Origin of the sequence: Paenalicyclobacillus ferrooxydans, from assembly GCF_001399675.1 — a bacterium.
GTDB classification, from domain to species: domain Bacteria; phylum Bacillota; class Bacilli; order Alicyclobacillales; family Alicyclobacillaceae; genus Alicyclobacillus_B; species Alicyclobacillus_B ferrooxydans.
Map to the genome: position 1 here is coordinate 57,672 of NZ_LJCO01000103.1, position 46,356 is coordinate 104,027.

Sequence of the window (46,356 nt, forward strand, 5' to 3'; positions counted from 1 at the left end):
TCGGACCTTCGAAAAGACTGGACTGCCTCCTGATTGCGCCTTGCACAGGCAGCAGTTTGAGCCGCCTGGCCAATGCGAACACGGATTCACCTGTTCTGATGGCTGCTAAAGCCACACTGCGCAACGATCGACCGGTAGTATTAGCGATTTCAACGAACGATGGATTGGGACTGAACCTGTACAATCTCGCAAAATTAATCAACACCAAAAATTTTTTCTTTGTTCCATTTGGGCAGGACGCTCCCCATGTTAAAATGAACTCGTTGGTTTCCCTGATGCGGTTGATTCCAGATGCATGCGAAGCCGCAATGGAGAAGCGCCAATTGCAACCTGTGTTGATTGAACGTTGGCGCGAAGAACGCCCGTCATGATTCTAGTAAAAAAATAGTGTGTGTCGGGAGAACAAAGGAGACGGCGTATGAGTTATCAAGATGGTGTTACAGTTGCCGTGCTTGGAGCTACCGGTGCGGTAGGCAGAGCGATGCTGGAGACGTTGGAAAAGCGAAACTTTCCGATTCGAGAACTGCGGGCCTTGGCCTCTCCTCGGTCAGCAGGGCAGAAGTTGACGTATAAAGGGCAGGTTGTCACAGTCGAGGCAGTCAGTGAAGAAGCATTTGAAGGTGTGGATATTGCGCTGTTCAGTGCCGGTGCAAGTACCAGCTTGGAATGGGCACCGAAGGCTGTGGCACGCGGGGCTGTAGTCGTTGATAACAGCAGTGCCTACCGGATGACAGACGGGGTGCCACTTGTTGTACCGGAAGTCAATCCAGAGGCAGTCAAGGCTCACCAGGGAATCATCGCGAATCCCAACTGTTCTACCATTCAGCTGATGGTCGCCTTGTCGCCGCTGAAACAAATCGGACTCGAACACGTCAGCGTGTCTACCTACCAAGCAGTCAGCGGCATGGGCCAAAAGGCAGTCGATGCGCTGAAGACTGAGTTGGAGCGCCAGGATGGGCAAAGTACGCTGTTTCCGGTCGTTGCTAATGATACCCACTACCCAATGGCATTCAACGTGCTGCCTCAGTGCGACGTGTTCGTCGAGGATGGGTACACAAAAGAAGAAATGAAACTCGTCAACGAGTCTCGCAAGATTTTGGAACTGCCACAGCTCAAGGTCAGTCCTACTGCTGTCCGGGTACCGGTATTGTACGGTCACGCAGAGTCGGTTTCCGTACGTTTAAAGGAATCCGTGTCGGTAGAACAGGTTCGCGAGTTGATGAAGGATGCTCCAGGCCTTGTTGTTGTTGATGATCCTGCGAAAGGACTATATCCTCATCCGCAGATGGCAACAGGCACAGGTGACACGTATGTCGGCAGAATTCGCAAGGACCTCTGGGATGACCGGACCATTTGGATGTTTGTCGTTGCGGATAATTTGTTAAAGGGTGCGGCATGGAATGCCGTGCAGATTGCCGAACTGCTCACTGCATACTAGGTGACCAAGGAGAAGGAGCGGTCGGAATGAGGGTTATTGTGCAGAAATTTGGCGGTACGTCCGTCGCGTCTCCGGAATTAAGAGCTGCTTGTGCGAGGCATGTGCAGGCAGCCCTTGATGAGGAGTACGGCGTTGTTGTGGTCGTGTCCGCGATGGGGAGAAAAGGCGATCCATATGCTACGGACACGCTGATTTCGACCCTGGGGCCGGCTGACGCGGTGTCAAAGCGCGATCGCGATATTCTGATGTCCTGTGGTGAGGCGATATCCTCCGTCGTATTTGGGAGTTATCTGCGCAGCCTCGGAATCGACGTCAGTGTTCTGTCTGGACAGCAGGCAGGGATCGTTACGAATGATCAATTCGGTGAGGCTCGGATCCTTGAGATTCATCCACAGCGGATTCAAGAGGAACTGAATCAGGGACATGTGGTTATTGTCATGGGTTTTCAGGGGGCAACAAGTGAGGGAGACGTAACAACGCTGGGGCGGGGCGGAAGTGATACGACGGCAACCGCGCTCGGCGTGGCACTTGGTGCTGAATACGTCGATATCTTTACCGACGTTGATGGGATTATGACAGCAGACCCGCGTGTGGTCAGCGACGCACGACGCCTTGGGCAGATCACGTACCAAGAGATCTGTAACCTGGCATACCAAGGTGCAAAGGTGATTCATCCACGGGCAGTAGAAATTGCCATGCAGCGAAACTTGCCGATTCGAGTGCGCCATACGGAGTCGATGGACCCCGGGACACTTGTGACGAACGCGGGACAGACCTTTGAGGTCACCGGCGTGAATGATCGATTTGTGACTGGGATCGCGCATACTGCGCACGTCTCACAGTTGGTGTTGAACGGCCCAATGCCCGATGCGAGGGCCGTGTTTGGCAAGATGGCTGAGTACGGAATCAGTGTCGATTTTATTTCCGTGGCACCAGACCGAATTGCATACACCGTAAAGGATACGGATACGGATAAAGCAGTCATGCTGTTGCAGGAGGCAGGACTCAATCCTGAAGTCCATCGGGACTGCGCCAAGGTCTCTGTTGTTGGTGCGGGGATTGCAGGCGTCCCAGGCATCATGGCACGGATTGTTGACGCACTTGCAAGAGAAGAGATTGCGGTCCTGCAATCTGCGGACTCTCATACAACAATTTGGTGCTTAGTAGATGGGAATAAAATGCAAAAAGCCGTGCAAGCTCTTCATCATGCATTCGGGCTGGCTGAGTAGATGACCAGGCTGTCGACGTACTTTTGATGAATAAACGTCGACTGAAGAGGTGAAGGAACGTGGATTTTGGAAGATTGATTACGGCGATGGCAACACCGTTTGATACGGCAGGAGCGATAGATGTTCCCGGGGTAAAGACCCTGGTGAAACATTTGCTAAGTACTGGAACAACGGCGGTCGTTGCGGCGGGGACAACCGGCGAGTCCCCAACGCTTTCGCATGAGGAAAAACTTGAACTGTTTGAACTGACACTGCGGGCAGCTGATGGGCAAATCCCGGTGATAGCGGGAACGGCAAGCAATGATACAAGAGCATCCATCGAACTGTCGAAGGAAGCAGAAAAGCTTGGCGTGCAGGGACTCTTGCTTGTTGCGCCGTATTACAATCGGCCGTCCCAGGACGGTCTGTACGCGCACTTCAAAGCCATTGCGGAATCCGTGAACATCCCCGTGATGCTGTATAACGTGCCAGGCAGAACCGGTGTCAACATCGACGTCTCAACCATCTTGCGTTTAGCGGATATTCCAAACGTGACTGCCGTGAAAGAGGCCAGTGGAAGCATGAATCAGATTCTGCAACTGGCAGCGAAAAAACCGGATGACCTGTTACTTTACAGCGGGGACGACAAGCTGACCATTCCCATGATGTGTGTCGGAGCCTACGGCGTTGTTTCCGTTGCTGCACATGTGGTCGGAGAAGAAATGTCAAAGATGATTGAGGCGTTTGTCGCCGGTGACGTGAAAACAGCGGCTGTCTGGTCCGGCAGATTGCTGCCTGTCTTTGAGGCACTTTTTGCAACGAGCAGCCCGGGGCCGCTCAAAGCTGCTTTAAAACAGATGGGACTTCCGGGGGGCTCGGTTCGTCTGCCGCTTGTAGATGCTCCGGAAGAGATTGGTGCTCTGATGGAACGACAATTGACGCGGCTTGGTAAGGTAAGCATCGGGTAACTGCAGTAATCGTAACGTCCTGGCTTTCCGAAATATATTGACACGGTTGATGATACACGCCCGTTTTGGGCGTGTTTTTGTTTGTTTTCAACACCTCTTCACGTCCGCTCTTTTTGATTCAGTCGGGAAGGGAGGTAAATATAACCTGATGCCATTGTTGTGCAGGGTCGCATTCGCGGATATAATAGAACCACAGGTGACTGGTGCGGCTTTGAATATCAAAGGACGAACATCATCACTTCGAGTCGTGTGATGTCCAGACAGGGATTTTGTGCTCTTTGATGGAGTGCAATTCGGGCGGACCCTGGACGTAGTGCGCGATGCAGAGGAACAGATTGAAGTTTGTGTATGGAATTCCTATATGTGGAATTAGAAACACTATATGGATTGGTGGAGGTGCAACGTGGCAAGAAAACGACAAAAACTGTCGATTATCCCGCTCGGAGGCGTTGGGGAAATCGGCAAGAATATGACGGTGTACAGGTATGGCGACGACATTATCGTCGTTGATGCGGGCCTGAAGTTTCCTGAGGAAGAGATGCTCGGGATTGACATTGTTATCCCGGATATCAGTTACCTTGTGGAGCATAAAGAGAAGATTCGCGGTATTTTCGTTACACACGGTCACGAGGACCATATTGGCGGACTGCCTTACGTCCTGAAACAGTTAAATGCGCCTGTGTACGGAACGGGCCTGACTTTGGGGCTGATAGAAAACAAACTGAAGGAACACGGATTGCTCGAGACCACAAAGATGTACAAACTGACGGCAGACTCCGTGGTTGAAGCAGGGGCTTTTCGCGTCTCATTCTTTTATTTGAACCACAGCATTCCTGACACTGGTGGATTTGCGATTGAGACACCAGAAGGCCTCGTCGTTCATACGGGTGACTTCAAGTTTGATCACACGCCTGTGGATGGGCGCCCAGCGGATGTACACAAGTTGGCTGCCTATGGATCTCAAGGTGTGCTTGCTTTGGTGGCAGACAGTACAAATGCAGAGCGAGAAGGGTTTACACCCTCTGAACGCGTCGTTGGGGGCAAGATCGACGAGATCGTGTCGAAAGCGCCTGGACGTGTGATTCTCGCGACATTCGCATCGAATATTCATCGCATGCAGCAGGTCGTGACGGCTGCGGAAAGGCACGACAGGAAGGTAGCCGTCGTCGGTCGCAGCATGGTGAACAACATTCAAATCGCCATTCAACTCGGCTGTTTGGAGGCACAGCCTTCAACGCTCATTGATGCGGATGATGTCAACAAGTACCCGCCGGAAAAGGTTGTCATTCTTTCGACGGGCAGCCAAGGTGAACCGATGTCTGCACTGACCCGGATGGCTCGAGCCGCGCACCGGAAGATTGAAATTGTTCCAGGAGATACCGTGGTGCTCGCCAGTTCGCCGATTCCGGGGAATGAAAAGTACGTTGCTCGGACAATTGATCAACTCTTCAGAGCTGGCGCACACGTCATTTACAGGGGAGTTCACGTCTCCGGTCACGGCAGTCAGGAAGAACTGAAACTGATGTTAAACCTTACGCGGCCTAAGTATTTTGTTCCGGTGCACGGCGAATATCGGATGCAAAAGACCCACTCCGAGCTGGCCATGCAAGTTGGTGTCCCGGAAGAGGATATCTTTATCCTTGATCTTGGCGATGTCTTAGAGTTTGACAGCGGTCATGCCCAGATTGCAGGTCGTGTGACGGCCGGCAGTGTGATGATTGATGGTCTTGGCGTCGGTGATGTCGGAAATATTGTGCTTCGTGACCGTAAACTGCTGTCCCAAGACGGTATTCTGGTCGTGGTTGTGACCTTGTCAAAGGAAACAGGACGAGTTCTGTCAGGGCCGGATATTATTTCACGCGGTTTTGTATACGTACGCGAGTCTGAAGCGTTACTCGACGATGCGACAAAACTTGTGGAGAATACACTTACGCGATTGGTTGCCGACAACGTAAACGAGTGGTCTTCGCTGAAGACGGCAGTCCGGGAAGCTCTCGGCCGTTTCCTGTTCGAACAAACGCGGCGCCGGCCGATGATTTTGCCGATTATCATGGAAGCTTGATTCCTTGGCTAGATCGGAATGAGAAAGAGGGTCACCCCACCGCCCGGGGTGGCCCTTTTTTGCATGCTGGGCAATTACAGGCGACATACTAGATGGGTATTTACAGTGAGGAGTGAAGCATGTGCCAGACAAAACACCACCACTTATGGAGCAGTTGGCAGGGATTAAGGCGGCACTCCAAAGAAGTGTCACTTCATCCGAGTATGCAGAGAACGAGCAGGGAGCCGAGGAAAACGTCGCTCAGAATATAGAGGCTTTGGGTACGACTGAGCCGCCGACGGCCCCGGATCCGAGGATTCATTGTTTATCCATCATCGGACAGGTGGAAGGGCATGTTGTTCTCCCGCCTCAGAACAAGACCACCAAATATGAGCATGTGATTCCGCAACTGGTCGCCATCGAGCAGAACGATGACATCGAAGGCTTGTTACTGATTCTCAACACAGTTGGTGGAGACGTTGAGGCTGGGCTCGCAATTGCTGAAATGGTGGCAAGTCTGTCGAAACCGACGGTGTCACTGGTTCTCGGCGGGGGGCATTCCATCGGAGTTCCCATTGCGGTCAGCGCAGACTATTCGTTTATTGCGGAAACCGCGTCCATGACCATTCACCCGATTCGACTGACCGGGATGGTGATTGGGGTGCCGCAGTCGTTTGAGTATCTGGAACGAATGCAGGAGCGGGTTACGCAGTTTGTAGTGCGTCATTCGAGAATTCAAGAATCGGTGTTCCGTGACCTGATGTTGAATACTGGGGAAATGGCCAGAGACATCGGAACGACCGTGGTCGGTAAAGATGCCGTGAAATACGGACTCGTTGATGCGGTCGGCGGCCTTGGTGACGCTCTACGCAAGCTGAACAGCCTAATGGCCTCCAAGAGCGAGGTGTCTGAACAAAAGGGGATGGTACAATGAGCCTGCTGTGGAGCATTGTTCCGACAGACAGTATCTTTGCAACAGAGATAAAAGACACATACCTGTTGCGCTCTGTTCCGGCTGCAGAGGCGACCATGATTTTGTCTGATGTCGGCGGTGGAATGGGGAAGATCGAAAGGTTGTTGAGTACAAACCCAAACGACTATCTCCGCCCTGAATGGCAGCCTGGATGTCTGGTTCGGTTGGCGGATTTCAACTCTGATTCCGTTTGAAGGCAGGAATGTATCCTCTCCATCGCGAACTCTCTCAGGTACATGACGAGTGAGTTCGCTCGTGGGAGGTTTTTTGTTACTGAAATGGCGAAAAAACATCGTAAGGAAAACATTCTTCAATTTGAACTGTCTGGTCTTGGACTTTTAACACTCAGTGCTCTCGCACTCGGAAGGTTGGGGTGGGTAGGGCGCTTTTTGGATGTTGCCGCAATCTACCTCGCAGGGTCGTGGAGTTTTCTCGTTCCGTTGTTCGTCGCGTACGGTGCGCTTTATATGATGGTGAAGCGATCCGTATTTCCTTGGGACAATCGGCACATGGGGATGCTTGTCATCCTCATCTCTTTGTTGACGCTGGTGGAATTCGACTTCTATCAATTTCTTGGGCAGTATTACCCGAATGAGCCAATCCCGCTCTTTCATGCATCACTCTTAGCGATGAACGACATGCGTAATCAGGTTCTCGCCGGTGCTCCGAGTGGGGGCACGCCGGGAAGAGTTGGCGGCGGGCTCATTGGATATGCATTCTTCATGCTGCTCAAGTCCTTGTTTGGGCTGTTTGGTTTACTGGTTGTGCTGTCTGTGCTCGCGCTTGTCGGCCTCTTACTTGTGTTTCAGATGTCCCTCGTGGCGGTGGTTCAGCGTGGCTCGCGCTGGGTTGAGCGCCAACTCGAGGCGCTCTGGCGGGGTTGCAAGCAGTACATTACACTCTTGTTTGGTCCTGAGCGTCCGCGAGAAAATCGGGGACGGGGCAAAAAGGACAAGGCAAACTCCGAACCGAAGCCGAAGCGCTCTCGCAAAAATGCGGAAGATGCCTTGATTGTGGATGCCGAATGGAGCCACGCCCATGCGGAAGAATTTGATGAGCCGAATACCGCGCCGGTTGTCCACGACTTTGCCGCACGACAACCTGCCCATGCCGAATCACGGCATGAACCAGAGGTGGACGCGGGAAAACCAACGTTGTCGCAGGTTGGGAACCAACTGGTGATGCGCTATCCAGAACCGAAACACCGCGACAAGCCAATCGCACCGCCCCCGACGACAGAGAAGAAGAAACCGATGGAGGAATATTCCGTCGGCCCGCCGGTGCACGACGAAAACTATCAACTGCCTTCCATTGGGTTATTTCGTCCTGCGGATGCCCGCAAGTCCGGCGTCAACCTGCGAGACGTTCAGGAGAATGCTCGTAAGCTCGAGAAGACTCTTGAGAGTTTCGGCGTTCAGGCAAAAGTTCTGGAGATCAGTCGGGGTCCTACGGTGACCCGGTACGAAATTCAACCCGCGACGGGTGTCAAGGTTTCGAGGATTGTAAATTTGACCGATGACATCGCGCTCGCGCTTGCGGCCCGGGATATTCGCATTGAGGCTCCGGTGCCAGGCAAGCCAGTCGTCGGGATCGAAGTGCCAAACGACGAGATTGCCGTTGTCACACTTCGTGAAGTGCTGGAGGCAGCGGAATTTGTCAATGGGGGCAGTCGGTTGTCGATGGCGCTTGGGCGCGACATCTCTGGCCAAGCCATTGTCGGTAATCTGCAAAAGATGCCGCACCTCTTGGTTGCCGGAGCAACCGGGTCTGGCAAGAGTGTGTGCATTAACGGGATGATTGCCTCGATTCTGATGAAGGCGAAGCCGCACGAAGTCAAACTGTTGATGATTGACCCGAAGATGGTTGAGCTTTCCGGTTACAATGGGATACCGCACTTGTTAGCTCCTGTTGTGACAGATCCGCGAAAAGCCGCGTTTGCGCTGAAGCGCGTGATTGAAGAGATGGAAAACCGCTATCAGTCTTTCGCAGAGCGCGGTGCCAGGGATATTGAGCGTTACAACGAGTTGATTTCTCGCGAGGGGGCCGATCCGCTGCCTTACATCGTGGTGATTGTCGACGAGTTGGCTGACCTCATGATGGTGGCACCCGGTGAGGTCGAGGACGCGATTTGTCGCATTGCACAGATGGCGCGTGCCGCGGGTATCCACCTCATCGTCGCCACTCAGAGGCCGTCTGTAGATGTCATTACAGGTGTGATTAAGGCGAACATTCCGAGCCGTATTGCTTTTTCAGTGTCGTCAATGGCCGACTCGCGGACTATTCTCGATGGCGGCGGCGCGGAAAAGCTGCTTGGCCGCGGGGACATGCTGTACCTTCCTGTAGGGGCCTCTAAGCCGGTGCGTGTGCAAGGGGCGTTCGTGTCTGAAGAGGAAATTGAGAAATTGGTCGACTATGTGAAGTCACAGCAAAACGTTGTTTACACGGTGGACCTCAACACAGGTGTGGAGGAGTCGAACTCGGGCCCGAGTTCGGATCTCGACGATCTGTTCCCTGATGCGGTCGATCTGGTTGTCGACGCAGGACAAGCTTCTGTATCGATGATACAGCGACGGTTCCGCGTAGGGTATTCCAGAGCTGCACGAATTGTCGACCAGATGGAACTTCAAGGTTTAGTTGGTCCGTTTGAAGGGAGCAAGCCGAGAGAGGTCACCGTCACAGCAGAAGAATGGGCAACTTTGCGCCACAGCTACATCCAGCATCGCAGCGCTGCAGAATGAACCTGCCTTGGCAATGATTTTACTGCTGGATACAACTTGCAGGTGACCGCAGGTCGATATCATTTCACCTGGATGAAGGCGACGCCGGACAGGCAGGATATTCTCCCTGATCAGCTCATAATCTTAATGTGAGATGAGTTACAGGGAGATGAGCCGTGTGTCAAAACGTATAAAAGGGATTGCCAACGGAAGTCGACAGGTGCTGTCTGGTCTTGCGGTTGTTGCGGTGGTGTTCGGAGGCTTATGGTTTTCACAGCACCCACTGCCTTTTGCAGTCGGACAGGCTGCGACTGCACAGTCAACGGTGGGAGGAGCTGGCCCCCAAAACTCGGCGTCAACGAGCTCTACGGGCAGTACAACTGGCGCATCGGATCCCTATGGGCAAAAACTCCAGGACATTCTGAACGGAGTGGCTGGGATGCAGGAGGTTGCACTTGAAAGCGGTACGACGGGAGAGACCGTAACCGCGACAATTCAAGTGAGTCCCGGGACGACGCTTGCGAATGTGGAAGATGCACTGATTAAGCAGTATATGTCCGATGTATTCGACACCGATCCGTTAGTGCAAACGGCAAACGTGTATTTTATCAATGATGGACAGTTCGTGGCTGGAGGGGGCCTTTCTCGAGCTGCTTATGATAAGTGGGCTGTCTCCACGTCGACGAGTGGTGGTGACGTACAGGCTTGGATGGCAGGGTTGCCGACAAGCGGAGCGGCTGGAAGTGTGAGCGGGTGGTTTGAGACCGCCAGCCCTCTATCATCCACTGGGAATTGACAGAGGGCACGATATCTCTACTTTAGTAACGACGTGGCATGCCTATCATGTACGCTTGCGTGAACTGAATGTCTCGACGCCGAATCTCTTTCATCAGCGCTCGAACAATCGGCTCGTGTCCAGTGCGCATGAGCGTCTCAACAATAGTAGCAGAGGTGAACGGCTCCTCAAGGGCATCCGTCATCTCTGGGTTTTCTTGAAGTTGTGAAAGCCATCGGTCATCATAGTGATCACCACGACGGTTCCGATAGGCTCTTTCATAGAGCTCTTTCACAGTGATTGGTAAGTCCAGGGTCTGGAGATAGAAGTTGAGTTGAACTAGGGCCTTTGCAACAGAAAGGTGTTCTCCTCCGAATCGCGGCATATATTATCCACCTCTTAATGCCATTATCTTTGAGGGTGTCTGGAAACGCAAGAGATTCTCAGAACAAAAAATGGTGATAAGAACTCGCGAAATTGACTCGGTCGTGTCAAAATATCTGCTATAAAGGAGTTTCAACTGGTGACGTCGCAACATTTGACCTGGCATTTATTGACCAAGACTCCTGCTAAAACGGCATTACTATCCTCTGTGCTTGCTGCTAGTTTACTCGTTGTTGGATGCGGTCCACCCGTGCTGTCTCAAATGCGTCCAACCATGACGAAGACATCGATTTGGGTTGGGCTGGTAGATAATCCGCCTGGCTGGTCAGCAAACGCGCTGGAGCAGTCACTGCTTGACGCAGGACTCATTCCGCAGGTGAGCCAGTTGACCTCAACGAATGTGAGCAGCGCACTTGCCAACGCGGTCTCAACTGCCCATGCAAGTTTGTACGTCATCTGCTCAGAGAGCCCTCTCGACAATCAGCTTCTGCAGGTGATGGAACAGCATCCGAGTGAGCACTATGAGGTCGTTGCACCTGAAGCTGATACGCTACCGCAAGACATACGGCTTTACTGCAGTCCTGGCGGTGCATCCGGATATGTACTTGGATATCTTGCTGGACTAGCTGGAGCGGATCACGGAGATACAACTATCGGACTCGTTACCGACGGGACCGTTACGGCATCCAAAGCTGACATTGCAGGCGCTCTGCTTGGTGTCGCTGCAGCGAACAGCCAATTGACTGTCCAGCCTATCGTCTGGACTGGAACTGGAACTGGAACTGGAACTGGAACTGGAACTGGAACTGGAACTGGGACTGGAACTGGAACTGGAACTGGAACTGGAACTGGAACTGGAACTGGAACGGTTGCGCCTGTGTTCCCTCACGTTGTGGTAGCAACCCGTCCGCTGACGGCTGCAGAGTTGCAGGTTGTGCGCCAGGCTGGCAGCGTGGTGGTGTCCTTGGTAGCCGCTCCTGCATATTCGGGGCCGCTCATCATCGGGCAGCCTGGGATGCCGAGCCCAAGTGGACTGGTACAGGATGCACAAGCTCTCGCACAAGGCAACTGGAAGCCCGGTGTGTACACACAAGTCGGAGTACCGACGGTACAGATTGCCCAGTCGGCTTTGACTGTCCCTTCCATGACCGCATTGCAGAGCCTGCTCCAAACTGCAGATCCAAGCCGCCTGAACTTGTTGAACACGTGGAATGCACTTCCTGCACCTGTCCGAACTACTTGGTCACAATGGGTGAATCTAGGCAATCCGGCTGAAACTTTATGATTCAGGAATAGTTTTCGAGCGAGCCAGAAACATTAGGAAAGGAGATGTCTGACTGGTGTCGAATTTAGACGCAGAAACGGATCGGTCGCACAGCGAGTTTTATTTCCAGTACCACATCCAGAAAAATCGGCCGGGATTACTCGGGGACATTGCCTCACTTCTCGGGATGCTTGGGTTCAATATCATACAACTGGGCAGTGTATCCGACACGGGCCGTGGATTTCTGTTGACAACAGATCGGCCTGAAAGTGTTGAAGTGCTGCGCTTAATGATTGAGGCGATGGAAGACGTCAAACTGACAGGCCTCAGGGAGCCATCGTTACGTGATCGCATCGCTTTGCGCCATGGACGTTTTATTGAGCGGGCTGATGAAACGGAAACCCGTACATATCGTTTTGTCCGCGATGAGCTGGGAGTCCTTGTGGATTTTCTCGGTGAACTATTGAAACGACCAGGGCGCCGCGTCATTGGCGTTCGCGGACAGCCTCGGGTGGGGAAGACGGAATCGATTGTTGCTGCCAGCGTCTATGCAAATCGCCGCTGGACGTTTGTATCGTCAACGCTGCTCAAGCAGACCTTGCTGAAGGATCTCCCGGATTATGAGCTTGACTCGGATAACTTTGTGTACATTATCGATGGCGCAGTGAGCAGCTTGCGCGGAGACGAGTTGCACTGGCGGGTTGTGGACGATGTTCTCGCCCTGCCGGCTCCCGTTGTCATCGAGCATCCGGACATTTTTGTCAAACACTCGCATTACGGCTGGGATACGTTTGACATGATTATTGAGCTGCGACGAAATCCGGAGGAATTGATACAGTACGAAGAATATGAGCGCGAGGCTGCGCGCTGGCAGGACTAATGGAACTGCCGGAATGTCACCACTCGGAGAAGCGGGGGGCACAAATTGGTTGAACTCGGTCAGTTGTTAAAAGAGCGACGAGTGGTTCTAGGAATGGATTTGGATGACGTTGAACGACGAACGAAAATTCGAAAGAAATATCTCGAGGCCTTGGAAGATGGGGATTGGAGCGTTCTCCCAGGGGAGGTCTACGCACGGGGGTTCGTTCGTTCCTACGCTGAGTGCGTAGGACTCGATGGACTTGAGTTGCTGGAAAAGTACATCGATCAACCGCACGTGGAATCTCTGCGGAATCCAGGAAAACTTCGCCAGGAACCAACAAACCTGGACAAACCCAAGCCGATGACTGAGTCGATAACGGAACGTCCAATCACAGAATTCCAGGGTCCAAATACCCACATGACACCATCAGCACATGAGGCGCCGACAACACGCCGATATGACAAATCCAACCAGGATGACAAATCGAAACAGAATGACGGAGTGCCTTATGTTCCGCCTTCCACCCGGAACGGACCAAACGCCACCAAACCACGGTCTCGTGAACGTCGAGGTCCCCACATCGGCAGTTTTGTGGGGCAGGGAGCTGCAGTCTTGGTTGCCTTCGCCGTCTTAGCCGGAGCTTGGTGGGCGATTCGGGGCCATCATGGAACAACCCCACAAGTTGCCGCTGGTAACGCGAGTCAAAATGTCGCGGTAGCGTCTAATGCAGCTGGGAGCACCAACGCAAACACGGCGTCAAACCAGGCGACGAATGCCCCGGTTCAGGCAAGTACGGGAAACAGTACGAACACATCCAACTCTGCCAGTGGACAAGCTGCGCCGTCGAGTACCACGATATCTGTGCAGCCGTACAATGCAGCGACGGGCACACTGACCGTTGTTGACACGTCAAAAGGTCCGCTCGTATTGAATGCGACCGCGCAAGGCGGACAGTGCTGGACTCAGGTGTTGGCGGATGGGAAATCTGTTGACCCGAACGACTTTATCGTTCCAGGCACGACGAAATCATGGAGTGCCACGCAAGAACTTCGCATTGACCTAGGAAATGTGCCTGTGGTTTCCTTGACTGTGAATGGACAAGCTGTACCCCTGCCCAATGTCACAAAACCCATTTGGGTAGTCATCAAGAAGCAAGCTTAACTAAACCATCTTAAACGTTCAGTGCCGACTTTGGACAACGCGCGCGCAAGGGGGAGTTCCACATGGCGAAGGATGCCTCATTTGACATTGTGAGTGAAGTTGATGTGCAAGAAGTGACAAATGCAGTCCAGCAAACCATGAAAGAAATTGAAACGCGTTTTGATTTTAAGGGCAGCAAAAGTAATGTAGAGTTTGATGGCAAAGAGCTCATTTTGCTGTCTGATGATGAGTATAAACTTGGTGCACTGTATGACGTACTGCAGTCGAAGTGTGTGAAACGCAACGTTTCGTTGAAGTCCTTGAAGCCAGGTAAAGTGGAACCTGCATCCGGTGGCACGGTTCGCCAACGCGTAGCAGTTCAACAAGGCATTGAGGCCGATGTGGCGAAGGCGATCGTCAAACTCATCAAGGACGCGAAGCTCAAGGTCCAGGCGAGCATTCAGGGTGATCACGTTCGCGTGTCCGGAAAGAGCCGGGATGACTTGCAAACCGTTATAGCCGCCGTTCGGGAAGCAGACTTTGATGTGGCTCTTCAGTTTACCAACTATCGATAGATCTGAATCTGCCGAAATCTACATGTTCTTGTTTTGACGCAGGATTCCCAACTGAGGTATACTGTTTTGCGTCATAGGTAACTTGGAGTGAGAAGCGATTCGGGAAATGGGGCGTGTTGCGATTGAATCTGGCTAACCGGATTACGATAGCCAGAATTTTTTTAGTACCCGTCGTAACGTTCCTGTTGTTGGTCAGGTTTCATTTTTGGACGCTGACCATTAACCACCGTACGACTACAGGCAGCGAGATGATAGCTGCATTGGTGTTTGTTTTAGCAGCTGGTACGGATGGATTAGACGGATACATAGCGCGGAAACATCAGATTGTGACGAACTTTGGGAAATTTCTCGATCCGATAGCGGACAAGTTGCTGATTTCAGCCGTTCTGATTAGCTTGGTGGAAATGCAACGGCTGTCTGCATGGGTTGCAATCCTCATCATCAGCCGTGAATTCGCAGTGACTGCCCTGCGACTTGTCGCTGCGGTTGAGGGGTTAGTCATTGCGGCGAGTCGGATCGCAAAATGGAAGACTGCAGTCCAGATTGTTGCAATGGCAGCTTTGATGTTAAACAATTTTCCGTTCTCTTATGTCGGTTTTCCTTTTGACACCGTCGCAGTCTATGTCATGGTGTTCTTTACGTTGTGGTCGGGCATTGACTATTTTGTAAAGAACAAGTCGGTCATCAACACGAACGTGTGACCCGGTGAAATTGCCGACGGGGACTTTCATTGGAAGTGAGGGATTCACGTGCAGGCTGTGCGAGGCGAACATATTGCGATTGGGTCCGAAATACTGCTTGGTCAGATCCTGAATGCACATGCTCGAACCGTGTCTTTGGCATTTGCTGAACAGGGATTTTTCCTCTATTACCATACCGCTGTAGGGGATAATTTGGACCGCATCGCCAATCTGCTTCGGCAAGCGGGAAAGCGGTCCAACGTGATCGTCATTACTGGCGGACTAGGCCCCACCGAAGATGACCTGACGCGAGAGGCTGTGGCGCAGGTGCTCGGTCGTGAGTTGCATCTCGTACCGGATGCTGTCGCTGAAATCGAGCGCTTTTTTGCAGGCCGTGGGCGTCCGATGCCTGAGGTGAACCGCAAACAAGCGATGTTGATTGACGGCGGTGAGTTTTTGCCAAATCCGAACGGAACCGCGCCAGGGCAGTACGTTGAGTCAGAAGGCGTGCACTATTTTCTCTTGCCCGGTCCTCCGCTTGAGATGAAGCCGATGCTCGACAACTATGTCGTTTTGCGTCTCAAGCAACTGTTGCCAAACTCGTCAGTCCTGGTGTCAAGAACCCTGCATTTTTGCGGCATCGGAGAGTCGACGGTGAACGAAGAAGTCATCGACTTGCTGGCGTTGCAAAACCCGACGGTGGCTCCGCTCGCCAGTGAAGGAGAAATGCTGCTTCGTATCACGGCTTCTGCCGCCACTGCGGAATCGGCACAGGAGCTCATTGCCCCGCTAGAGAAGCAGTTACGGGAGCAATTCCCGAAGTATATTTACGGTGTGGACAGTGATTCGCTTCCGTCTGTAGTCGGTGATGCACTGCGGGCGAGGGGAGCAACCTTGTCTGCCGCAGAAAGTTGCACAGGCGGGCTTCTATCGTCTATGATTACTGCTATCCCCGGAGCGTCTCAGTATTTCTTCGGCGGCGTGGTGTCCTACGACAACTCTGTAAAATCGAGTGTTCTTGGTGTGTCGGAGGAAACGCTCAAAGAGCACGGAGCAGTTTCAGAAGAGGCAGCGAGAGAAATGGCCCTTGGTGTGAGGTCAGCATGTGGTACGACGTTCGGCGTTTCCATCACGGGAATCGCCGGACCGGGCGGCGGAACTGCTGAAAAACCCGTGGGTCTGGTTTATATAGGTTTGGCAGACTCGGATGGTTGTGATGTGTATCGGTTGCAGCTTCGGGGGTCTCGTGAGCAGATTCGGCTGCGAGCCGCCAAACAGTTGTTGTGGAGACTCTGGACGAAGCTGAATCACTGACCTCGGTACCATAGAGTGGGTGCTATGGATTCGGTGGAGACGGGGTAATGGATTTCGACGTAAGTGGATGATTGCACGAACAGAGGACAAATGGTGAATGGAAAGAAAGGTTGAGAATATGGGTTCATTTCAAGAGTTTGCACTGAGCAGAAGGGTTCAGCAGGCCATTGACGGCATGGGGTTTGAAGAGCCGTCGCCGATTCAGGCAGCATGCATTCCGCTTGTTCTGGCGGGACGCGATGTCATCGGACAGGCACAAACGGGTACTGGAAAAACAGCTGCCTTTGGTGTGCCGTTGATTGAACAGGTTTCACAGGAAGGACGAGTCCAGGGCCTCGTATTGACACCGACACGTGAATTGGCTATTCAGGTTGCAGGAGAGTTCCGCAAGATTGGCAAGTTCAAGCGGGTGCGGACCCTGCCGATTTACGGCGGGCAATCGATTGGGCATCAGATCCGTGCCCTGCAGCAGGGTGTTCAGATTGTTGTTGGGACACCAGGCCGAGTCCTTGATCACATTCGCCGCGGCACACTTCGCTTTGACAGCCTGAAGACGGTTGTGCTTGATGAGGCGGATGAGATGCTCGATATGGGTTTCATTGAAGACATCGAGACAATTTTGCGGGAAACCCCTGAGCATCGCCAAACGATGTTGTTCTCTGCAACGTTTACACCTGAAATCAAGCGACTCGCTGTTCGCTACATGAAGGATCCGGAGCATGTTACGGTCAATCGCGGAGAAATTACGGTGCCGCTGACAGACCAGGTGTATTACAAAGTGCTGGAGCGAAACAAGCTCGAGAGCTTGTGCCGGGTCATTGACAGCGAAGAAGTGCAGCTTGGGATTGTTTTCTGCCGGACCAAACGCGGTGTAGACGAATTGGTGGAAGCACTGGTTGCGCGCGGGTATTTGGTGGATGGTCTGCACGGAGACTTAAGCCAGGCACAGCGTGACAGGGTGATGAGAAAGTTCCGCACGAACGAGGTCGAGTTGCTCGTTGCGACCGACGTTGCAGCACGCGGTATTGACGTTGACAATGTCACGCACGTCATCAACTACGATATCCCGCAAGATCCCGAATCGTACGTGCACCGGATCGGCAGAACCGGTCGTGCTGGTAAACGCGGTCTCGCTATCACGCTGGTCACACCTCGGGAATTCAAACTGCTCAAGCAGATTGAACGCGAAACGAAGACTGCCATGGTGTCCCGTGAAGTTCCAACGCTGGCGGACGTTGCAGAGCGGCAAGCTGAGATTTGGCGCAATCGCCTGGTTGAAACGATTCAGAGCGGCGGGCTCGGACACTATCGTGCCATCCTTGGCAACATGGTTGACGAGTACGATCCGGTTGATATTGCCTGCGCGGCTTTGAAGTTGTCTTCTGCCGGAGAGTTGCAGACCGAAGAGGGAGAAGAGTACGACTTCGGCGAAACGGGTGCAGGACCGGGGATGGTACGGTTCTTCGTGAACATCGGCCGCGGTGCTCACATTGGCCCATCGGATTTGGTCCGGGCAATTTCAGAAGAAGCCGGTGTCCCAGGACAGGTCGTTGGGAAGATCGATATCTTTGATCGCTTTACGTTTGTTGAGATCGAAGAAGACGCAGCACCGTTCGTCTATGAAGCGATGCGTAAAGGGCGGATCAACGGTTCCCGCATTAATATGGAACCTGCTCGTCCGCGTGCACGTACACGCTGATTTTCGGATTCGTCAGTGCCTTGCCATTTCTGCTTTTCCACGCGTGATGTTTCAGTAAACCCAAGCGAGAGTGCTTTCGAGACTCTCGCTTTTTTGGTCTTTTTATGCGAACAAGTGTTTGCATTCGTTTATGAAACTGTTACAATAGACAGCAGGAAGCAAGACATGAGAGACGAATTATTCATGGAATGATAGTTTGCTAGATATTTTAAGGACGGTGTGTTCATGAACGACCGACGTGCTGCACTCGATATGGCACTGAAGCAGATTGAAAAACAGTTTGGCAAAGGTTCGATTATGCGCCTTGGTGAAGCGTCTGCCAATATGAACGTTGAAACAGTTCCAACGGGCTCCCTCGCCCTTGATATTGCTCTTGGTGTGGGCGGGTTGCCGAGAGGTCGTATCATTGAGATCTACGGTCCTGAGTCCTCAGGCAAGACGACAGTTGCACTCCACTGTGTCGCAGAAGTTCAGAAGCGTGGCGGTCAGGCAGCCTTTATTGATGCTGAGCATGCGCTTGATCCGCTTTACGCAGGCAAACTCGGTGTAAATATCGATGAACTCTTAATCTCCCAGCCAGATACCGGAGAGCAAGCGCTCGAGATTGCTGAAGCGCTCGTTCGCAGCGGAGCGATAGAGATCCTTGTCATCGACTCCGTCGCAGCACTCGTACCGAAGAGTGAGCTCGAAGGGGACATGGGGGACTCCCATGTTGGTTTGCAAGCGCGGCTGATGTCCCAAGCGTTGAGAAAGCTTGCCGGCGCGATTAGCAAATCTCGAACCATTGCCATCTTCATTAACCAGATCCGTGAGAAAGTGGGCGTGATGTTCGGAAATCCGGAAACCACAACGGGTGGACGAGCGCTGAAGTTTTACTCCACAATTCGCCTTGAAGTCCGCCGTGCGGAAGCACTCAAGCAGGGCAATGATGTGGTTGGAAACCGGACACGGATTAAGGTTGTGAAGAATAAAGTCGCTCCGCCATTCAAGCAGGCAGACGTCGATATCATGTTTGGTGAAGGCATTTCGAGGGAAGGCAGCATCATTGATATCGGCAGCGAGATCGATGTCATACAAAAGAGCGGCGCCTGGTACTCGTTTGGTGACGAACGTTTGGGCCAAGGTCGGGAAAACGCAAAGCTGTTCCTGAAAGAACATGCTGATATCAGCGAGAAGATTGAAATGCAGATTCGCGAGGCCTATCAACTCGGGGCAGCGAAACCACTGAATACTCCTGCGGCGGAGGAAGAAGTGTTCAGCTTTGACGAGTAATTCGGAGTCAAAGATCGAAAAGCACGAAGCTGTAGAAAAACGGCCGGAATTTCTCCGGATGATTTTTGACAATCGGGACCCCTTGGAGGTCCCGATTTCAGCATGGGTCGAGTACGGGCTGAAGGACGGGTTACATCTGCCGGAAAGTGTGCTTCAAGAACTGTCGGAGATAGCGGCGCGGGCAGTATGGCGGGGTAAAGCGCTTGGTTACCTCAATCATCGGCCACGCACAAAGGCAGAGGTCGTCCGTTATCTGATTGGCAAGGGAGCCTTTCCTGAGGTCGCACAACAGGTCGTCCGCAGCCTTGAAGCGGATGGGTACCTCTCAGACAAGCAGTACGCCGCTCAGTTTGTTCAGACCTATGCTGCAAAATCGAGCCGTCGAGAGATGGCCTGGAAACTGAGTCAGCGTGGCGTTTCGACTTCCGCAACAGAAAAAGCGTTTAATGACAAGGAAATTTATGAGGGGGAGCTCGCGGCGGCTGTCAAGACGGCAGAAAAGACCCTTCGTGCAGTGAAGGCGGGAGACCCGCAAGCCATTCGCCAAAAAGTCTGGAATCGCTTGCTTCGAAAAGGCTTTTCAATCGAGACTGCGCGGACTGCTTTGAATCTTGTAAGGTCAGAAATGCAGAGTATAGCACAGTCAGAATTTCTTGACAACGATTGGGAATGAATTATAGAATGAAATTGCGTATGCATTACGGCCTCTAGCTTAGGTTCTGTGCAAAAATGGCAGGCTTTGGGCAAGGAGGCACTATCATATTGGTTACGTTGATATGGATTATTGTCGCAGTTGTGGCATTGGCCATTGGATTCGGGGTTGGTTACTTCAGCCGAAAGTCACTTGCCGAAGCAAAAATTGGCAGTGCTGAAGCGAAGGCCTTGGAGATCATTGAGTCTGCTCAACGCGACATTGAAGCGAAGCAAAAAGAAGCACTGCTGGAGGCAAAGGACGAGGCTCATCGCATTCGGCAGGAAGTTGAACGCGAGGGTCGGGAACGTCGTTCAGAGGTCCAGAAACTGGAGAAACGTGTACTACAGAAAGAAGAATCGTTGGACCGTAAGTTGGAATCCCTTGAGCGCAGAGCGGATGGTCTGCGGGACAAGGAACGCGAACTGGCAGAGAAAGAAAATGAGATTGCCGTCCTGCATCAGAAGCAGGTGGAAGAGCTTGAACGCATCTCAGGGTTTACTCAAGAGACTGCCCGTTCGTTGATTTTAGCCCAGGTGGAGCGAGACAGTCGTCACGAAGCCGCCGTTCTCATGAAAGAGATTGAACAACAAGCCAAAACAGACGCGGAGAAGAAGGCGCGCGACATCGTGGCAACAGCCATTCAGCGCTGCGCTGCTGATCACGCTTCTGAGATCACAGTCTCGGTTGTCAATCTTCCGAATGATGAAATGAAGGGTCGTATTATTGGCCGTGAGGGCCGCAATATTCGTACCTTGGAGACCTTAACTGGGATTGACCTCATTATTGACGATACACCGGAAGCTGTCATCTTATCCGGATTCGATCCGGTGCGTCGTGAAGTTGCTCGAGTGTCTTTAGAGAGACTTGTGGCAGATGGCCGTATTCATCCTGCGCGTATTGAGGAAATGGTCGAAAAGGCACGTCGTGACATTGATGAACTGGTTCGAGAAGAAGGCGAACAAGCCACCTTTGAGACGGGGGTTCACGGGATTCATCCTGATTTTGTCAAACTGTTGGGCCGGTTGAAGTTTCGGACAAGTTATGGACAAAATGTTCTCAAACACTCCGTCGAAGTGGCGCATCTCGCTGGACTGATGGCAGCGGAACTCGGCTTGGATGTAAACCTGGCGAAGCGGGGTGGACTCCTGCACGATATCGGTAAGGCCGTCACCCACGAAGTCGAAGGCTCGCACGTCGAAATCGGAGTCGATTTGGCAAAGCGCTACAAGGAGAACCCAATCGTGATTAATGCGATTGCAGCACATCATGGAGACGTTGAGTTTACATCGCCTATCTCTGTGATTGTTGCGGCAGCGGACGCCATTTCCGCTGCACGTCCTGGTGCACGCCGTGAGACACTTGACATCTACATGAAGCGACTTGAGAAACTGGAGTCCATTGCAGAGTCTTTCGAGGGTGTCGAAAAGTGTTATGCAATCCAGGCAGGACGTGAAGTTCGAATTATGGTACGTCCTGATGTGATTGACGATGCTGAATCGGTGCGTATTGCTAAAGAGATTTCCAAGAAAATCGAAAATGAACTGGACTACCCAGGCCAAATTAAGGTCACAGTAATTCGTGAGACTAGAGCCGTTGAATACGCAAAATAGAGTAGCCTTTTGGCTACTCTATTTTTTGCGCAGGAGCATTTCACGACAGGATTTCATGTGAGCTGGTACAGCCTGCACAAACAACAAGGTGGGAAGAGCATTGAATGTACTGTTTATTGGTGACATTGTTGGACTCGAGGGTCAGGAGTATGCAGAACGGGTACTTGAAGAGGTTTCACGCGATCATCAACTTGACCTTGTCATTGCAAACGGGGAGAACGCAGTTCATGGACGCGGGCTCAATCGAAAGGCCGCTGAACGTCTCTATGATGCCGGTGTTGAGATCATCACTCTGGGAAACCACACATGGGATCAGCATGAACTGCAGGACTTTATTGACGAGGACGCACGAATTGTACGTCCATGCAATTATCCTCCTGGTACGCCAGGGCGAGGATATACCGTCTGTAAGGTCGGCAGTACCGAAGTGCTGGTCGTAAACCTGATGGGGCGAACATTTCTTAGCCAGCTGGATTGCCCTTTTCGAACCATTGACGCGGTTTTAAAACAACACCCCGCGATTCGGCACATCATCGTCGATATGCATGCTGAGGTTACTTCAGAGAAGTTGGCTATGGGGTGGTATCTAGATGGCCGAGTATCCGCTGTGTTTGGAACACATACGCACGTCCCAACGGCGGATGAACGGGTTCTCCCGCACGGCACCGCGTACATCACCGATGTGGGCATGGTCGGTCCGCGGGACGGGATCCTCGGTGTTGACCGGGAGATTGTTATCGGCCGCCTCATCAGTCAGATGCCAGCACGTTTCTCGGTTGCCAAGGGACCACGCCAGTTCCACGCTGTCCTTTGTGAATTGTCCGATGAAACCGGTCGTGCCACGGCCATCAAACGCGTTACGAAATATGAATCTGCGTAGATTGTGGAAGTTCTACAGGAATAAACCTACCTTTGGCGAATATCTCTATATTGTGCTAGTCCAGTTCCGGGTCGCCGAAGGAGGTCGCTTTCGTGGACGTATTAAAGGTATCTGCCAAATCAAATCCGAACTCTGTCGCTGGTGCGCTGGCAGGGGTGCTTCGGGAACGGGGCTCGGCGGAAATTCAGGCGATTGGTGCAGGTGCGCTGAACCAGGCTGTTAAAGCAGTCGCCATTGCGCGCGGTTTTGTTGCCCCAAGCGGGGTTGATCTTATCTGTATTCCTGCGTTTACCGATATCGTTATCGATGGAGAAGAGCGCACCGCCATTAAATTGATTGTTGAGCCACGGTGATTCGATTTGCCAGATGATTGGATATGGGTCTGCATGCCCATATCGTTGGGGGTGAATGTGTGCGCATCGCGGATGCACACGTAGATGTTCTGTGGAAAATGCTTGGATCAGACACCAACTTCTACGGGACGTCGCCGCTTCAGGCAAGCTACGAAAAACTACGTCAATCCGGGGTGGCGACACAGGTGTTCGCCCTGTTTGTCGATCCGGCTCACCCGGAGTCGTTTCAGTTGGAAAATGTGCTCTTATCCATTGATACGTTTTACCGGCAAGTCGTTGTTCCTGGCAAGGTCCAAGTTGTCAGAAATGTGGGAGAATTATCTGAAGTGCGCCAAAACGGTTCTATTGCCGGGATTCTTTCGATTGAAGGCGGAGGCTGTCTGCGAGGCAAACCGGAGTTGTTACGTGTCTTTTTCGATCTCGGTGTGCGTGGCATGGGCCTGACATGGAACTACCAAAACTCGCTTGCGGACGGATGTCGGGAGCCGCGCCAAGGTGGTTTGACCGGGGTTGGGCGAGAGGTTGTGAGAGAGATGGCCCAGCTTGGAATGTGGGTTGATTTAGCTCACCTGTCGGATCAAGGGGTTGAAGATGTCTTTCGGATTACAGATGGCCCTGTCATGGCTTCACACGCGAACGCCAGACGCGTTCTAGCCCATCCCCGTAACCTGACTGACGAGGTCATTACGGAATTGATTCACCGAAAAGGCTGGATGGGTATGGTCTTCGAGGGATCCTTTGTCGGGAATCTGGAGGAGGGTCCTGTGTCACGTGATGCCGTCTTTCGCCACATCGATCACGTTCTGAAACTCGGCGGGGAGGACTTGATTGGACTGGGGTCAGACTTTGACGGTACTTCGAATCCTCTCCGAGGTCTGGCTGATGCAGGGGATTATAAGTCTTTTGCACTTGATGTGGTTGACCGGTACGGTTCAGAACTTGCGGGGAAAATCCTGTTTCAAAACTTTGAAGACTTTCTTCAACGCAGCCTTCCGAACGAGTCGTGTTTTAGACCGGGCAAGTGAACGGTTCTTCCCGAGTCGTGCTCTCATCTTGGAACTCGTCATTTGGAATTTTTCTGTTTGGAACTTTTCGAACCCGCGTGTGTTCATATGAGACAAGTCTTCGCTTCAGGTGAACGGACTTTGGCAGAAACCAGAGTCGGTTCACCTTTTGTGTGTTTTACCCCCGTAACCACGCCGCTCTCTGCGAGTCTGCGATGGGGACCAAGCCCGAATTTGCAGGCCGGAGCCTTCTTGAATGACAGTCATTCGCCTAACTGCATAGGATGTTTGCGTGATGTCTGGGCGGTGACAAAGGCGTCGATGGTAGATAGGCACCACTGACATCCGTCCAGCATACTGTGCATTACAAGCAGGCTCGGCAATCGTCAGGCGCCAGATTGACGACCGGGCTGTTACAGAGGAGGTTTCCGCATGGTGCTCTCAAACAAGGACCTCAATTACCGGGAGATCGTCGCAAACGCTGTTTGTGGCCGTGGCAGTAAGTATTCCCAAACCACTTACACGCTTCGCCCCGCAAACCGTCCGACCACAATCGGTGGTTGCTGGGTTATGAATCACAGCTGTGAAGCGGAATTGGTTGGAGACTACGTTGAGGTACATGGTCGTTTCGACTGCAATGTCTGGTATTCGTACAACGGCAACTCAGAGACTGCCGTTGCAAAAGACACCGTATCCTACGTAGAGCAGATTGCCCTGCGTGACCTGGATATGGAGGCAGACCGAGACAGCCGTGAAGTGCAGGTGCGGGTCATTCAGAACCCTAACTGCCTGGACGCTACGGTGACTGGCAACGGATCGGAAATTCTGGTTCGGGTCGAAAAGGAACTCAGTGTTGAAGTGATTGGCAAAACGAAGTTGATGGTACTCACAGCAGATTTGGCAGAGAAGAAAGAGGAAGACTTCCTCGACGAGGAAGATGACCTGCTTGAAGAGGTTGAGATTGAGGACTGAACTTGATGACTGAGCTTTAAGGATGCCTCTTTCCGCCAAGAATTGAAAACTGAACTGCAAGCACTACGCAGCGGGCGACGGGGCGGTTTACGCCCCGTCTTTTTTCAGCCCTTGATGGGGCTTTCGCGTCATCTGGACGGAGACAGGGAGGTGCAGTTCATGATGATACGGTTCAGCGTCGATCCCACAGTTCAGAAACGACAGGTGTTAGGGACGCAAGGGCTCTTTTTGCGGCCTGGATTAACGAAGATTCGCTTTGGCAACCGTGTCGTGCAAGGGGTTGTTCAGTTCGCTGCGTCGAACCGTCAAGGGGTGAAGGTCGTAAAGACTGCCGACGAAGGCCCTCTGCTTCGTATCAGCAGTCAGTTGCAAAAAGCCTTGCGCCTGCCGGTAGAAGGCAACATCCATCTAGCACCGGACGGGGAGACATGGAGACTCGGACCGTGTCTCGGCATCTACGTGACACGAGAACGAAACGAGCAACGGATGTTTGGTGAACAGACACGTATGCTTGAGGAACTGACTCAGTACGGCAATGAGCGCGGCATTGATGTTGTGGTCCTGACACCTGGGTTTGTCGGTGATGAGCGGGGCTGGCGGTTTGACCCCCGGACGGGGAAGTGGGAACTGTCGCAAACGACGGTCCCGGACATCATCTTACGGCGTTCAGGGCGATTTCATGAACCGGCCACGAAGGTGAATGCCGACCTGCGTGCCTTTCAGCAGGCCGGGCGTCTGCATAGTCTTCCACGCAACAGCAGCAACAAGTGGACGTTTTATCGGGTCATGGAGGAAAACGCGAAGCTGCGCAGGTATGTTCCCGCGACCATGAAGGTGGCGTCTTGGCAGCAGTTGAAGATCGCATTGGCACGACTCAAGGATGCATATCTAAAACCCATCAACGGCGCACAGGGCATCTGCATTCACCGACTGTACCTGGAGACGCCGAAGGTGATTCGCGTCCTGAAAGAAGAGCGGGTTGTGCCAAGAGAGGCGGATCGCCTGTCGACCCATTTTCAACCGGAGACAAAGGTCGTCACGGACCGCCTGCAGTCAAATGCGGAGATTGAAGCGTTTTGGAAGTCCATCCAAGGGCAGTTTCGACAATGGGTCCTGCAGGAATCGGTCTCCCTGCTGCACACGAGAGACGACCGCCCAGTAGATTTTCGCTGGCTGGTTCAGTACACAGATGCGCCGTTGGTCGTTGGCCGGGTCGCGCGAGTCGGTTTACCTGGAGCGATTACGACGAACATCCATACCGGTGGCCAAGCGATGCAAGCTCGGACAGCCTTGGAACGGCTTCCGGACATCGATGTGAAACAGATTTTGGCCGATATGGACAATTTGGCCTTGTCGGTTTTCGAACAGCTGAGAGATGCGTTTGGTCCATTCGCCGAGGTCGGCATTGACATTGGAGTGGATGAAAGCGGCCGCGTTCTCGCATTTGAGGTCAACCCGACGCCGGGTAGGCGGATGCTCAGATCACTGCCGGACAACGTCCGTGAGCTGTCACTCCTGACTTTGGTTGAATATGCTATCAGGGCCGCTGGGTTCGGCAATGGAAAGTGACGAAAAGGGAGTCGTTCGAATGGGGACAGGAAACAAGATGCACCTTGTTATCTTTGAAAGCCCACGATCATACATTCGAATCCACCCTGCGCTTGTAAACCGACTCTCATTGCGGCCCGATTCAACGTGCGACTTAGCTTTTGGGACGCGACACACGTCGGTGCCTGTGATGATCGATGGCACTGCACCTGAGGACAGCGTACTCATCAGCCGTCCACTCTACAGACAGGTTGCACCGGACTTGGACATCGACTTTGTCAGTGTGACTGCCAATCAGCAGGTAACAGTTGGCCCCCTCATCGGTATCCTGTGTAACCCCGTGTGGCAACCAAAGCAGGGTGTGTTGAAAAACAATAAGCAACTGCCCGGGCTGCAAAAAATGGCGGAGATCGGTCGACGGGAAGGTGCGTTGGTGTACTTGTTCGCCGCTTCTGCAGTAGACTTTCGAACGCGCAGCGTGAAAGGTTACGTGTGGGAAGGGGGGCGTTGGCAAAGAGCACTTTTGCCTTTGCCGGACGTCATTTACGACCAGGTCATCTCACGCAAGGTGGAACATACGAAGACCTACATGGAGAAACGAAACCAATTAAGTGATATGTATCGTGACCGCATCTTCAACGACGGTTTTTTCGATAAGTGGCAGGTTACCGAATGGCTGACGGGTGACAAACGGACCCGTGTGCACGTGCCTCATACGCAGCTTTACAAGGATCTGAAGAGCTGCACAAGGTTCTTGCAAAGTCATGAAGTGACGTTTCTTAAACCTGTCCATGGCAGTCTTGGCCTCGGTATCATCCGTGTTGTTCGGGAAACCGACGGAACCTTTCGCTACGAGGTAAAGCGAAAACAGGACCACGAAGACGGCAGTGCGAAATCGGCTGCTCAACTCTCGGAACTCTTGCGACCGCGCTTACGGCGACGACCCTATATCCTCCAGCAAGGCTTGAAACTGGCTCGATATAAAGGGTGCCCGTTTGACGTGCGTATCGTCCTGCAGAGAGACGGCAGCGGAGAGTGGAAGCGCACGAAGATGTTTGCGCGCGTCGCCAAGGCTGGCGAGTTTACTTCGAATCTGAGCAGCGGCGGTGAGGCGTTACCGGTGTCAACGATTCTCGAATCCTTCTATGCCAGACTGCAGGATCGCAAGAGGTCACGGAACCAAATGACGCGCGTTGCCACTCTGGTTACAGAGGTCCTCGAAATACAATCGGGTAAACAGTTCGGCGAGCTCGGCGTAGATATCGGTCTCGATGAATCAGGCCACGTGTGGGTGATTGAAGTGAATTCTAAGCCGTGGAAGCGGCCATACACGGAAAAAGGGCGCCAGGACCTCGTTGACCTGGCGTTTGAACGCCCGATACAGTACGCGATTTATCTCGCAAACCAGCGTTGACCCGCCGCCAGAAAGGAGATGTCGCATTGTGACGTACTACTTGCTGCATACGGGGCAACCGTCAGCAAAGCGTTTGCTTAAACGAGTGCCAGAGTTACGGGAGTACCAGTCAACCGCAGACATACGTTCGGATGATACCGTGATGCGCTGGGGACAGTCGTTTGAGGCAGACCCGCCGCAAGGTCGAGTTTTAAACCCTCGCGTTGCGGCAGAACGAGCCAAGTCGCGGGTGTCGATGTTGCAGTTTTTGCGGCAAATGGGTGTTCGGACTCTGCCGAAGAACCAGAACGCGCAGGGGATCAACATCGTTCGCAACTATCGATTTCCGATTTTTGATTTGCGCGCACTCACCTGCTTTCGGGCCGACAGCGGGCCGGCTTGGGTGAACCAGCGGATTCAACGGGTCCAGGACAATTTTCGTGAGGTCAGCCTTGATGATGATCGCGTAACAACGCGAGCCATGTACCTTGCGGCACGAGCCCTGCATACTCTCGGGCTGGACAATGGACTGGTCAGTGTGGCCATGGGACAAAAAGGGATGCTCTATGTGGTTGATGTCACACCGAATCCCGTTCTGAAAGGGCGTTTGCTGGATTTGTACGCGGGGGCTGTGGAACGGGACATCGACAGTGAAAAAGATGTTGCGAGGGGCAGTCTGGGGCCTTTTTTGATGGGTACGGATGTCGAATTGATGCTGAAAAACGCCACATCCGGCAAGATGGTACTCGCAAGCCGCTACTTTTCACGGAAAGGCAATATTGGTTGCGATGACCGCAGTGTCCAATTTGACGGGAAGCGGCTGCCCCTGCTCGAATTGCGGCCAGAACCAGACTCGAATCCGGTTGGACTGGTTGCAAATTTAAGAAAGTTGATGACCGAGGCCTCGCATACCATTAATCAGCGCAACGTAGAGTGGCGCGCAGGAAGTATGCCGTTCCAGCCCTACAGTATCGGAGGACACATTCATTTCTCTGGGCTTCCATTCACGAGTCAATTTGTCCGTGCGCTGGACAACTATGTAGGCTTGCCATTAATGGTGGTTGAGGATCAGCGCACCGCCGTTTTACGGAGAAAACGCTACGGTTTCTACGGGGATATTCGGCACAAGGACTATGGTGGATTTGAATATCGCACTCCTGCGAGTTTTATTGTCAGTCCGGAAATTGCGACAGCCGCCCTCTGTCTGGCATACGTGGTGGCCGTTCATCATAGAGAGTTACCTGTTTACGACATTTACGACAGACAGCTTCAACAGAGCTTTTTCAATGGGAATGCGGGAGCATTGGCGCCGATCGCGGAGCGGAACCTCGCCTTGCTCGCAAGAACATCAAGCTATACAAGGTACCGTGAGCATATCGAGCCGCTGGTGGCGATGATCCGCTCTGGTGCCGTGTGGAATGAGCAGCAAGACATCCGTGCTGCCTGGGGCATTCCGCTCGTCAAGCCGAAGGCTGCACAGACATCTCGGCGGCGGGCACTGTCTCGCGGTTGAAGCAGATTCTGACGGTTTGGCAGCAACGATTGTGTGGGTGATTGAGGGGAGTGTGAGTGGAAGATGTCGGAAACCTTGGACGCTGAGGTGGTTTGGGTCCGCGCAGGCGGGCGAATCAGGGCTGTGTTATATACGACTCCACGAATCAAATCAAACCTGGGCAAAGGCGTTCAAACTGTACGCTTCTCAAATCTTCGCCTCCCCTGGCTCACCACGCTTCCAAAAGGAAGGATGGTGTATCGACATCCCACAGAGATCACGTTTGAGCGGGGAGAGGCCGTGATTGGACCTGTATTTGCGATTCTCGCAGGTACGCGTCACTTCACCGACAGCAGGGCGGATTTTCGGGATGTTCTGGAAACAGGTCGCAGTCAGGGGGCATTTATCTATGTGCTGCCGACGGAATGCGTGCGTGACGGAGACGTCTGGTCCGGATATGTTCGCACGGGTTATCAGAAGTGGGTACCGATTCCATGTCCACGCCCGGAGGCGGTTTACAATCGGATCCCAAATCGCGTGTTGGAAGTGAACCGGCACGCGAAACACGCCAAGATGACCTTGCGGAAGTACCATACACCGATGTTTAATCCGGGCTACTTCAATAAAGCGGAAACCTACGATGAGTTGCGCCGGGCAGGATTAGCTGGTTATCTGCCTCAGACGCTCGATGAGATGACCTGGAAGGGCTTTTCCTCCATGCTGCAGCAAAACGGCGGGGTCTATCTGAAGCCTGCGTCGAGCTCCGTTGGGCATGGGATCATGCGCGTCGACCGGACTGCGCGGGGATGGCGCCTGCGTGTTTTAAAGCACCTGAAATGCAGCGAATACGACGCGCCGTCGATCGCCAAAGCTTGGGAGCTTACGAAACAACATCGGATCCGCGGAAAGTACGTCATTCAACAAGCGATTCCCCTCGTTGAGTGGGAAGGAAAACCGTGTGATGTCCGGGTTCTGTTGCAAAAGCACGGCCTCAACTGGCAGGTCGTAGGCAAAGGTGTTCGCGTGGCAGGGAAAAACTCCATTACGACGCACGTACCGGCTGGAGGGTCCATTGTAGACATCGATCATTTACTCCAGCGGGCTTTCCCCGATTCTGCAACACAGGTCGACGCCCGAATTGAAGAACTTGCTCTGAACTGTGCCGCGGCAATTGACCGTGACTTTCACGGTGAACTCGGCGAGATGTCGATGGATGTGGGGGTTGATAAAGAGGGGCGCGTGTGGCTGTTTGAAGCCAATTCAAAACCGATGAAGTTTGACGAACCCCATATTCGCGAACGTTCTCTGGCAGGCGTCATTCTGCGTCTGAAAGAGTTGCGCCGTCGCCGCGAAATTCGATAACCTACAAATAAAGAAGGGGGCACAGACATGGGGAAAGCAGTTTGGCTGGTCGATGCGTTTACAACACGGATGTTTGGCGGCAACGTAGCGGGGGTTGTTCCGGATGCAACCGGACTCACAGATCAACAGATGCAGTCGATTGCGGCAGAATTAAATGCGTCGGAAACCGCATTTGTGCTGCCGCCGTCGCCAGGCACGAACGCAGACTTACGTTTACGTTACTTTACACCGCAGGTAGAGGTTGACCTGTGCGGCCACGCTACAATTGGTTCGATGTGCGGTTTGTTCTCCGCCGGACGCTTTGGGAATCGCGATCTGCAGACTTCTGTCCAGGTTGAGACGCGCGTCGGTGTACTGCCCATTTCGTTGTCTTGGAAGGATAGTGTCCCTTGGGCTGAAATGGGACAGGCTGCCCCCATGTTTCGGGAGGCAGACATCGATGTCGCTGTCCTCGCTCAGTTTCTGGGAATTCGACCCGAGGACTTCGATTTTTCTCTGCCCCTTGGCATCAGTTCGACCGGGTTGTGGGACCTGTTTGTTCCGGTGCGATCGCTAGCAGTGATGGAGCAGCTGCAACCGGATTTTGCCCGACTCGCAGAATGGAATAAGACCCTCCAAGTCGCAAGCACACACGTGTACACGCGTGAAACAGTCGATGAGCAAAGTGACTTTCACGCCAGGGACTTTTCTCCCGCGCTCGGCATTCCAGAAGACCCTGCAACAGGAACGGCAACCGGGGCACTCACGGCGTTGCTCCGAAAGAATGGACAGGTTGCTTACGGGCAACACGTGATCTTCGAGCAGGGGTATGAAATCGGTCGAAACAGTCTCATCGAAGCACACATCGAACAGGGTCTCAATCATGGTTCAGATGCTGTGTACGTGGGCGGCCCGGCAGTTGTTTCCTTAAAGGGTGAGATGGAGATTTGGCTTAAAGGGTGAGATGGAGAATTGGCTTAATGGAGATTTAGCTTAAAAGGTGAGATGGAGATTGAATATCAGGCTGAACGATGCGCTTGTACGTTCCCGTCGTTCGTCGTGGAGCGCTGGATAACGGTCTGCATAAGGGCTGTGTTATGATAGAGGACAGCAACATTTGGCGTCGTTATTATGTCGTCTGATCCTTTATAATAGAGACGTTTGAAAGTGAAAGTGAGGTCAGTCAGCGTGGAGAACCGAATCCAGCAACTTCGCGAGGGACGGCTTGTCCCCGGCGCAGGGTTAACGTTTGGTACACATAGACCGAATCCTGTCGAACGTGTTTTGTTCGATCCCGATATACTCACCAAAGAATACCAGATGGGCAAGAAGGCATCCGGGTTGCCTTATCGTTACCTAATCAAGACCTACGGATGTCAGATGAACGAACACGACACTGAGACGATGGCGGGACTTCTTGAAGCGATGGGTTATAAACCTGCTGCGACAGACGAGGAAGCAGACTTCATCCTCTTTAACACTTGTGCTGTGCGAGAAAACGCCGAAGACAAGGTATTTGGTGAGGTGGGTCGCTTGCGTCCGCTCAAATACCGCAATCCAGAGCTCCTAATTGGACTATGCGGATGCATGGCGCAAGAGGAGGGTGTGCAAAAACTCGTCCTCGATAAGTTTCCTTGGGTGGACGTCGTGTTTGGCACGCACAATATTCATCGCTTACCCGAACTTGTGTTTCGCGCTCGGGCCAGTCAAGAAACGGTGCTTGAGGTCTGGGACAAGGCTGCAGAGACGGTGGAGGCTGTACCGAGATCGCGCAAGGATACCATGCGGGCCTGGATCAACGTCCAATACGGTTGCAACAAGTACTGCACCTACTGCATTGTTCCGTACACGCGCGGGCGTGAGCGCAGCCGTTTGCCGGAGGACGTCATTCGTGAGATTCAGGCTTTGGTCGCTGATGGTGTCCGCGAAGTCACTTTGCTTGGGCAAAACGTGAATGATTACGGCGTCGACCTTGGCACTGTCTCGTTTGCAAACCTGCTTCGGCAGGTCAACGAGATCGACGGGCTGTACCGTATTCGTTTTACCACCTCGAACCCGTGGAACTTTACGGACGAGTTAATTGACACAATCGCAGAGTGCGACAAGGTGGTTCCTCATATTCACCTGCCCGTTCAATCCGGCAACAACACGGTGCTTAAACGGATGAACCGCACGCATACGAGAGAGTATTATTTGGAACTTGTGAACAAGATTCGTGCGAAAATCCCAGGCGTATGCCTGACAACGGACATCATTGTCGGCTTTCCCGGCGAGACGGAAGAAGAGTTTCTCGAAACGCTCAACCTGATTGAGACCGTACGCTACGACAATGCCTTTACTTTTATCTATTCACCGCGCGAGCATACGCCTGCAGCAAGCTTTGCGGACGATATCTCAGCCGAGGCCAAAAAGCAACGACTGCTCCGGCTGAACGAAAGACAATACGCCATCAGCAACGAAATGAATCAAAAACTGCTTGGTGAAAGTCTCAATGTGCTGGTTGAAGGACAGAGCAAAACCAACCCGAACGTACTTGCAGGCCGTACGGACACCAACAAGCTGGTCCTGTTCGAAGGCCCCATGACCTTAACAGGGAAATTAGTTCGAGTGCGTATTACTGAGCCGAAGACATGGACCCTGTACGGTGTGATTGAAGGGGTTTTGCCAGATGGCAGTGATAGAAGGGTAATGGATGGCAGTGATAGAAGGGCAATGGATGAGCGGGATGCAACGATAAATCAAGCCACGACAAATTCAGAGTCAAAGGAGGCACTAGCATGAGTCGAGATGAACTTTTGATTAAAGCCGAAGCCATTGGACAGACCATTGCAAAGAGCGACCCTGCCCGTCGCTTTTGGCAAGCCAAGTCGAAGATGGAACAAAACCGGAAGGCGCAGACCTTGTTTGAAGACCTGAAGCTAAAAACCAATAACAAACTTGGTCTCGAGCAAGTCGTCGGTACGAGTCATCCGAAATTGAATGAACTCAATCAGGAGATTCAGGCGCTGGAAATGCAACTGTCGGAGATTCCTGTCGCAATGCAGTATAAGACTGCACAGGAAGAACTGAATGAAATGATGCAGGACTTGATGAGCATTTTGATGGACCGTTTATCAAAAGGCTTGCCGGTGGAGTTTGGCCCTCGTGAGGGTTGCGGTAAGGGACCCGACGGCAACGGTTGTAACTGCGGAGAGCGGGACTAGAGAAGTAGACGATTCGGGGCGCCAAATCGGCGCCCTTGATTGTATCAGCCTCACTTTTGTCGATTGATGGGGATGTTGCGCGTGTATTGCAGGTATTGACAGTGCAGCTGAAAGTACGCCTACCGTACCGCTTAAAGTGACGCATTGACGATGATTGGTTTGAATGACTCGATTTGGTGGTGACGTTCGTTGGCTTTGACACCGATGATGCAACAATACCTTGATATCAAGCAATCCCATCCGGATGCGCTCTTGATGTTCCGGCTTGGTGACTTTTATGAACTGTTTTTCGAAGATGCAGTCACTGCCAGCAAGGTCCTTGAGATTACTCTGACAGGCCGAGACGCCGGCGAGCAGGGCCGTGTTCCGATGTGTGGTGTGCCGCACCACGCCGCAGAACAGTACATCGGGCGCCTGATTGACAACGGCTATTGCGTCGCGATTTGCGAGCAGGTCGAAGACCCGAAGGCGGCCAAGGGCCTCGTCAAGCGAGAGGTTATTCAGGTTGTGACTCCCGGAACTTACGTTAAAGACGGCGATGCAGAGAGTCGCTTTCTCTGCGCTGTATCGCAGACAGGCCTTCTGACGGGCATCGCTTTTGTCGATGTGGGTACGGGTGAAGTTTGGTACGGCTCCGTGAGTGACGAACAAGCACTTCTGGAGGCGCTCACCACGTTTGCACCGCGAGAGGTGCTTACTTCAGAGGCAGAGGATGGGCTTGCTCCGGGTATCGAGGCGTGGACGAAGGAGTCCGGATCGCGGATGTCGAGGGTCCCTCACAGTTCGAGCAAAAGCAAACAAGAACTGCTTTGTATCACGCGTCAGTATGGAGTCCTACATATTGAATCTCTCGGGCTCGAAGAGAACTCAGCCGAAACATCCGCAGTCGGAAGGCTGCTCTCCTATCTCGAGGATACCCAGCGGCAGGTGCTGAGTCACCTAAAGTCTCCGCAAAGTTTTCAGCGATCCGGTCACGTCTTTCTCGATGTCGTCGCCAAGCGCAATCTCGAACTGCTCGAGACGCAGCGTACGCGGCAGAAAAAGGGATCGCTGTTCGGGCTGCTAGATCGAACCAAGACAGCTATGGGATCCCGCCGCATGCGGAGATTTATTGAGCAACCGCTGATATCTGTCGGCGAGATCAACGAGCGGCTCGATGCCGTGGGTTGGCTTGGCGACGAACTGTTTGTGCGCGCAGAGCTTGAGGAGTGGTTTGCGCGGGTGTATGACCTTGAACGGCTGATCGGCAAAGTTGGCTTCGGTTCTGCCAACGCGCGCGATCTCGTTGCCATCGCACAGAGTCTGTCTTGTGTCAAAGGCGTGAAGCAGTGCCTGGCGGGCACTCCTGTTCCGTTGCTGCAAAGGCTCTCCAACGGCATGCCAGATCTGTCGGAGCTCGCAGACAAGTTGCTTGCGACGCTTGTCGATCAGCCGTCGATCTCGGTCCACGACGGCGGCATGATTCGCGAAGGAATCGATGCAGAACTCGACGTTCTGCGCGGGATGCACGTAGACGGGAAACAGTGGCTGGCGGAGTTTGAACAACAGGAGAAAGACCGAACAGGCATCCGCACACTCAAAGTAGGATACAACAAGGTGTTTGGGTACTACGTGGAGGTCTCAAAAACAGGAACTCACCTGGTGCCGCAAGAGTACGAGCGGAAACAAACCCTTGCCTCTGCAGAACGCTACACCCTGCCTGTTCTGAAGGAGCGCGAGGACCAGATTCTCCATGCTGAAGAACGTGCCCTTGCGCGCGAATACGAGCTCTTTACGGTCTTGCGGGATGAAGTCGCGGGTATGATTGCACAGATTCAGCAGACTGCCGAGCGGCTTGCTGAGCTCGATGCCCTCGCAGCCCTCGCTGCGGTCGCGGTAGAATACGGCTACACCAGACCCACTGTCGCCTCGGAACGCGGTATTGTCATTCAAAACGGCCGTCACCCGATGGTCGAGGCGGCGGCACCGATGTCGTTCGTCCCAAACAGTGTCGAGCTTGGGACAAGCTGTGATTTCATTCTGCTGACTGGCCCGAACATGGCCGGAAAGAGCACCTATATGCGGCAGGTTGCACTGATTGTGTTGATGGCCCAGATCGGATCGTTCGTCCCTGCAGAATCCGCTCATATCGGTGTTGTCGACCGAGTGTTTACCCGGATTGGTGCGTCGGACGATCTCGGTGCCGGGCAGAGCACGTTCATGGTCGAGATGGTGGAACTGGCGCAGATTTTGCGTCAGGCAACGCCAAAGAGTCTGGTGCTCCTTGATGAAATTGGGCGGGGGACAAGCACGTACGACGGTATGAGCCTTGCAGAGGCGGTGATGGAGGCGCTCTTAATGCCAGGGCGAAACCCCCTCACCTTGTTCGCCACGCATTACCATGAATTGACGGAGCAGGCACAAGCATTACCGCGTGTGGAGAACTTCTCTGTGGCCGTGAAAGAAACGGACGATGGCGTGACATTCCTGCACGCTGTCGTACATAGACCGGCTGACAAGAGCTACGGCATTCAGGTTGCGAAATTGGCGGGTGTCCCGTCGCCAGTCATCAAGCGCGCGACTGAGATTCTCGCAAAGCGTGAACGGGAAGCGGTTCGCTTGCAAGCTGAACTGGAGGAGGACGTATCCGTGCGGGAAGCCGCCGCAGCGTTTGAGCCTCCGTCACAAAAGCCCCACGTAGACCCAGAGGTCTTCGACTGGCTGCAAACCGTCAGTAAACTGCGCGTGGAACAGATGACCCCGATTGAAGCCATTTCGGAGCTCGATAAAGTCGTGCGTGCCGTCAGGGAGGTGACATCATGGGCCAAATCCAAGTAATGTCTGAGGCATTAGCCAACCAGATTGCTGCAGGTGAGGTGGTAGAGCGGCCTGCATCCTGTGTGAAAGAACTCGTTGAAAACAGTCTTGACGCAGGGGCGAAGTCCATCATCGTGCAACTCGAGGAAGGAGGCATTAAGCGGATCCGGGTTCAGGATGACGGGCACGGCATGGATGAAGATGACCTTCGCCTGGCCTTCGCAAGACACGCCACGAGCAAAGTCAAGTCGTCCCGCGACCTGTTTCGGATTGGAACCCTTGGGTTTCGCGGTGAGGCACTCGCATCCATCTCAGCCGTCGCCCGTGTCACGCTTCAGAGTCGCATGCAAACAAGCGAGCAAGGCTGCAGCATCTCTGTTGAAGGCAGCGCAGTCACCCGGCCTGTCGAGCCAGTCGGCATGCCGGTCGGTACGGTGATTGAAGTGAGGGACCTGTTTTACAACACTCCTGCGCGACTGAAATACCTGCGCACAGTCCAGACGGAACAAGCTCGCTGCGTCGAGGTCGTACAAAAGGCAGCGCTCAGTCGCCCTGATGTCCGCGTCAGGGTTGAAGTGGATGATCACGTGGTCTTTCAGACGGCAGGAACCGGGAATCCGCAGAGCGTTCTTGCAACACTGTACGGTGTTGGGGAAGCAGGACAGTTTCTGCGCGTCGAAGGGGAGACCCCCGATTACCGCGTGACGGGTTACATTGGGCGGCCTACACAAGCGAGATCGAGCCGGCAACATGCAAACCTGTTCGTCAATCAACGTCCGATCCGGAACATCGCCGTTCATCAAGCGGTTGCGGGAGGCTACGGTCAGCGGCTGATGGTCAATAAGCAACCGATTTACGCCATCTATATCGAGCTCAATCCGACGTTGGTAGATGTCAACATCCACCCGCATAAGTCAGAGGTTCGCTTCAGCGAAGAGCGTGACCTGACACTGTTGATTCAGCAGCTTGTACGGAAAGCACTCGACGACGCATTTCTGGTTCCGACTGCCCGGTTGTCGAACACAGACGCCAGGTTTTCAAACGAAGGACCAGCCGTCCGTGATTCGGCTTCACAGCAGGCGAACGAACGCTCTGCAGGATACACTTCGGGAGTGGGTGCGAAGACCGTGCAGGCACGCTTGTCGGGCATCTTGCCACAGGCACGTCCGCAGCCGCAACCGCAGGGGCAACCGCAGGGGCAACCGCAGTCACGTCCACAACCGCAGTCGCAAGGGCAGTCGCAGGAGCGGCCAAAATATCCTTCAGGAACCCGTCCTGTGTCTTCAGAAGCCCTCGAGACGATGTACGGCAAGCAACAGGTCTCGTCGCAGCAGGATGGGCTGGCCGAGCTTGCGGCCGCATCGCTGTCCAAAGCGCCCCAATCTTACTCGGTCGGAGTTGGAGAGACTGCTGTGGAAGAAGTCGCGGGGCAGAATGGAGCCATTAACGCTCAGGAAGGTACCGAGATCGACACAATCCTCGCTCACCGAGTCGCCACGGAAGCGGTCGATAACGCCGACCATTTCAGCGCGACCGACAGCGAGCGGACACCAACCCGGGACGGCTGGCGCCTGCGCGCTATCGGACAGGCGCTTGGCATGTACATCCTCGCTGACGACGGTGAGGACCTCTATATCATGGATCAACACGCAGCTCATGAGCGCGTCTTGTACGAGCGTTTTACGAAGCAAATGGAGGCTCGGGAAGCGAGAAGCATCCCGCTGTTGACGCCCATGACGTATCACCTGAGCCCAGGAAATGCGGCTGTGCTGACCCAGAATATCGAGGTCTTAGCTGAAATGGGGCTGTTGTTTGAGCCTTTTGGCGGCTACTCCTTTGTTCTCCGGACGATTCCTTTGGTGTGGGATGGCCTTAACCACGAGGCCTTGGCGGAGGATGTCGTGTCCTCACTGTCGGAGGACGCCCGCGCCATGGACGTGAAAACTGCGCTGCGCGAGCGGATCATCATGCGTGCGTGCAAAGCTGCCATTAAGGCCAATCACCGGCTTTCTGAGATGGAGATGACGGCACTCATTGACGCGTTTTCACAGCTCGACGATCCGTTTCACTGCCCTCACGGTCGACCGGTGTTCATTCGTTTGACCAACCGCGATCTAGAGAAGGAGTTTCGGCGCATTGTCTGAAGAGTATCCGTTGCCAAACGAGCCAAGCACAAAAGGGATGCTGCGAGGAATCGTCTGTACGACTCCTTGGAAGGAGACGAAGGCGCAGAGGGACCTCGCTGACGACCTGTCACGCTGGTTTGACTGCCCGGTCGTTCGTCGAAATGACCGGAGTATCCTCGCGGTCTGTACCGACGAAGGTGTCGAGACAGTTGTTGTTGCAGACGGGGTTCCAAAGGTGTATCGAAAAAGAGCCCCGGACGCCCCAATCTTCTTCCATCCTGGCATGGCATTTTTAAGGATTCAGGGCATGCTGCGAGGAGAAACGGATCGGCTGGTTCGGGCGGCCGGCATCGAACCAGGCATGACCGTGCTCGATGCCACCCTCGGCGGGGGGACGGACACGCTTACCCTGGCACACGCCGTTGGGGCTGGGGGGCAGGTCATTTCCTGCGAGGTCGAGCCGGTCCTGTTCAACCTATTTCGCTACGCAAAGGCGCACGGGTTTGCGCCCTATTCCGAGCTCGCCGGGTTGGCAGAACGGATCGAGCTCGTCGGTATGCATCACCTGGATTGGCTCCGCGGTATGCCGGATGATTCTGCGGATGTCGTTTATTTCGATCCGATGTTTCGCACCGAGTCTCTCGGCCGCTCTGCGGGTATGGATGCCCTGCGTATGTTTACGCATCCCGATCCGCTGTCGATGGAAGCCATGTCTGAGGCCAAGCGGGTGGCGAGGCAGAGCGTGATCGTGAAGGAGCGTCCGATGTCACGAGAGTTTCGGAGGCTCGGCCTAACAGTGGACAAGCCAAGGGCCAAGCTTGCATACGGTGTCTGGTGGAAGGGGGGAAGCTGGTGACTGCTGAAGAGAAGCCACAAAAGTTGCCTGTACTCTGCATTGTCGGCCCGACGGCCACCGGGAAGAGCGACCTCGGGATTGAGGTGGCGTTGTCTGCTGGCGGCGAGGTCCTCTCTGCCGATTCCATGCAGGTGTACCGCCAAATGAATATCGGAACCGCGAAAATCAGCAAAGACGAGATGCAAGGGGTGCCGCACCACCTGATAGACCTCGTGGACCCGGATGTTGCGTTTTCTGTGGCTGACTGGACGGAACAGGCCGATGAGGCCATCTTGCGCCTCCACGCGCAGGGGAAGCTGCCGATTGTCGTCGGGGGTACAGGCCTCTATATCCGAGCGATTACGGAGGACCTTGATTTTGCTGAGCAGCCGGAACTGCGGGCGATTCGCGATAAGTGGCAGGCCTTTCTCGCTGAACACGGGCCCAAGAGCCTGCACGATGAGCTAGCCAAGAGGGATGAGCAACGAGCCTTGATGCTCCATCCAAACGACACCAGACGCGTAATTCGTGCCCTTGAGGTGGTAGAGGGGACAGGCCGCTTGATGTCCAGTGATTACGACTGGGGACAGCAGGGTGGGCGCTACCACACGGTTCTGATCGGCCTCACAATGCCGAGGGAGGACCTTTACGAGCGGATCAACCTGCGGGTTGATAGAATGGTGGAACAGGGCCTTTACGACGAGGTCCGGACGCTTTTGGAACTGGGTTACGGCGAAGATTTGGCATCTATGCAGGCCATCGGGTATAAAGAGATGGTAAGGGCTGTTCGCGGGGAGATCAGCTTACCGGATGCCGTTTTGGAGATTCAACAAGCCACGCGGCGGTTCGCAAAGCGTCAGCTGTCCTGGTTTCGAAGAGATCAGCGTATTGACTGGCTGACTGTCGACAAGACCCGAGGTGTGGCCCAAGCAGACAAAGTTCGGATTTTCGACTTGGCACGAGGATTGCGGCAGGAATTAATACAACAGACCGAGAATAGAGGTAACGTGTGATTTTACAGGAGCGGAGGATTTGTTCATGACAAAACAGCCCGTGAACATTCAGGATACCTTTCTCAACCAAATTCGAAAAGACAAGATCCCTGTTATCGTGTACCTGGTGAACGGGTTTCAGATTCGTGGGAACGTCAAAGCATTCGACAACTTCACGATTGTGTTGGATGCGGATGGAAAGCAACAGCTCATCTATAAACATGCGATTTCCACATTCACGCCAATGCGTAATGTGAATTTGAATTTTGAGACCAATCCTGGCGACTGATAGGGATAGAGCAGGGCCGGTTCACGCATGGTGTGAGTCGGCCCACGGTAAGCATGGACAGCATACCTTAAAAGCACCCTGGCAGCGGCCTGTTTCCTCGCAAAACTGTTTGAATTTCAGTGGTAGAAACTGTATCAAACAAATTAACGAAGTGCCGTTGACAACAGACTTCGGGATATGTTAAGTTATTTCCTGTCGCTGCGCCAGCGTAGCTCAGCAGGCAGAGCAACTGACTTGTAATCAGTAGGTCGCAGGTTCGATTCCTGTCGCTGGCTCCAGTTCTGGAGGGGTACCAAAGTGGCCAAATGGGGCGGACTGTAAATCCGTTGCGAAAGCTTCGAAGGTTCGAATCCTTCCCCCTCCACCAGTAGTAACGTAAAGAATTGATGTACAAAACATTCATGGACAACCATGGATGTGACATAGGGGCGTAGTTCAGCTGGTAGAACGGCGGTCTCCAAAACCGCATGTCGTGGGTTCGAATCCTGCCGCCCCTGCCAATATGGTGAGTGTGGCGAAGGGGTTAACGCACCGGATTGTGATTCCGGCATACGTGGGTTCGATTCCCATCACTCACCCCATAGTGGGGAGTAGCCAAGCGGTAAGGCAACGGACTTTGACTCCGTCATGCGAAGGTTCGATCCCTTCCTCCCCAGCCAGTTTTATCCGCGGTTTATAACCGCAACACATGTGCCCGTAGCTCAGCTGGATAGAGTGCTTGACTACGAATCAAGAGGTCGGGAGTTCGAATCTCTCCGGGCACGCCACATCGGGTATTAGCGCAGCTTGGTAGCGCGCCTGCCTTGGGAGCAGGAGGTCGCAGGTTCAAATCCTGCATACCCGACCACAGCTGTTCTGAATGGTACTTGTACCGTTCGGGCAGTGAGCCTTGGGGGTGTAGCTCAGCTGGGAGAGCACCTGCCTTGCACGCAGGGGGTCATCGGTTCGAATCCGTTCACCTCCACCAAGCGCCTGTTGTGACCGGTTCACAACAGGCAGGTATTCCTCGATAGCTCAGCGGTAGAGCATCCGGCTGTTAACCGGAGGGTCGTAGGTTCGAATCCTACTCGGGGAGCCAGTGCTCCCATAGCTCAGTCGGCAGAGCGCATCCATGGTAAGGATGAGGTCATCGGTTCAAATCCGATTGGGAGCTCCATTTATAGTCATCATGAATGAGAGAAAGGATTTTATCTCGACGTAATTCCAGTCGGTTTGATTGATGGAACGAGGGCGTTTAGCTCAGTTGGGAGAGCATCTGCCTTACAAGCAGAGGGTCGGCGGTTCGAGCCCGTCAACGCCCACCATATGGAGTGATGGCCGAGTAGGTCGAAGGCGCTCGCCTGCTAAGCGAGTATACGGGCAAAACCCGTATCGAGGGTTCGAATCCCTCTCACTCCGCCAGATAGCATTTCGTGATGGAGCACACTTGATGGTGTGCTCCTTTTGCGTCTGTGTTGACGTGTGAGCGCGCTGTTTTATCGTTCAGCAGACCCTGTATCATTGCGGCCCTCATGATGGTCTTCTCCCTTGATTTGTTGGATATCTGACCTCATCTAGGGAAACGCTATACCCGAGTGCTTATTGGAGGGGGAGGTTGCAGTTTGGCTCATCAGGCAACAAAGGAAAAAACGAATCAGACAAACGACATGCCGCCAATATCCCGGGAACTGAGCGAGAACATCGACTACTTAAACAATCTGCTTGGTGTCGGGCAAGGTGACGGACACAGCTGGGACATCATGGCGAAACCGTTTGAGTTCGGCAACTTTAAGATGATGTCCTACGTTTTGAACGGTTACTTCCTAACCATGAATATGGTCCTGATTCTCGATGACCTCCAGAAGAATATCCAAGGTTTCTTGGCATCACAGCCAAACGGCAATTTCACGCTTGCTGAACTCATGGAGTACTTGAACACGCGTGTCAACTTCGTCCAGGTGCAGCCCGTCACCAAGATGCAGGATGTAGTCCGCTTTATCTTGTCCGGGCCGTTTATCATCTTCATCGAGGGTTTTGATCAGGCTCTGCTGATTGATACCCGTATCTATCCAATGCGCAGCATCTCACCGCCTCTGGTGGAGCGTGTTGTCCGTGGCCCGCATGACGGTTTCACAGAAACCATGCTGATGAACACTGCACTCATCCGGCGCAGGCTCCGTGATCCCAGCTTGAGGGCCGAGTTGATGCAAATCGGATCGCGATCGAAAACAGACTGTACACTGATGTACATTAACGAAATTGCCGACCCGAAGGTCGTTGAAAACGTCCGGTCAAAACTGAAGAACATCGATTTCGACAGTATTATCATGGCGGAGCAGTCCGTGACAGACTTGATTCAAAAGGTGAAGTGGAATCCGTATCCGATGGTCAGATATACGGAGCGTCCCGACGTGGCAGCAACGGCCCTGATGGAGGGCCACGTAGTGATTGTGGTTGATACAAGCCCGGAGGTCATCATCGCACCCATCACCTTGTTTCAGATGCTGCAGCATCCCCAGGAGTACCACTCGTATCCGATGGTTGGTACATACACAAGGTGGATCATCCTTGTGGCTTATTTAATCACCATCATCGTTCCAGGACTGTTTCTGTTGATGAACTTTCATCCGAATACCATGCCGAAGGCCCTCAGCTTTTTCCAAGCGAATATGGGCGGCCCGCTCCCACTGTGGGCGGAACTGTTAGTCGCTGAATTCATGCTCGATGTTTTGAAGCTGGCCGTCCTGAACACACCGCCAGCGATTGCTTCGATGGTCAGTATTGTCGCTGCGATGGTGTTCAGCCAGTTTGCTGCAAAAATCGGACTGTTGGAACCGGAAGTGCTCGTTTATATGGCATTCGTACTCGCCTGTCAATTTGCCATGCCGTCGTACGAAATCTCAATGGCAAATCAGATGAGCCGGTTGTGGATTCTCGCCTGGACGCAAATCGGACACTGGGTTGGGTTCTCCTACATCGGATTTGCTGTGGGACTTGTTTCACAGTTCGTGTATCTGGCAACTCGAAAGTCGTTTGGCGTACCGTACCTGTGGCCGCTGATTCCATTTAAGTGGGCAAACGGCATGAAGCAGGTCTTGATTCGCCAGCCAACCAGCAACAACCAGGGTGTGCCAAGGATATTGACGCGCTCGAAGATTAAGGGAAGGTAAGGGGAGCAGACACGGCTAAGTAATGCATCGGAATGAGAGAGCACCTAAAATCCCGCCTGCGTGCAGAGTGCGCAGGCGGGATTGTTTGCAACGTGCAGTTGCTGTGTTCTGCACATGTATTCAACCGATGAAAAGCATGCGATGAAAAGCAACTGATGAAAAGCAACCGATTGACAGCAACTGATGTGAAAAGAGAGGCTGCTGTCCGTTACTTGATTTCAATCTGTGTCAATTTCACCTTGTGCCCATAAGCATGAGCCGTAAGAACAATGGTGTACGTCTTTCCGTTGATGCCAACTTGAACGGTGCTGGTTGCTGACATCAACTGCTCTTCTTGCACATGCAGCGCAACGTTATACGCCGAGAAATACTGGATTCGAGGCAGCTTGACACCAAAGAATGGATTCACGGATACCTTGGGGGCGATTGCATCGATGGCTGTCAGGTCTTTGTCAGATGAAGCGTGTATCCAACCTAGATATAATTCAATCATTGCATGAGTTGCCGACCAGGCATTGTTGCTCTGTGTAAAGGAGTTTGCCGGTTTTCCTGTATAGGTGAGTGTGCCCATTGGCAGCGTGTTGGTGTTGAGCGTCAATCCTTCGTCAACGATCTTTTGCGGAATGGTGACATAGTAGTTTGTGTCTGAAGCAGGGTTCGCAACTGTGACAGCTGTGCTTGATAAGTGAACGAGTTTTCCATAGACAAGGAATCTGTACGGCGTGAGATACAGTGCATTGAGTGGGTAGCAACTTTCCAGGACGATACTAGAATCCGAACTGTTACGAACTGACTCGCCCGTTTTAACCACCTTTGAACTTGTAACTTGGAAGTTAAAAGTCCCGTACGTCGTCTTCACTTGGATTACGTCCCCGGTTTTTAAGCGATTGATGTGTCGAAACCAAGTGGCATTGTGAGCTGCAATTAGAGTGGTTCCAGGTTTTCCAGGCATCACGCTCGTGACGAGATGACCAACCGCCGACTCGAGTTGGGACGGGCCTGTACCTTGTACTAAAGGTGCCTGCAGCGAAAGGTTCGGTACAACGACTTCGCCTATAACCTGCCCAGTGTTAAAAACCGGAACATTCAGTCCTGCAGAGATTGTTGGAACCGCGTACGCATTAGAAGTTATTGAATTCTCCTTAGCACTGGAACTGCTGACTAAGGTCTGCGCCGTCAGTAACAGGTGCTTCCCGACAATCGCAGACCGAAAGTAAAAGAATGGGATGCTGCTAAGTACCAAGACACCTGCTAGACTGAGAAAACTTCCGATCCAAAAGAAGATGCTGCGTCTTGAATGGTGTCTGTTGTTGTATAGTTTCATATGACCTCAATCCCCAGCTGAAATCCAAATAAAATGGTCTAGAAGAAAATACCAACCCAACTTGAACAGTTGTTACTCCTTTTTGGAAGACTTTCGCGATGACCTTTTGCGGCGGCCATAGAGCATCAAGCCCCCGCCGGCAGCTGCCAAGACTCCGCCATCGATGGCAATCGTATCTATGGGCAGACCAGTCACTGGACTTGTCGCACCCTTCACATTGCTTGGCGTGTGAGGTGACTTGTTATGCGACGTAGTAGGCGGTGTCGTAGGCGGTGTCGTAGGCGGTGTCGTAGGTGGTGTCGTAGGTGGTGTCGTAGGTGGTGTCGTAGGTGGTGTCGTAGGTGGTGTCGTAGGTGGTGTCGTAGGTGGTGTCGTAGGTGGTGTCGTAGGTGGCGTCGTAGGTGGCGTTGTAGGCGGCGTTGTAGGCGGTGTCGTAGGTGGCGTTGTAGGGCTTGAAGGCTGCACTTCAAAATTGACTGCTTTGTGGCTAGTGATGATGGGAGTCGAGTAAGGTAACTTTGCTATCGTTTTGAAGTCCGTTGTTGGTGTGTTCTCACCGCGGACGGATTGGTGCAAATCTGATGTCGTCTCGCTGGCATGCGCCTCCATGACATGAGCTTGAGACAACGAAAAGGACACCAAACTGACGACCACAAATTTGCCAATTCTTGCGAATTTTCTCACTGAATACCACCCGATCTTCCTTTTCTTATATATTACACTATATTCGTTATTAAGAACAAGATAAACGTTAGATAACGGGACAACGGGGATACTCACTGCGCAAGTCAGGACTACTGTAGCACTCATACAAAAAGCATTACCTCGGCATACTTGACTTACTCTGGTCGGAATGGCAGGACTGAGTTCTGCAGCGTCACCCATTCGCTTTACCATCGGAACTACATTAGGGCACACTGAACCGTATCACAAGTGATCGTAAAGCGGAAATTCGAATTAATACTTCGTAGCTCGGAGATCTTTGGAGATTAATGCCGTAAACCAGTTCAGTTGCGCGGTGGGGGAATTACCAGACGGAAAAATG

General features: G+C 53.1%; 39 protein-coding genes and 12 tRNA genes (1 of these 51 cut by a window edge). 49 read left to right on the forward strand and 2 right to left on the reverse strand.

The genetic code is table 11. The features are described 5' to 3' along the window. The 9 genes from AN477_RS22415 to AN477_RS22455 form a co-directional block, all read left to right on the forward strand. Positions 1–371 carry the 3' portion of a dipicolinate synthase subunit B gene (locus AN477_RS22415; protein WP_054971407.1) on the forward strand. It extends 235 nt beyond the left edge of the window, so the window shows 371 of its 606 coding nt (coding positions 236–606); the start codon falls outside the window, past its left edge; its stop codon occupies positions 369–371. Between the two features lie 47 nt (positions 372–418). Beyond that, positions 419–1,438, forward strand: a complete 1,020-nt coding sequence (locus AN477_RS22420; RefSeq protein ID WP_054971408.1) for an aspartate-semialdehyde dehydrogenase — start codon at positions 419–421, stop codon at positions 1,436–1,438. Between the two features lie 26 nt (positions 1,439–1,464). Beyond that, positions 1,465–2,667, forward strand: coding sequence for an aspartate kinase (gene dapG / locus AN477_RS22425; protein WP_054971409.1), 1,203 nt, complete (start codon positions 1,465–1,467; stop codon positions 2,665–2,667). 59 nt (positions 2,668–2,726) lie between these two features. Next, positions 2,727–3,614, forward strand: a complete 888-nt coding sequence (dapA, locus tag AN477_RS22430) for a 4-hydroxy-tetrahydrodipicolinate synthase (protein WP_054971410.1) — start codon at positions 2,727–2,729, stop codon at positions 3,612–3,614. Positions 3,615–3,996: 382 nt separating this feature from the next. Further along, positions 3,997–5,676, forward strand: a complete 1,680-nt coding sequence (locus tag AN477_RS22435) for a ribonuclease J (RefSeq protein ID WP_211266055.1) — start codon at positions 3,997–3,999, stop codon at positions 5,674–5,676. 145 nt (positions 5,677–5,821) lie between these two features. After that, positions 5,822–6,589: a ClpP family protease gene (locus AN477_RS22440; RefSeq protein ID WP_054971447.1), complete on the forward strand. Its 768-nt coding sequence runs from the start codon at positions 5,822–5,824 to the stop codon at positions 6,587–6,589. Then, positions 6,586–6,822, forward strand: a complete 237-nt coding sequence (locus AN477_RS22445) for a YlzJ-like family protein (RefSeq protein WP_054971412.1) — start codon at positions 6,586–6,588, stop codon at positions 6,820–6,822. Before AN477_RS22440 ends, AN477_RS22445 begins: the two co-directional genes overlap by 4 nt. A gap of 84 nt (positions 6,823–6,906) precedes the next feature. Further along, on the forward strand, positions 6,907–9,366 hold the full coding sequence (locus AN477_RS22450; protein ID WP_054971413.1) for a DNA translocase FtsK: 2,460 nt from the start codon (positions 6,907–6,909) through the stop codon (positions 9,364–9,366). 157 nt (positions 9,367–9,523) lie between these two features. Beyond that, positions 9,524–10,141, forward strand: coding sequence for a hypothetical protein (locus AN477_RS22455; RefSeq protein WP_054971414.1), 618 nt, complete (start codon positions 9,524–9,526; stop codon positions 10,139–10,141). A gap of 22 nt (positions 10,142–10,163) precedes the next feature. On the opposite strand, the gene AN477_RS22460 is transcribed toward AN477_RS22455, so the two are convergent. Beyond that, entirely contained in the window at positions 10,164–10,505 is a 342-nt protein-coding gene (locus AN477_RS22460) for a hypothetical protein (RefSeq protein ID WP_054971415.1), read from the reverse strand. 138 nt (positions 10,506–10,643) lie between these two features. Here AN477_RS22460 and AN477_RS25325 point away from each other — a divergent pair, with 138 nt between their 5' ends. The 39 genes from AN477_RS25325 (at position 10,644) to AN477_RS22655 (ending at position 43,987) form a co-directional block, all read left to right on the forward strand. Next, positions 10,644–11,789 carry a hypothetical protein gene (locus AN477_RS25325; protein ID WP_054971416.1) on the forward strand — a complete coding sequence of 382 codons (1,146 nt, stop codon included), beginning with the start codon at positions 10,644–10,646 and terminating at the stop codon, positions 11,787–11,789. Between the two features lie 55 nt (positions 11,790–11,844). Continuing rightward, positions 11,845–12,648 (forward strand): DUF3388 domain-containing protein, encoded by an 804-nt coding sequence (locus AN477_RS22470; RefSeq protein ID WP_054971417.1) that lies wholly within the window; start codon positions 11,845–11,847, stop codon positions 12,646–12,648. Between the two features lie 45 nt (positions 12,649–12,693). Further along, positions 12,694–13,791 carry a helix-turn-helix domain-containing protein gene (locus tag AN477_RS22475; protein WP_054971418.1) on the forward strand — a complete coding sequence of 366 codons (1,098 nt, stop codon included), beginning with the start codon at positions 12,694–12,696 and terminating at the stop codon, positions 13,789–13,791. 62 nt (positions 13,792–13,853) lie between these two features. Beyond that, on the forward strand, positions 13,854–14,345 hold the full coding sequence (locus tag AN477_RS22480; RefSeq protein WP_054971419.1) for a YajQ family cyclic di-GMP-binding protein: 492 nt from the start codon (positions 13,854–13,856) through the stop codon (positions 14,343–14,345). A gap of 122 nt (positions 14,346–14,467) precedes the next feature. Further along, positions 14,468–15,046, forward strand: coding sequence for a CDP-diacylglycerol--glycerol-3-phosphate 3-phosphatidyltransferase (gene pgsA, locus AN477_RS22485; RefSeq protein ID WP_054971420.1), 579 nt, complete (start codon positions 14,468–14,470; stop codon positions 15,044–15,046). Positions 15,047–15,094: 48 nt separating this feature from the next. Continuing rightward, positions 15,095–16,339 carry a competence/damage-inducible protein A gene (locus AN477_RS22490; RefSeq protein ID WP_342668588.1) on the forward strand — a complete coding sequence of 415 codons (1,245 nt, stop codon included), beginning with the start codon at positions 15,095–15,097 and terminating at the stop codon, positions 16,337–16,339. A 118-nt stretch (positions 16,340–16,457) separates the two neighbouring features. Beyond that, complete coding sequence (locus AN477_RS22495) at positions 16,458–18,038, forward strand: DEAD/DEAH box helicase (RefSeq protein WP_054971449.1); 1,581 nt, start codon at positions 16,458–16,460, stop codon at positions 18,036–18,038. Between the two features lie 225 nt (positions 18,039–18,263). After that, a complete protein-coding gene (gene recA / locus AN477_RS22500; protein ID WP_054971421.1) occupies positions 18,264–19,310 on the forward strand; it encodes a recombinase RecA in 1,047 nt (348 codons plus the stop codon). After that, the gene (locus AN477_RS22505) at positions 19,300–19,983 is read left to right on the forward strand and encodes a regulatory protein RecX (RefSeq protein ID WP_054971422.1); all 684 of its coding nucleotides are present in this window, start codon (positions 19,300–19,302) and stop codon (positions 19,981–19,983) included. The genes recA and AN477_RS22505 overlap by 11 nt, the downstream gene beginning before the upstream one ends. Before the next feature lie 56 nt (positions 19,984–20,039). Continuing rightward, positions 20,040–21,614 carry a ribonuclease Y gene (gene rny, locus AN477_RS22510; RefSeq protein WP_054971423.1) on the forward strand — a complete coding sequence of 525 codons (1,575 nt, stop codon included), beginning with the start codon at positions 20,040–20,042 and terminating at the stop codon, positions 21,612–21,614. 100 nt (positions 21,615–21,714) lie between these two features. Then, positions 21,715–22,494, forward strand: coding sequence for a TIGR00282 family metallophosphoesterase (locus tag AN477_RS22515; protein WP_054971424.1), 780 nt, complete (start codon positions 21,715–21,717; stop codon positions 22,492–22,494). Positions 22,495–22,586: 92 nt separating this feature from the next. Next, complete coding sequence (spoVS, locus tag AN477_RS22520) at positions 22,587–22,847, forward strand: stage V sporulation protein SpoVS (protein WP_026962035.1); 261 nt, start codon at positions 22,587–22,589, stop codon at positions 22,845–22,847. 59 nt (positions 22,848–22,906) lie between these two features. Next, positions 22,907–23,872 (forward strand): dipeptidase, encoded by a 966-nt coding sequence (locus tag AN477_RS22525; RefSeq protein ID WP_054971425.1) that lies wholly within the window; start codon positions 22,907–22,909, stop codon positions 23,870–23,872. A 411-nt stretch (positions 23,873–24,283) separates the two neighbouring features. Further along, a complete protein-coding gene (cotE, locus tag AN477_RS22530; protein WP_054971426.1) occupies positions 24,284–24,823 on the forward strand; it encodes an outer spore coat protein CotE in 540 nt (179 codons plus the stop codon). 159 nt (positions 24,824–24,982) lie between these two features. Next, positions 24,983–26,392, forward strand: a complete 1,410-nt coding sequence (locus tag AN477_RS22535) for a YheC/YheD family endospore coat-associated protein (protein ID WP_054971427.1) — start codon at positions 24,983–24,985, stop codon at positions 26,390–26,392. Positions 26,393–26,411: 19 nt separating this feature from the next. Beyond that, positions 26,412–27,785, forward strand: a complete 1,374-nt coding sequence (locus AN477_RS22540; protein WP_245631937.1) for a YheC/YheD family endospore coat-associated protein — start codon at positions 26,412–26,414, stop codon at positions 27,783–27,785. A gap of 28 nt (positions 27,786–27,813) precedes the next feature. Beyond that, positions 27,814–29,277 (forward strand): putative amidoligase domain-containing protein, encoded by a 1,464-nt coding sequence (locus tag AN477_RS22545; RefSeq protein ID WP_054971428.1) that lies wholly within the window; start codon positions 27,814–27,816, stop codon positions 29,275–29,277. 63 nt (positions 29,278–29,340) lie between these two features. Continuing rightward, the gene (locus AN477_RS22550; RefSeq protein WP_054971429.1) at positions 29,341–30,618 is read left to right on the forward strand and encodes a YheC/YheD family endospore coat-associated protein; all 1,278 of its coding nucleotides are present in this window, start codon (positions 29,341–29,343) and stop codon (positions 30,616–30,618) included. Between the two features lie 27 nt (positions 30,619–30,645). Beyond that, entirely contained in the window at positions 30,646–31,560 is a 915-nt protein-coding gene (locus AN477_RS22555) for a PhzF family phenazine biosynthesis protein (protein WP_054971430.1), read from the forward strand. Between the two features lie 225 nt (positions 31,561–31,785). Next, a complete protein-coding gene (gene miaB, locus AN477_RS22560; RefSeq protein WP_083486586.1) occupies positions 31,786–33,378 on the forward strand; it encodes a tRNA (N6-isopentenyl adenosine(37)-C2)-methylthiotransferase MiaB in 1,593 nt (530 codons plus the stop codon). Further along, positions 33,375–33,800, forward strand: coding sequence for a YlbF/YmcA family competence regulator (locus AN477_RS22565; RefSeq protein ID WP_054971431.1), 426 nt, complete (start codon positions 33,375–33,377; stop codon positions 33,798–33,800). The genes miaB and AN477_RS22565 overlap by 4 nt, the downstream gene beginning before the upstream one ends. 189 nt (positions 33,801–33,989) lie before the next feature. Beyond that, positions 33,990–36,617, forward strand: a complete 2,628-nt coding sequence (gene mutS / locus AN477_RS22570) for a DNA mismatch repair protein MutS (RefSeq protein ID WP_054971432.1) — start codon at positions 33,990–33,992, stop codon at positions 36,615–36,617. Next, positions 36,599–38,740: a DNA mismatch repair endonuclease MutL gene (gene mutL, locus AN477_RS22575; RefSeq protein WP_054971433.1), complete on the forward strand. Its 2,142-nt coding sequence runs from the start codon at positions 36,599–36,601 to the stop codon at positions 38,738–38,740. Before mutS ends, mutL begins: the two co-directional genes overlap by 19 nt. Next, positions 38,733–39,578: a class I SAM-dependent methyltransferase gene (locus tag AN477_RS22580; protein ID WP_054971434.1), complete on the forward strand. Its 846-nt coding sequence runs from the start codon at positions 38,733–38,735 to the stop codon at positions 39,576–39,578. Before mutL ends, AN477_RS22580 begins: the two co-directional genes overlap by 8 nt. Next, on the forward strand, positions 39,575–40,570 hold the full coding sequence (gene miaA, locus AN477_RS22585; RefSeq protein WP_083486587.1) for a tRNA (adenosine(37)-N6)-dimethylallyltransferase MiaA: 996 nt from the start codon (positions 39,575–39,577) through the stop codon (positions 40,568–40,570). Before AN477_RS22580 ends, miaA begins: the two co-directional genes overlap by 4 nt. Positions 40,571–40,595: 25 nt before the next feature. After that, positions 40,596–40,838 carry an RNA chaperone Hfq gene (gene hfq / locus AN477_RS22590; RefSeq protein WP_054971435.1) on the forward strand — a complete coding sequence of 81 codons (243 nt, stop codon included), beginning with the start codon at positions 40,596–40,598 and terminating at the stop codon, positions 40,836–40,838. Positions 40,839–41,040: 202 nt separating this feature from the next. Then, a tRNA-Thr gene (locus AN477_RS22595) sits at positions 41,041–41,116 on the forward strand. A 5-nt stretch (positions 41,117–41,121) separates the two neighbouring features. Further along, a tRNA-Tyr gene (locus AN477_RS22600) sits at positions 41,122–41,205 on the forward strand. A 57-nt stretch (positions 41,206–41,262) separates the two neighbouring features. Beyond that, positions 41,263–41,338, forward strand: a tRNA-Trp gene (locus AN477_RS22605). A gap of 5 nt (positions 41,339–41,343) precedes the next feature. Next, a tRNA-His gene (locus AN477_RS22610) sits at positions 41,344–41,419 on the forward strand. Between the two features lie 3 nt (positions 41,420–41,422). Beyond that, positions 41,423–41,497: transfer RNA gene (locus AN477_RS22615), tRNA-Gln, on the forward strand. A 31-nt stretch (positions 41,498–41,528) separates the two neighbouring features. Continuing rightward, positions 41,529–41,605 (forward strand) — tRNA-Arg (locus AN477_RS22620). A gap of 3 nt (positions 41,606–41,608) precedes the next feature. Continuing rightward, positions 41,609–41,685, forward strand: a tRNA-Pro gene (locus AN477_RS22625). A 44-nt stretch (positions 41,686–41,729) separates the two neighbouring features. Then, positions 41,730–41,805: transfer RNA gene (locus AN477_RS22630), tRNA-Ala, on the forward strand. 36 nt (positions 41,806–41,841) lie between these two features. Further along, a tRNA-Asn gene (locus tag AN477_RS22635) sits at positions 41,842–41,916 on the forward strand. Between the two features lie 2 nt (positions 41,917–41,918). After that, a tRNA-Thr gene (locus AN477_RS22640) sits at positions 41,919–41,994 on the forward strand. Between the two features lie 72 nt (positions 41,995–42,066). After that, positions 42,067–42,142: transfer RNA gene (locus AN477_RS22645), tRNA-Val, on the forward strand. Positions 42,143–42,145: 3 nt separating this feature from the next. Beyond that, positions 42,146–42,239 (forward strand) — tRNA-Ser (locus AN477_RS22650). Between the two features lie 200 nt (positions 42,240–42,439). After that, positions 42,440–43,987 (forward strand): spore germination protein, encoded by a 1,548-nt coding sequence (locus AN477_RS22655; protein ID WP_245631938.1) that lies wholly within the window; start codon positions 42,440–42,442, stop codon positions 43,985–43,987. A 208-nt stretch (positions 43,988–44,195) separates the two neighbouring features. Here AN477_RS22655 and AN477_RS22660 read toward each other — a convergent pair whose 3' ends face one another. Further along, a complete protein-coding gene (locus AN477_RS22660; RefSeq protein ID WP_054971436.1) occupies positions 44,196–45,311 on the reverse strand; it encodes a class D sortase in 1,116 nt (371 codons plus the stop codon). A gap of 238 nt (positions 45,312–45,549) precedes the next feature. Here AN477_RS22660 and AN477_RS25155 point away from each other — a divergent pair, with 238 nt between their 5' ends. After that, positions 45,550–45,822, forward strand: coding sequence for a hypothetical protein (locus AN477_RS25155; RefSeq protein ID WP_054971437.1), 273 nt, complete (start codon positions 45,550–45,552; stop codon positions 45,820–45,822). The last annotated feature ends 534 nt before the right edge of the window (positions 45,823–46,356 follow it).

Coding starts and splice junctions, on each gene's coding strand:
- AN477_RS22420 (WP_054971408.1), top strand. CDS start 419: ATGAGTTATCAAGATGGTGTTACAGTTGCCGTGCTTGGAGCTACCGGT.
- dapG (WP_054971409.1), top strand. CDS start 1,465: ATGAGGGTTATTGTGCAGAAATTTGGCGGTACGTCCGTCGCGTCTCCG.
- AN477_RS22435 (WP_211266055.1), top strand. CDS start 3,997: ATGGATTGGTGGAGGTGCAACGTGGCAAGAAAACGACAAAAACTGTCG.
- AN477_RS22440 (WP_054971447.1), top strand. CDS start 5,822: ATGGAGCAGTTGGCAGGGATTAAGGCGGCACTCCAAAGAAGTGTCACT.
- AN477_RS22445 (WP_054971412.1), top strand. CDS start 6,586: ATGAGCCTGCTGTGGAGCATTGTTCCGACAGACAGTATCTTTGCAACA.
- AN477_RS22450 (WP_054971413.1), top strand. CDS start 6,907: ATGGCGAAAAAACATCGTAAGGAAAACATTCTTCAATTTGAACTGTCT.
- AN477_RS22460 (WP_054971415.1), bottom strand. CDS start 10,505: ATGCCGCGATTCGGAGGAGAACACCTTTCTGTTGCAAAGGCCCTAGTT.
- AN477_RS22480 (WP_054971419.1), top strand. CDS start 13,854: ATGGCGAAGGATGCCTCATTTGACATTGTGAGTGAAGTTGATGTGCAA.
- AN477_RS22495 (WP_054971449.1), top strand. CDS start 16,458: ATGGGTTCATTTCAAGAGTTTGCACTGAGCAGAAGGGTTCAGCAGGCC.
- recA (WP_054971421.1), top strand. CDS start 18,264: ATGAACGACCGACGTGCTGCACTCGATATGGCACTGAAGCAGATTGAA.
- rny (WP_054971423.1), top strand. CDS start 20,040: ATGGCAGGCTTTGGGCAAGGAGGCACTATCATATTGGTTACGTTGATA.
- cotE (WP_054971426.1), top strand. CDS start 24,284: ATGGTGCTCTCAAACAAGGACCTCAATTACCGGGAGATCGTCGCAAAC.
- AN477_RS22535 (WP_054971427.1), top strand. CDS start 24,983: ATGATGATACGGTTCAGCGTCGATCCCACAGTTCAGAAACGACAGGTG.
- AN477_RS22540 (WP_245631937.1), top strand. CDS start 26,412: ATGGGGACAGGAAACAAGATGCACCTTGTTATCTTTGAAAGCCCACGA.
- AN477_RS22550 (WP_054971429.1), top strand. CDS start 29,341: ATGTCGGAAACCTTGGACGCTGAGGTGGTTTGGGTCCGCGCAGGCGGG.
- AN477_RS22555 (WP_054971430.1), top strand. CDS start 30,646: ATGGGGAAAGCAGTTTGGCTGGTCGATGCGTTTACAACACGGATGTTT.
- AN477_RS22565 (WP_054971431.1), top strand. CDS start 33,375: ATGAGTCGAGATGAACTTTTGATTAAAGCCGAAGCCATTGGACAGACC.
- mutL (WP_054971433.1), top strand. CDS start 36,599: ATGGGCCAAATCCAAGTAATGTCTGAGGCATTAGCCAACCAGATTGCT.
- hfq (WP_054971435.1), top strand. CDS start 40,596: ATGACAAAACAGCCCGTGAACATTCAGGATACCTTTCTCAACCAAATT.
- AN477_RS22660 (WP_054971436.1), bottom strand. CDS start 45,311: ATGAAACTATACAACAACAGACACCATTCAAGACGCAGCATCTTCTTT.